The 44,880-nt window shown below is 41.6% G+C and carries 41 protein-coding genes (1 of these 41 only partly in view); 20 read left to right on the top strand and 21 right to left on the bottom strand.

What is annotated here, in order from left to right:
* Positions 1–449: 449 nt before the first annotated feature.
* On the bottom strand, positions 450–1,325 hold the full coding sequence (locus tag LQ226_RS17655; protein ID WP_231419367.1) for a nucleotidyltransferase-like protein: 876 nt from the start codon (positions 1,323–1,325) through the stop codon (positions 450–452).
* Positions 1,326–1,454: 129 nt separating this feature from the next.
* On the opposite strand from LQ226_RS17655, the gene LQ226_RS17650 reads away from it, so the two are divergent.
* A complete protein-coding gene (locus LQ226_RS17650) occupies positions 1,455–1,829 on the top strand; it encodes a YgzB family protein (RefSeq protein WP_231419366.1) in 375 nt (124 codons plus the stop codon).
* 99 nt (positions 1,830–1,928) lie between these two features.
* Here LQ226_RS17650 and perR read toward each other — a convergent pair whose 3' ends face one another.
* From perR to LQ226_RS17625, 5 genes are all read right to left on the bottom strand, one after another.
* Positions 1,929–2,366: a peroxide-responsive transcriptional repressor PerR gene (gene perR / locus LQ226_RS17645; protein ID WP_255688809.1), complete on the bottom strand. Its 438-nt coding sequence runs from the start codon at positions 2,364–2,366 to the stop codon at positions 1,929–1,931.
* Between the two features lie 125 nt (positions 2,367–2,491).
* A complete protein-coding gene (locus LQ226_RS17640) occupies positions 2,492–3,049 on the bottom strand; it encodes a cob(I)yrinic acid a,c-diamide adenosyltransferase (RefSeq protein ID WP_231419380.1) in 558 nt (185 codons plus the stop codon).
* A gap of 2 nt (positions 3,050–3,051) precedes the next feature.
* Complete coding sequence (locus tag LQ226_RS17635; RefSeq protein WP_231419364.1) at positions 3,052–4,002, bottom strand: D-2-hydroxyacid dehydrogenase; 951 nt, start codon at positions 4,000–4,002, stop codon at positions 3,052–3,054.
* 355 nt (positions 4,003–4,357) lie between these two features.
* Positions 4,358–4,828, bottom strand: coding sequence for a thioredoxin-dependent thiol peroxidase (gene bcp / locus LQ226_RS17630; protein WP_231419363.1), 471 nt, complete (start codon positions 4,826–4,828; stop codon positions 4,358–4,360).
* Between the two features lie 53 nt (positions 4,829–4,881).
* On the bottom strand, positions 4,882–5,301 hold the full coding sequence (locus tag LQ226_RS17625) for a potassium channel family protein (protein ID WP_231419362.1): 420 nt from the start codon (positions 5,299–5,301) through the stop codon (positions 4,882–4,884).
* A 203-nt stretch (positions 5,302–5,504) separates the two neighbouring features.
* Between LQ226_RS17625 and LQ226_RS17620 the strand changes: the two genes are divergently transcribed.
* From LQ226_RS17620 to LQ226_RS17610, 3 genes are all read left to right on the top strand, one after another.
* The gene (locus tag LQ226_RS17620) at positions 5,505–6,800 is read left to right on the top strand and encodes a glutamate-1-semialdehyde 2,1-aminomutase (RefSeq protein WP_231419361.1); all 1,296 of its coding nucleotides are present in this window, start codon (positions 5,505–5,507) and stop codon (positions 6,798–6,800) included.
* A 412-nt stretch (positions 6,801–7,212) separates the two neighbouring features.
* Positions 7,213–11,700, top strand: a complete 4,488-nt coding sequence (locus tag LQ226_RS17615) for a glutamate synthase-related protein (protein ID WP_370635525.1) — start codon at positions 7,213–7,215, stop codon at positions 11,698–11,700.
* Positions 11,701–11,891: 191 nt separating this feature from the next.
* Positions 11,892–12,965 (top strand): FUSC family protein, encoded by a 1,074-nt coding sequence (locus LQ226_RS17610; RefSeq protein WP_231419359.1) that lies wholly within the window; start codon positions 11,892–11,894, stop codon positions 12,963–12,965.
* 52 nt (positions 12,966–13,017) lie between these two features.
* Here the strand turns inward: LQ226_RS17610 and LQ226_RS17605 are convergent, their stop codons facing one another.
* The 3 genes from LQ226_RS17605 to LQ226_RS17595 form a co-directional block, all read right to left on the bottom strand.
* Positions 13,018–14,796 carry an ABC transporter ATP-binding protein gene (locus LQ226_RS17605; RefSeq protein ID WP_231419358.1) on the bottom strand — a complete coding sequence of 593 codons (1,779 nt, stop codon included), beginning with the start codon at positions 14,794–14,796 and terminating at the stop codon, positions 13,018–13,020.
* A 154-nt stretch (positions 14,797–14,950) separates the two neighbouring features.
* Positions 14,951–15,481: a nucleoside tri-diphosphate phosphatase gene (gene ntdP / locus LQ226_RS17600; protein WP_231419357.1), complete on the bottom strand. Its 531-nt coding sequence runs from the start codon at positions 15,479–15,481 to the stop codon at positions 14,951–14,953.
* Positions 15,482–15,779: 298 nt separating this feature from the next.
* Positions 15,780–15,974, bottom strand: a complete 195-nt coding sequence (locus tag LQ226_RS17595) for a gamma-type small acid-soluble spore protein (RefSeq protein WP_231419356.1) — start codon at positions 15,972–15,974, stop codon at positions 15,780–15,782.
* Between the two features lie 150 nt (positions 15,975–16,124).
* On the opposite strand from LQ226_RS17595, the gene LQ226_RS17590 reads away from it, so the two are divergent.
* Positions 16,125–16,349 carry a hypothetical protein gene (locus LQ226_RS17590; protein ID WP_231419355.1) on the top strand — a complete coding sequence of 75 codons (225 nt, stop codon included), beginning with the start codon at positions 16,125–16,127 and terminating at the stop codon, positions 16,347–16,349.
* A gap of 238 nt (positions 16,350–16,587) precedes the next feature.
* On the opposite strand, the gene mutY is transcribed toward LQ226_RS17590, so the two are convergent.
* Positions 16,588–17,640 (bottom strand): A/G-specific adenine glycosylase, encoded by a 1,053-nt coding sequence (mutY, locus tag LQ226_RS17585; protein WP_231419379.1) that lies wholly within the window; start codon positions 17,638–17,640, stop codon positions 16,588–16,590.
* Between the two features lie 91 nt (positions 17,641–17,731).
* On the opposite strand from mutY, the gene LQ226_RS17580 reads away from it, so the two are divergent.
* Positions 17,732–18,712 (top strand): metal-dependent hydrolase, encoded by a 981-nt coding sequence (locus tag LQ226_RS17580; protein ID WP_231419354.1) that lies wholly within the window; start codon positions 17,732–17,734, stop codon positions 18,710–18,712.
* A 63-nt stretch (positions 18,713–18,775) separates the two neighbouring features.
* On the opposite strand, the gene LQ226_RS17575 is transcribed toward LQ226_RS17580, so the two are convergent.
* Entirely contained in the window at positions 18,776–19,042 is a 267-nt protein-coding gene (locus tag LQ226_RS17575) for a YfhJ family protein (RefSeq protein WP_231419353.1), read from the bottom strand.
* Between the two features lie 140 nt (positions 19,043–19,182).
* Here LQ226_RS17575 and sspK point away from each other — a divergent pair, with 140 nt between their 5' ends.
* Together sspK and LQ226_RS17565 are read left to right on the top strand one after the other, a co-directional pair.
* Entirely contained in the window at positions 19,183–19,341 is a 159-nt protein-coding gene (sspK, locus tag LQ226_RS17570) for a small acid-soluble spore protein K (RefSeq protein ID WP_036787409.1), read from the top strand.
* A 12-nt stretch (positions 19,342–19,353) separates the two neighbouring features.
* On the top strand, positions 19,354–19,527 hold the full coding sequence (locus tag LQ226_RS17565) for a YpzG family protein (protein WP_231419352.1): 174 nt from the start codon (positions 19,354–19,356) through the stop codon (positions 19,525–19,527).
* Between the two features lie 121 nt (positions 19,528–19,648).
* Here the strand turns inward: LQ226_RS17565 and LQ226_RS17560 are convergent, their stop codons facing one another.
* The 4 genes from LQ226_RS17560 to glcT form a co-directional block, all read right to left on the bottom strand.
* Positions 19,649–20,251, bottom strand: a complete 603-nt coding sequence (locus LQ226_RS17560; RefSeq protein ID WP_231419351.1) for a TetR/AcrR family transcriptional regulator — start codon at positions 20,249–20,251, stop codon at positions 19,649–19,651.
* 251 nt (positions 20,252–20,502) lie between these two features.
* Positions 20,503–20,769: a phosphocarrier protein HPr gene (locus LQ226_RS17555; protein WP_231419350.1), complete on the bottom strand. Its 267-nt coding sequence runs from the start codon at positions 20,767–20,769 to the stop codon at positions 20,503–20,505.
* An 18-nt stretch (positions 20,770–20,787) separates the two neighbouring features.
* The gene (gene ptsG, locus LQ226_RS17550) at positions 20,788–22,806 is read right to left on the bottom strand and encodes a glucose-specific PTS transporter subunit IIBC (RefSeq protein WP_231419349.1); all 2,019 of its coding nucleotides are present in this window, start codon (positions 22,804–22,806) and stop codon (positions 20,788–20,790) included.
* Positions 22,807–23,006: 200 nt separating this feature from the next.
* The gene (gene glcT, locus LQ226_RS17545; protein ID WP_231419348.1) at positions 23,007–23,846 is read right to left on the bottom strand and encodes a glucose PTS transporter transcription antiterminator GlcT; all 840 of its coding nucleotides are present in this window, start codon (positions 23,844–23,846) and stop codon (positions 23,007–23,009) included.
* Positions 23,847–24,004: 158 nt separating this feature from the next.
* Here glcT and LQ226_RS17540 point away from each other — a divergent pair, with 158 nt between their 5' ends.
* Entirely contained in the window at positions 24,005–24,802 is a 798-nt protein-coding gene (locus LQ226_RS17540; RefSeq protein ID WP_231419347.1) for an HAD family hydrolase, read from the top strand.
* Between the two features lie 60 nt (positions 24,803–24,862).
* On the opposite strand, the gene LQ226_RS17535 is transcribed toward LQ226_RS17540, so the two are convergent.
* Complete coding sequence (locus LQ226_RS17535; RefSeq protein WP_231419346.1) at positions 24,863–25,213, bottom strand: YfhH family protein; 351 nt, start codon at positions 25,211–25,213, stop codon at positions 24,863–24,865.
* An 82-nt stretch (positions 25,214–25,295) separates the two neighbouring features.
* Here LQ226_RS17535 and LQ226_RS17530 point away from each other — a divergent pair, with 82 nt between their 5' ends.
* Complete coding sequence (locus LQ226_RS17530) at positions 25,296–25,949, top strand: SDR family NAD(P)-dependent oxidoreductase (protein ID WP_231419345.1); 654 nt, start codon at positions 25,296–25,298, stop codon at positions 25,947–25,949.
* A 253-nt stretch (positions 25,950–26,202) separates the two neighbouring features.
* Here the strand turns inward: LQ226_RS17530 and recX are convergent, their stop codons facing one another.
* The gene (gene recX, locus LQ226_RS17525) at positions 26,203–27,018 is read right to left on the bottom strand and encodes a recombination regulator RecX (RefSeq protein WP_231419344.1); all 816 of its coding nucleotides are present in this window, start codon (positions 27,016–27,018) and stop codon (positions 26,203–26,205) included.
* Between the two features lie 119 nt (positions 27,019–27,137).
* Here recX and LQ226_RS17520 point away from each other — a divergent pair, with 119 nt between their 5' ends.
* From LQ226_RS17520 to LQ226_RS17495, 6 genes are all read left to right on the top strand, one after another.
* On the top strand, positions 27,138–28,043 hold the full coding sequence (locus tag LQ226_RS17520; protein ID WP_231419343.1) for a TIGR01777 family oxidoreductase: 906 nt from the start codon (positions 27,138–27,140) through the stop codon (positions 28,041–28,043).
* Between the two features lie 21 nt (positions 28,044–28,064).
* Positions 28,065–29,177 (top strand): amidohydrolase, encoded by a 1,113-nt coding sequence (locus tag LQ226_RS17515; protein WP_231419342.1) that lies wholly within the window; start codon positions 28,065–28,067, stop codon positions 29,175–29,177.
* A 370-nt stretch (positions 29,178–29,547) separates the two neighbouring features.
* Complete coding sequence (locus tag LQ226_RS17510; protein WP_231419341.1) at positions 29,548–30,966, top strand: MBL fold metallo-hydrolase; 1,419 nt, start codon at positions 29,548–29,550, stop codon at positions 30,964–30,966.
* A gap of 573 nt (positions 30,967–31,539) precedes the next feature.
* Positions 31,540–32,091, top strand: a complete 552-nt coding sequence (locus LQ226_RS17505; RefSeq protein ID WP_231419340.1) for a GNAT family N-acetyltransferase — start codon at positions 31,540–31,542, stop codon at positions 32,089–32,091.
* A gap of 102 nt (positions 32,092–32,193) precedes the next feature.
* Positions 32,194–32,316, top strand: coding sequence for a YfhE family protein (locus LQ226_RS17500; RefSeq protein WP_231419339.1), 123 nt, complete (start codon positions 32,194–32,196; stop codon positions 32,314–32,316).
* Positions 32,317–33,157: 841 nt separating this feature from the next.
* Positions 33,158–35,488, top strand: a complete 2,331-nt coding sequence (locus LQ226_RS17495; RefSeq protein WP_231419338.1) for a sensor domain-containing phosphodiesterase — start codon at positions 33,158–33,160, stop codon at positions 35,486–35,488.
* Positions 35,489–35,542: 54 nt separating this feature from the next.
* Here LQ226_RS17495 and LQ226_RS17490 read toward each other — a convergent pair whose 3' ends face one another.
* The 3 genes from LQ226_RS17490 to LQ226_RS17480 form a co-directional block, all read right to left on the bottom strand.
* Positions 35,543–38,926 (bottom strand): ABC transporter transmembrane domain-containing protein, encoded by a 3,384-nt coding sequence (locus LQ226_RS17490; protein ID WP_231419337.1) that lies wholly within the window; start codon positions 38,924–38,926, stop codon positions 35,543–35,545.
* Positions 38,927–38,993: 67 nt separating this feature from the next.
* Positions 38,994–39,212: a hypothetical protein gene (locus tag LQ226_RS17485; RefSeq protein WP_231419336.1), complete on the bottom strand. Its 219-nt coding sequence runs from the start codon at positions 39,210–39,212 to the stop codon at positions 38,994–38,996.
* A gap of 188 nt (positions 39,213–39,400) precedes the next feature.
* Positions 39,401–41,191, bottom strand: a complete 1,791-nt coding sequence (locus LQ226_RS17480) for a hypothetical protein (RefSeq protein ID WP_231419335.1) — start codon at positions 41,189–41,191, stop codon at positions 39,401–39,403.
* 214 nt (positions 41,192–41,405) lie between these two features.
* Between LQ226_RS17480 and LQ226_RS17475 the strand changes: the two genes are divergently transcribed.
* From LQ226_RS17475 to LQ226_RS17460, 4 genes are all read left to right on the top strand, one after another.
* Entirely contained in the window at positions 41,406–42,104 is a 699-nt protein-coding gene (locus tag LQ226_RS17475) for a BMQ_0737 family morphogenetic spore coat protein (protein ID WP_483313514.1), read from the top strand.
* 44 nt (positions 42,105–42,148) lie between these two features.
* Positions 42,149–42,850, top strand: a complete 702-nt coding sequence (locus tag LQ226_RS17470; protein ID WP_231419333.1) for a BMQ_0737 family morphogenetic spore coat protein — start codon at positions 42,149–42,151, stop codon at positions 42,848–42,850.
* 116 nt (positions 42,851–42,966) lie between these two features.
* Positions 42,967–43,644: a BMQ_0737 family morphogenetic spore coat protein gene (locus LQ226_RS17465; protein WP_231419332.1), complete on the top strand. Its 678-nt coding sequence runs from the start codon at positions 42,967–42,969 to the stop codon at positions 43,642–43,644.
* 88 nt (positions 43,645–43,732) lie between these two features.
* On the top strand, positions 43,733–44,323 hold the full coding sequence (locus LQ226_RS17460) for a hypothetical protein (RefSeq protein ID WP_231419331.1): 591 nt from the start codon (positions 43,733–43,735) through the stop codon (positions 44,321–44,323).
* 45 nt (positions 44,324–44,368) lie between these two features.
* Here LQ226_RS17460 and hpaB read toward each other — a convergent pair whose 3' ends face one another.
* Positions 44,369–44,880, bottom strand: partial view of a 4-hydroxyphenylacetate 3-monooxygenase, oxygenase component gene (gene hpaB, locus LQ226_RS17455; protein WP_231419330.1) — the final stretch only. The gene runs 907 nt beyond the window's last position; only the last 512 of its 1,419 coding nucleotides appear in the window; its start codon lies beyond the right edge, outside the window; its stop codon occupies positions 44,369–44,371.

The raw sequence follows: 44,880 nt of genomic DNA, 5'->3' as shown, positions 1-44,880 counted from the left end.
AGCCAAGATCAAACTCTCCATAAAATGTGAGTCTGCCTAGCATCAAAATAAATGATTACTGGCTTTAAAAATCAATTTAAAGACATTGACGTTACATGTTGTTTCGTTCAGTTTTCAAAGATCAAATGTTTCTTTAAAGTGTTTCTTTCTTGTTGGCGCCGTTTTTGACAGCGACTTAATCATCTTAACATTTTGTTGTTTTGATGTCAACAATGTTTTTTAATTTTTTTCGATGCCGTTTTGTTAGCTGTTCGAAATTGTGTGCGCTTTTTCAGCGACAAGTAATACTATATCACCCTATGAAAACATCGTCAATAACTTTTGTTAATTTTCTTTGATGTTTTTTCAAAAGGTTGCTGGCCTCTTTTAAAGCCGCTTAATTATAGTAAAAGAAAAGAGCCTCCTTTGCAACCTTTTTTTCGAAAAGATTACAGAGACTCTTATAATGCTTAATCGTTTTCCCTTAACCTGTATGTTCTATGAAATAACCCTTTCCCTTTGGTTTCTACCTGAACAGCTTCGATAACTTCCTTATCTACAAGATAGTCAAGGAACGCGCCAAGATCTAGCGCATATGGTTGGATGTCCGGATGAACCATTAATTCTCCATAGGCCCAAGGCTCTTCTTTACTTCCCATTACATCTATTAAATGCTTTGCACAATTCACGGTTCTTGAATTAATGGCAAACTCCGTAGCCAAAAGCATAAGTTGAACTCGCTTATCAAGCGTCTCATTACTCTTACTTAACTCTTGATGGAGCTTGTACACCTCAGGTTCAATTCGTTTTACCTGATTCCAAACGGTAACTTCAGGATGGAATCCTTTTTCAATGACAGAAAGACGAGCTAAGTAATGAAGAGAATGAATCATTTTACTGAAAGCATCCATATACTGCTCTGTTTCATAAAGATCTTTACATTCGCCATACGTGCGGATTAGCTTGGCAAATTCAATAGCCTTCTTTAAATCTCGCTTTTCTTGCGGAAAGTTACGCAAGTTTTCTTTTAAAGACGTAATATATTCGTTACGATCGAATATCACACGACCCTCGATTACCCACTCTACAGCACGTCGAAACGAACTGGTGTCAATCCAATTGGTTAATTGTTTTTCATCAACAATATGCATAGCAGCGTTCTTGCTTCCGAATTCATAATGTTTTACAAACCAGGGCTGAGCTGCTCCCCTTACAATAATCAACAAAATGACATCAAAGTTATCCGTGACAGGGCTAATGGGTTTTTTCTTTTCTATTATTAGAATTCCTAATGTGTTTTTTTGACTGGCGCGTTCCTGGTAGATCGGACGTAACACATCTTCCATAACATGCTTTCCCCCAAATACTAAGATAGTGATAATTTCGACACATTCATAGAAAATCCTTTTTTCGACGACGATTTCTCTCCTGGAAATATGCTATACTACCAATTGAAAATGTTAGGAGGGAAAAGGTTGGGCGTTAAGTACTCGAACAAAATAAATAAGATTCGCACGTTTGCGCTTAGTTTAGTGTTTATTGGTTTTGGCATTATGTATGTTGGTCTTCTATTCAAAGAAACCATGTGGTTAATGAGCATCTTTATGATCCTTGGTCTTCTCTCTGTTTGTCTGAGCACAGTTGTCTACTTTTGGATCGGGATGCTATCCACCAAAACAATAAAAGTTGCTTGCCCGAATTGCGGCAAACCAACTAAACTTTTAGGGCGCGTTGATGCGTGCATGCACTGTAATGAGCCCTTAACTTTAGATAAAGATCTTGAAGGAAAAGAATTTGATGAACGGTACAACTCTAAAAGATATCAAAAAAATACAGAAAATCAAAAGTAAAATGATACGAATGTAAAAGAACCTTGCAAGAAACTAAATTCTTCAAGGTTCTTTTATATTTCACAAAAAAGAGAGCTCTTTTTAAAAAGAACTCTCTCTTTAGTGCTGCGATTTGCACTCCTCACAAATCCCATACACTTCCATGCGGTGGTTACTCACTTCAAAACCAGTAACCTGTTCTGCTAGTGATTCAACTTCATCAAGAGATGGGTAGTGGAAATCAACGATCTTTCCACACTTATCACAAATAGCATGGTAGTGTTCTGTAGTATTACAATCAAACCGGCTCGAGGAATCTCCATAAGTCAGTTCACGTACCAACCCAATTTCACGGAAAACACGAAGGTTGTTGTATACTGTCGCCACGCTCATGTTTGGAAATTTGTTTTCTAGTGCTTTATAAATTTCATCTGCGGTTGGATGAGACATGGAACCAATGAGAAACTCAAGCACCGCATGACGTTGGGGTGTAATACGGACGCCAGATTCTTTCAATGTGTCCAGAGCCTCACGAAGTCGATGATCAGACACCGTCATGCACCTCGCTTTCACATATTTTCAAATAAACAATATTATTACATTAAAATCTTTATAATTAGTGTATACCTTTGCTCCTCTTTTTGTCAATGTAACTCGCTTGATATCAGCTTTATTTACAAATCTTACACATCAGCTTTTAGAGGAATTTCTTTTCCGCCTGTCATCTTGTTTACAAAACGAGCCGCTACAAATAAGAAATCTGATAAACGGTTTAAATAAGTCAGAACGAGTGGATTATTTAATTCGTCTTTAACGACGACCGCACTTCTTTCAGCTCTCCTTACAATGGTACGAGCTGTATGCAATGTAGCTGAAGCTTCATGTCCTGATGGCAGTATAAAGTTTTGCAAAGGTTGTAACTCCTGGTCCCAGTCGTCGATCTGTTTTTCAAGTTCATCGATGTGGCCTTGAGTTAGTTGCCACTTCACTTCTTTCCCTTGCGGCGTTGCTAGCTCTGCGCCTACGTGAAACAAAATGGTTTGTACACGATGCATCGTCTCACAGAACACTTCTTTCTCAGGCCAGTCCTCTCTCCTTAAATAACTTAACGCTAAACCAATCATCGAATTCGCTTCATCACAAGTCCCATATGCATCCACCCTAGCATCATTTTTAGGAACGCGTTGTCCATAAATGAGGGATGTATCTCCTTTATCTCCAGAACGTGTATAGATCTTCATCATTAATACCCCTTTCTTGGATCAATTAAGTTGATTAAATCTTCCCCTCCAGAGCGGAAGGTATGTAGGTTCTCTTCAAATATAGACATAGCTCTCGGCTGATAGTGCGGCGACATCCCAGAAGAGTGAGGGGTGACCGTCACATTTCCCATCTCCCAAAACGGATGCGCACCAGGTAAAGGTTCTGTTTCAAACACATCTAATATCGCATGATAAATGATTCTCTCTTCCATTACATCTAGCAGTACATCATTGTTAACTGCATCTCCTCTGCCCATATTCAAGAAGACAGCCTCCGGTTTCATCATTTCAAAATGCTTTCTTTTAAAGAAGTCTTTCGTTTCCGGAGTACTAGGCAATACAGAAATAACAAAGTCCGCTTCTGGTAATTGCGCCTCAAAATCATCCTTCGTATACACATTATCAAAATATTGTTTGGCCGCTCCGCTGTTCGAAACGCCGATTGTGTACATTCGAAACGCCTGCGCAAGTCTGGCTACCTCTTGTCCAATCGCCCCAGTTCCAACGACCAACATCGTTTTCCCAGTAATCTCTACAGGCTTTACCCCTCGGTCCCATTCATGGGCTTTTTCATTTTCTAGCAATAACCGTGTTTTTCTAGCTGTTTGAAGAAGCATGGCTATAGCATACTCTGCCATTGGAACCTTATGAATTCCTTTTGAATTTGTAACTAAAATTCCCTTCTCCTCTATTTTCTTAAACGGCATTTTATCTAACCCTGCGGATAACACCATAATCCATTTAAGCTTACTCGCCTCTTCTATACGTTCATCTGTCAGATCTTCCCCGTATGTAAGAAGGACGTCCGCTTCCGGCAAATAAGAAGCAGCCTCTTCCATCGATTCAGTGAACTGAAACGTTAGAGCCGGATAAGCCTCCACTAAACGCTCTCTTAAATCTCTTCTGATCTTGCATGACGATAAAATAAACAAAAAATCCCCTCCCTATAGCTATAACTCCTACACCCTATACTATAACCTATTCAACAAAAATCATAGAAATCATGCTCCCGCTTCACTGCACCGTACTAAAGGGTGTCTGACACGCGCACTCACTTTAACGCAATAAAGGAAGTGACTTAGTACATAAAAAGAGCGCGAATCAGGTTCGCGCTTAACATGTTGCTCTATATAATAAGGGGAGGTTGGTGTATTACTGTACTATACGCTGTTCGCATTCATTTGGTATGGACCTTTACCTAGCGTTTTTAAAATAGGCACTTATGTTTAAGATGTTTCTCTATCCCCGCCTCTAAGTAAAAAAATACCCTCCAGATGGAGGGTATTTCTAGCTTAAGTTTTCTCTTATATATTGAAGCGCTTCCTCAACATGGCCTTTTACCCGTACTTTTCGCCATTCGTTCACAAGATTCCCATCTTTATCAATGACAAATGTTGAGCGCTCAATCCCCATATACTCCTTACCGAAATTCTTCTTTAACTTCCACACGTCATATTCTTCAGCTACAGCGTGCTCCTCATCAGCTAATAAAAGAAAAGGAAGTTCATGCTTATCGATAAACTTCTGATGACGATCAACCGGATCCGGACTCACACCAAGAATCACTGCATCCAAATCCTTGAAGCTTTCATGATGGTCACGGAAATCACACGCTTCTGTCGTACAACCTGGGGTCATATCTTTCGGATAAAAATACAAGATAACATTTTTCCCCTTATAATCTGAAAGCTTCACTTTCTCTCCATTATTAGCGGGAAGTTCAAAATCTGGTGCTGGCTTACCTATTTCTATAGTCATTCCTATCCCTCCTGAGCATAATCTCTCTTAAGGGTAACCAAATTCAGGATAACTTACAACTTATCAGGCGGCTCATCCTGGTGATGATGATGCATATATTGAACAAAAAAGGCCGCGGGTAGTACATACCCAATCATTGCCTCTATTAATGCGACAACTCTCCCTAATCCAACAGGTGTAATATCTCCATAGCCCACTGTCATAAGCGTTACCCCGCTGAAATAGACTGAGTGCGCCAATCGATCTAAAAGAGAATCTTCTAGCAGAAGCTCATCTTGCAAGATAACAAGCCCCTCAGAGGCTAATATGAAATAAATCAATCCAAAACCAAGCATGACAATTCCATAGACTGCAATAAGCGTATAGAAATGATGAAAGGAAAACAACTGTCGCACCTCACGATCACCATGGAAGAAACCAGCCACACTCCCACATACCGATACCACAACAAAAATTAACATCACCCAACCCATAGCCCCACTCCCCACACTGCACCTACCACTATCATATAAACAAGCTCCCCTTATTATGAATGCACTTCACCATACGAAAGGGTGTCAGACACCCTGCAATTCTTCACAGCACGACAGCGTGTCTGACACCCTTCTCTTCTGCACAGCATTAAAGGGGGGGTGTGTGTTAGAATGGTAGGGAGAATTTTTTTGGAGGTTTTCGTGTGAATATTACTAGATCAATTGAGTTATATAAAGAAGCTGAAGACCATATCGTCGGAGGGGTGAACTCGCCTTCTCGTGCCTACAAGGGAGTTGGTGGCGGAACACCAGTCTTTATGGATACAGCAAAAGGAGCGTACTTCTGGGACGTTGACGGAAATAAATACATTGACTACTTAGCAGCTTACGGGCCGATCATTACAGGACATGCCCACCCACATATTGCAGAAGCGATCTCAAAAGCAGCTTACAACGGTGTCTTATACGGAACACCTACGAAGCTTGAGAACAAGTTCGCTAAAATGATTAAAGATGCGATTCCTTCCATTGAAAAGGTCCGCTTTGTGAACTCTGGTACAGAAGCCGTTATGACTACGATCCGTGTCGCTCGTGCTTATACGAACCGAACGAAGATTATTAAATTCGCCGGATGTTATCATGGCCATTCCGACCTTGTACTCGTTGCTGCCGGGTCTGGCCCTGCAACTCTTGGTACACCTGACTCCGCTGGTATTCCTACTTCTATCGCCCAAGAAGTCATTACCGTTCCATTTAATGATATCGAGATGTACAAAGATGCCCTCGAGAAATACGGAGATGATGTTGCAGGAGTTCTTGTTGAGCCAATTGTCGGGAACTTCGGTATTGTTGAACCAAAACCAGGCTTCCTTCAAGAAGTTAACGACCTCGCTCATGAATCAGGCGCCCTGGTCATTTACGACGAAGTCATTACAGCCTTCCGCTTCCATTACGGTAGCGCGCAGGATATCGTGGGCGTTGAGCCTGATATGACAGCTATGGGTAAAATTATTGGCGGTGGCTTACCAATCGGGGCTTACGGAGGCCGTGTTGATATTATGGAACAAATTGCACCACTCGGACCCGCTTATCAAGCCGGGACGATGGCTGGTAACCCTGCTTCCATCTCTTCAGGAATCGCATGTCTTGAGGTATTACAACAAGACGGAGTCTATGAAAAGATGGACGAACTCGGTGCTATGTTAGAAGAAGGCATCTTACATCACGCAGAGACATATAAACTCCCTGTTAAGATCAATCGTCTAAAAGGAGCCTTAACCGTCTACTTTACAGATGAAAAAGTTGAAAACTACGATCAGGCGGAAGCTACAGACGGCGAGATGTTCGCTAAATTCTTCCACCTTATGTTAGAAGAAGGAATCAACCTGGCTCCATCTAAATTTGAAGCATGGTTCCTAACAACTGAACATACAAAAGAAGACATCAAGGAAACGCTACGTGCCGTCGAATCTTCTTTCAAAGCATTAGCGAGCGAATAAATATACACTCTTTTATGCATCTCCGCAAGGCAACTTCTTGCGGGGATTTTTTAACACATTTATGAAAACGCTTACCTATAGGCTTCTCAATGATTCTAGCATTCCAACACAATGCTTCCCAGCCCCTCTCCTCATACAAATAGCTGTATATTTAATTGCAAACCCCCACCCCATGTGATACTATAATAAATAATTCAGAAAATTTGTACATCGGATTGTGCACTTTTCATTTCTTACCCTTTTCAAAAAATCTTTCATTCGCTCCTGAAAGATTTCGTTCTGAACAGAGCGCTTTGTAGGCTTTTGCAATGATATTGCGAAAGCCCTTCTTTTTCTCATTTAGCGACTAGAAGAAAGTCCTTCACTTTCTGAACAGTCGATTCTATTTGTAAATCTTCAAGGAGGTGTGGTCATCTTGGCCAAATCGAGACGCGTAAACTGGAACCCTAATGAATTTCGGGATTATCACAAACATGAGCATGATGCATGCGGAATTGTGGCTTGTGTTCAGAAAGAAAACAAGCCCACAAAAGAAAACATCAATACCGTCATCAATGCACTCGTGACAATGAACCACCGTGCAGGTTTCACGAAACAAGAAGGCGACGGCGTAGGGATCCATATGGATATCCCCAAAGCCCTTTGGGAGGAAAAGCTAGCTTCAAAGCAACAAGACCAATCACTTGCCCACCACGCTCAGTTTACTGTAGGACACCTTTTCATCAATAAACAAGCCCAAACCACCACAATTAAAACCAATATCCAAAACATCTTAGACCAACATGGTTTTCAATTACTTTATCAGGACGAACAATCTACTCGCACAGAAGCCCTTGGCCCTCTTGCGCAGAAACAAGAGCCGATATTCTGGCAGATTGCCCTTTTACCGAACGAAAACACAATCGATTTAGAGCGTGCTTTATTTGAGGTTTCTCTTGCAATTGAAGAAGATGAGAACGTTCATGTAGCCTCTTTATCTTCCTACCACGTTGTCTATAAAGTTATGGGAGCCGGTGATCAGCTTCCTCAATATTACGCTGATCTGGATCACCCTAAGATTGCTTCAGCCATGACTTTAGGACACAACCGTTACTCTACGAATACCCTAACAAGCTTTTTTCGCGTGCAGCCATTTAGCATGCTAGGTCACAACGGCGAGATTAACACGATTGCCAAACTGCGTGATGAAGCTGAAATGATTAACGTGCCTTTAACCGGTAACGGAAGTGACTCTCAAGACCTTAACCGTACGATCGAAACGTTTGTCAAAAGAGAAGGATACGGCTTATTTGAAGCTCTAGATTTAATGTTCCCACCGATCATAAACGAATTAAAACGTTACCCGACTCACATTCAGGATATGTATGCCTACATGAGGGAAGCTTGGGGTCACTTCGCACAGGGACCAGCCGGTATTATTTCCCGTCACAAAAATGAAGCCGCATTCAGCCTGGACTCTCTTGGCTTACGTCCGTTATGGCAACTCGAAACACTTGATGCCTACTTGTTCTGTTCAGAACCAGGCATTCGCGCAAACAGTGAGTACGTCAGTGATCCAAAACCTCTATCTCCTGGGGAAAAAGTAGGCGTGAAATACGATGAGGAAGGTACGTTACACGTTTATGATCATTTTGATTATCAAGAAGAAGTGTACCGTCGCATGGGAGCCCGCTTTGACTTTGAAGGGTTCCACTCACGCCTCCAACTTGGAAACACAGAAAGCGTAAAGCCTCATCCAACTGTAACGAATGTACACAATGGATGGTATGCAGCGTATGGCTGGGATCGCGAACACATTCAGCTTCTTGAGCAAATGGCTGAAAAAGGCGCTGAACCGATCCGCTCCCTTGGACACGATGTCCCTCTGGCTTCTTTGCACCAGGGGCGCAAAAACATTGCGGATTACTTTAAAGAAAGTGTCGCCGTCGTCACAAACCCTGCTATTGACCGCGACCGAGAAGCCGAGCACTTCTCCACCCGAACCATTTTAGGACGACGTCCAAGTGTGACAACGAAAGAAACCGCGCCATTTAACCTGGAGCTTTTATCCCCTCTGCTTGTCGAAGGGGTACACGCTCAAACGATTTCAGAAAAAGAACAGCAACCATCTTTTGAACAAATTCTTCACCGTTTTGAAAGCGCCGGTCTATCTAAGACCCTTTCCATTACCGCTCGTGAGAATGAAAATATTCAAGATGCACTGACTCGTTTATCAGAAGAAGCCGAGTTGCTCGTAGACGAAGGCGCCGAGCTCATCGTTTTAAATGATGGAGACACCCATCAAGAAGATCACTTATGGTTAGATCCTCATCTTGTCGTGTCTGCAATCGATAAGCGACTTGTCGAAGAACATAAACGAAGAAATACATCCTTAATTCTTCGCTCAGCATCGATCCGGTCCTTACATGATTTGATTACAGCATTTGGCCTTGGAGCAGACGCGGTCAATCCTTACCTGCTGTTTGCAACGGTTGCAGAAGAAGAATTAACACCAACTCTTAACCTCTATTACGCAATGAATAAAGGGCTCGAGAAAGTCATCTCTACTATTGGAATTCACGAGTTAAGAGGATATGCGCGCCTCTTCTCAGCCATTGGGCTCCATAATGATTTCTCTGACCTATTACGAATTGTCAACTTCTTTGGCGGCGAAGGGTTATCTTATGACTGGAACGCCCTGAAAGAAGATGCTATCCAACGACGCGAAGATTTCCAAAACGAAAAAGCTCGTCCAGGTAAGAGCTTCCACGCCTGGCCTCGCCTTTGGAAATCAATCGGAGATGTCGCTAAAGGAAATCCAATTGATGACTTACGAGATAAAATTGACGGACTAGAAGAAAAGAATCCACTCAGCATCCGTCATCTTGTTAAACCAAAACCAAGCGATAATAATGAAGACGCAACGAAGGTAGACCTCGGAGTCGGAACCCATGACTTACCGTTTATGATCTCTTCCATGTCATTTGGTTCACAGAATGAAACAGCTTTCCGCGCCTATGCTGAAGCCGCTGACCAACTGAACATGATTTCGTTTAATGGTGAAGGCGGAGAAATTAAGGATATGCTCGGAAAGTATCCGAATACCAGAGGTCAACAAATCGCTTCCGGACGTTTTGGAGTGAATGCGGAATTACTCAATTCCTCGAACCTGCTAGAGATTAAAATTGGTCAAGGAGCAAAACCTGGTGAAGGCGGTCACCTTCCAGGTTCAAAAGTAACAGCAAAGATCGCAGAAGCTCGTAACGCAACGGTCGGATCTGATTTGATTTCACCATCAAACAATCACGATATCTACTCCATTGAAGACTTGGCCCAAATGATTTCAGAGCTAAAAACTGCCAATGACCAAGCTAAAGTGACCGTTAAAGTGCCGATCGTGCCGAATATTGGAACGATTGCTGTCGGCGTCGCTAAAGCTGGGGCTGATTTCATAACCCTTAGTGGTTTCGATGGCGGTACAGGTGCAGCCCGAATTCATGCTCTTCAACATGTTGGGCTTCCTGTTGAAATTGGCGTCAAGGCTGCTCATAACGCCCTGCTTGAAGCCGGTCTTCGTCACTCCGTTGAAATTTGGGCAGACGGGGGTCTTCGCAGCCCGCTGGATGTTATGAAAGTCATGCTTCTTGGAGCGAATCGGGTTGGATTTGGTACGTTATCTATGATTGCTGTGGGTTGTACTGCTTGCCGTGGCTGTCACCTTGATACGTGCCACGTTGGAATTGCCACTCAAATTGAAACAGAAGCTCAAGCCAAAGAGCACGGTCTCCGTCGATTTGTTCCTAGAGAATATCAGCCATCTGTTACAGGTCTTATGAATCTCTTTACCACATTTGGCGAAGAGTTAAAACGTTTAACCGCTGAGCTTGGATTCTCGAAAACGCAAGACCTTGTCGGACGCTCTGATTTATTAGAACAATATCGTGGTGAAGAGTGGATGGACTTAACCCCACTACTTGAAAAACTTGAAGTTGAAGAAATTCAAGCCTATCAGAAGAAACACGAACGTATGGAAGAACGTCTGTTAATGGCCGTGGGAGCAGAATATTTAGATGGCAATCAAGAGCAACTGCTTGACTCAAGAGAATTTGAAAATGTTACAAGTGAACAACGGAATCTGAGCAGTCGTGTATCTTGTCACCGCGTGCGCGATCGCCTCGATGGCTCCTATCGCGATCTTGACCCAATTCGCCTACATTACAAAGAAGGGTCAATCGTCGGAAATGGGTTCGGAGCTTATCTTACAGATGGTATGGACACTTCTGTTATCGGAGGCGGCCAGGATGGTGTCGGCAAGGCTGCTTTCGGTGGTACGTTGGCCATCTTGAAATCTCCTGGAGCCCATGGCGGTTACATTAACGGAGCTGTTGGAAAAGGGTTTGGATACGGTGCCCAAAAAGGACGACTGATCGTACAAGGTACAGCTGACTCCAGAGCAGGTATTCGTCTCTCTGGTGCTGACATTATTATTGGTCAACAGCTACAAGCCCCTCTTCCAACTGAACATGACGGCAACTTTGGTTGTTATTCAAGTATTAAAGGCTTCGCTTTTGAATACATGACGAATGGACGCGGATTAGTCCTTGGGGATCCAGGACCGTGGATGTGCGCCGGAATGACCGGAGGAGCAGTTTACCTTCGTCACCAGCCTGAAATGGGATTAACGAAAGAAGCACTTCATAAACGAATTGCCAAAGGAGCTAAAGTGGAGATTGAACCACTGAATCCAGCAGGTAAAGCGGATGTGGAAGAGATGCTAACAGGGTACATTGATGTTCTGAAACAGCACGGTCAGGAACAGGAAGCTGAGTCACTCGAACTCCTTCTTGGAAACCTCGAGGACCACTTCCTACAAGTCGTTCCTGAAAAGATTCAAGCCGATCCTTCTGTATCAACCGAATAACCAATAGAATACCCTGCCTAGCGCAGGGTATTTTTTTGCATGCTATGTCTCGACTAGACGTATGATGAATAATATGTGACACTGTCCACAAAGATTAGTAAAGATTTACAGAATACCTCTGTTCTTTCCTAAGCAGATCTTGTATAATCAATCTCGTTTATTGGATTTTTCTTCTGAAAGAAGGTTGTGACATGAAGTTAGGTGCACGTATGCTGAAGACAGGACTAGCCGTTGCCATTGCTATTTATATTGCGGCAGCCCTCCCCTTCCAGACAAGCACAGTTTTCGCAGGTATGGCTGCGTTATTCTCCATACAACCATCCATTTACCGGTCATATCAGTCAATTGTAGAACAAGTAGAAGCGAATATTATTGGAGCGATTGTCGCTTATATAATATTGGTTTCTCTTGGGAATGATCCGTTTATTATGGGATTTACGATCGTCCTTGTTATCGGTGTCTGTGTGAAGTTTGGTATGAAAGAGAACACCATTCTTCTAGCCCTTGTAGCCGTTATCGCCATTATGGAATCGACAGAGATGGACCTTCTTCCATTTACGATGTTACGCTTCTCATCTCTTATGATCGGGATCTTCGCATCCTTTGTCGTGAACCTGGTCTTTATCCCACCTAAATACGAAACGAAGTTATTCAATCAGGTCGACCAACATACAGGTGACATTTTACAATGGCTTCGCATTACGACCCGGCATCTTTCTGATCGACCTGCTCTACGCGAGGAAATTGATCGCCTTGAGAGTGCAATGGTCACCTTAGATCACACATACAGCTTATTTAGAGAAGAACGAACCTATTTTAAGAAGCGCCGGTTTGAAAAAGCTCGTAAACTTATTTTATTTAAGCATTTAATCTCGACTACCCGAAAGGCTTTCGAAGTGCTGAAAACGTTTAGTAGCCTTGAAAATGAAATGGACAAAGTCCCTTCAGAATTTAGAACAACACTTGTGAACGAGCTGGATAAAGTCATCCACGTTCATGAGAAACTCATCCTTTCTCTTAAAGGAAGGATCAGGTTCCATGAAACCGACCCAATTGAAGAAGCTGGTGAGCCAAATATCCCTAAGTTAGTCGAGTACTTAATTGATATATATGAAGAGAAAGAAACAGAGGAAGAGAAATTAATGTTCCTCCCTCTTGCCACGAAATTAATGGATTATCATCAGAAATTGGCTCATTTGAAAAAGCTCCTTTCTAGTTATCAGCTCTATCATACGAGTGAACAGATTAAGACGATTAAGAAATAGTGGCAAACAAATAAGGGAGAGGAACCGCATGATGCGGCCCCTCTCCCTTTATTTACGTTCCTAAATATTCTGTTTCTGGTTCAGCATCATCAAGTTGTTGAACCTGATAAAGGTCGTAGTAGGCACCTTTTTTGTTCATAAGTTCTTCGTGACTGCCAACTTCCTTGATTTCTCCATCAGCTAGCAAAACAATCCGATTGGCGTGCGTGATTGTGGATAAACGGTGAGCCACAATAAACGTCGTTCGGTCTGCCGCCAGTTTCTCTAAGGCCTCTTGAATTAAATGTTCACTTTCAAGATCAAGAGCAGACGTTGCTTCATCTAAGATAAGCAATGGCGGGTTTTTCAAGAATACGCGGGCAATCGCCACACGTTGCTTCTGACCTCCAGAGAGTTTCACGCCTCGTTCCCCAACGGTCGTGTCGTATCCATACGGCAAACTCATAATAAAGTCATGAGCATTCGCCGCTTTAGCTGCTTCAATCATCTCTTCATCCGTTGCATCAGGATCCCCCATCTTAATATTCATAGCAATTGATTCACTAAACAAAATGTTATCCTGAAGTACCATACCAATCTTATCGCGAAGAGTGCGAGCTTCGACATCTCGGATATCTTTCCCGTCAATCTTAATGCTACCTGATTCTACATCGTAGAAACGAGGGAGCAGGCTAATAAGGGTCGACTTTCCTCCCCCACTCATTCCAACAAGGGCAATGGTCTCCCCTTTCTTAACATTCAATGAAAGATCCTTTAATACGAGGCTTTCATCCTCATCATAGCGGAATGAGATCCGATCAAACTCTACGTCCCCATGAACGTGCTCAAGCTTCTCCGCATTCTCTTTGTCTTTAATGTCATAGGTTTCGTCCATAAATTCAAAAACCCTATCCATTGATGCCAGAGATTGAGTGAGCACAGTCGACGAACTCACAAGTCGGCGAAGGGGACTATAAACGCGCTCCATATACCCAATAAACGCAACCATCGTACCGATTTGAATATTACCCTGAATAACAAAGTACCCTGCAAATGCGATGACGAGTAATGGCGCGATGTCTGTAATCGTTGAGGTTACACTAAACGTTTTCGCATTCCAGCTCGTATGGCTCAGCGCTTTGTTTAAGAAATTCTTATTCTGTACATTAAACTGCTCTTGCTCATAATCCTCAAGAGCAAAGCTCCGCACAACAGGCATCCCTTGCACACGTTCATGCAGATGCCCTTGTACTTGAGCAAGAGCCTGGGAACGATCTCTCGTGAGTCTCCGTAGTTTAGAATAAAAGTATTTAATAGCAAATCCATATAGGGGAAACAGGGAGATCGATACAAGCGTTAACCAGACATCCATATAAAGCATGATCCCAATCGCAATAACAATCGTAATCATATCGAGCCAAATATTCATTAAGCCTGTCATAACAAAGTTTTTCGTTTGTTCAACATCATGAATAACACGTGAGATAACTTCACCTGTTTTGGTTTTGGAGTAAAACCGCAAGCTAAGACGTTGGATATGATCAAATAATTTTTCGCGAATATCATACAAAATGTTGTTCCCGACCCACTGAGCAAGATACTGGCGGAAGTATTCAACAGGCGGACGAATAATAGCGAATACGACGAAAGCTCCTCCCATGAGCCAGAACAGTTGATCAATTTGCTCTGCTTGTGTCATATCAGGATTGTTTAATATGGAGTCAATCACATATTTTGAGAGTAACGGAATCAATAAAGGAATACCAAATTTTAATATCCCAATCGACACCGTAAGTACAATTTTCCACTTATAGGGTTTTACGAAATTCATATAGCGCTTCACGCTACCCATGGTGTCACCTCTTCCTCTATGTTGTTGCAAAAGCGCCTTAGTAAACTATAGGACGCTGTCAAAACATCTTTGTTGAGCGATCGTTTAACGAATAGAAAAGGGGACAATCCCATATGGTTCTGGGATCCGTCCCCTTTTAGGACATTTCTTGTTCTTACGACAAGTAAGTTAAGTAACGTTCGTACCATTGATCAATAAACTCCGGTGAAAAAGGCCCTTTTCGTTGCCTTACCCAACGCAGCAAGTGATTCACATTGTTCTTTAGAATATGATCGAGTACACCCGGATAATTCATATCCTGGCGATGAATTTCATACTCGTCCTCATCTAGGAGGATGTGCGTATAATCCGGGAACACTTTGACGTCTAGATCATAATCAATGTACTTAATGGCCCCTTCGTCATAGACAAACGGAGAACTAATGTTGCAATAATAATATACCCCGTCATTACGGAGCATACCGATAATATTGAACCAGTACTTCGAATGAAAATAACATATGGCTGGTTCCCGTGTAATCCAGGTACGACCATCACTTTCCGTTACCCTTGTTTTATCATTGGCACCGATCACCACATTATTCGTTCCTTTCAATATAGTGGTGCTATCCCACACTCGGTGCAACTGACCATTATGCTTATAGCTATGAATTTGTATATGTTGACCTGGCTTTGGGACTGGCATGAAATCTCCCTTTCTCCTCTATTCACACGACCTTTTTAATTTAAAAATTCTATATCTTTCCTTCATATTATTATAACGATAAGTAGAGTCGATTGGAAATAATAAAACTAAATCGCAGAGAGGAAAGGGAGAATTATTTAAAGAACACGAAAAAAGAGTACCCCCTAAGCCCCTCTCCCGTAGGCTTCCTGCTGATTAGGCAGAAAGACCAAGGGAAGAGAAAACTTTTCAGGGATACTCTTCTTTTTAGGAAGTCGTTAAAATTTGGGGGTTACGACATCCGCGTATGATGATGCTGTTATTTTTTCTTTTGTGCAGACTTTTGGTTCTGTTGTTTCACGTGTTGTACGTCTGTTTTACCTTGGCCTTGAGCAAATTCTGTACCGTATTGCCCTTGTCCTTGTGCAGACTGTTGGTTTTGCTGTTTCACGTGATCAACATTTGTACCTGAAGCTGTTTGGTTTGCTTGCTGTTGGTTTTGTTTTTTAGCCAACTTAATCACCTCCGCAACAACTAGATTGTGCAGAAAACACGAAGTTTATCCAATAAATTTAAATTCCATATTAATCCAATAATCACAACAGCATTGCCGTATAGGTCACCTTTTTACTGCTCATCCTATATATATGGGAGGGATCAAATCATGTATATTGGTCGAGATATGACTGAACTTACGGTGACAAAGAAAGACGACTGGCGCGAAGATGAGCTTGTTTATTTCCAACATGCTTTAAGTCAAATGGTTCCTTACCTTAATTCTGAAGGCACGACGATCTTAAGAGAGATCAATCAAGAGATCCAAAGCCGCGGAGGCTTCACCAAACGAGAAGCCACATGGACATCAGGGACTAAACCTGTAGTTGACTAACACAAAAGCGGAGGCGTCCGTTTAGCACCGTACAGACTGGACTGAACCGCAGTGAGATAAAGGAAACACGGAGAGCGACAGCGATCCGATGTTGACTTATCGACCGGAGGTGAAGGAAGTCTGCTAGGTGCTGGGCGCTGCAGCTGGATGACACAATAGCGGAAGCGCCCGGTTAGCACCGTACAGACTGGACGGCATCGCTAAATAAAAAAACTGCCCCTTAACGGGGGCAGTCCTTTTATAGATGTTTGTGAACTTTTTGGTGGGAAACCGGAAATGGTAAAGCCTCAAGTTCTTCTTTGGAAGCAAAACGAGCATCGCTAGCGGTCAATTCGCCACTTGCTGAAGCAGTAACCACTTCTAGATCCCAAATCACATGGGAGAAAGTATGTTTGATGTGATCCACTGTATTTAACAGTTCAATATCTAACCCATAGTGGTCTTTCACCCACTCTGGAACTTTTTCACGGTCCACTTGCTGTATAGGAACCATCGGGAACTGCCATAGGTTTGCGAGCAATCCATTTTCAGGACGCTTTTCGACTACATATCGTCCTTGTTGATCTCGCAGAACGAGAGTCATGTAAGGAAGACGCTTTTGTTTCTTCTTAGAAGACTTAATAGGTAGTTCCGTTTCTTTCCCTTCATGGAAAGCTCGGCAGTGGGAGCGCACAGGACAAAGAAGACAAGACGGGCTCTTAGGAGTACAGACAAGCGCGCCTAATTCCATTAATCCCTGATTGAAAGAAGATGGGTCTTCTTTTGAGATAAGCTCTCTTATCAACGACTCGAAAATTTTTCTAGTTGCCGGCTTGGCAATATCTTCTTCAATCATCAGAATACGTGATAAGACACGCATGACGTTCCCATCCACAGCGGGAGACGGTACATCATAAGCAATGCTTAAGATGGCCCCTCTTGTATATGGTCCGACTCCTTTTAATGACCCAAGTTCTTTCTCATTGTCGGGTACTTTGCCGTCATAGGCTTCGACTACTTCACGCACCGCCGTTTGTAAATTACGTGCACGGGAATAGTATCCTAAGCCCTCCCACGCTTTTAAAACGTCTTGTTCTTCGGCATAAGCGAGTGCTTCTGGTGTCGGAAATTTCTCCAAGAAATTTTGGAAGTATGGAATAACGGTATCTACCCGTGTTTGCTGAAGCATGATTTCAGACACCCATACCCGATATGGATCCTGATTCTCACGCCACGGGAGGATCCGCTGCTCGGCTTGGAACCACTGGATTAAATCCTGGCGAAAGGCTTCTAGATCAAAGCCTTCAAGCATATTGTAAGTTGGTTCTTTTTTCACAATTGTTCACCCTTTTGTTACAATAAAATTATCTAAAAATTGAAGAGAGTCTACAAGGAGGCTTAAGATGGACACTGGTACCCATGTTGTTATGGGAGTTGCTTTAGGGGGACTAGCCACGCTCGATCCTGCTGTACAAAGCGATCCTGCCTTATTTAATGCCGTTTTCATTGGCGTAATGGCTGGTTCTCAAGCTCCTGACCTCGATACTGTTAACAAACTCCGTAATAATGCGGTCTATATTCGTCATCATCGTGGGATTACCCATTCAATGCCAGCTGTTGCTTTATGGGGGATTTTAATCGCAGGATTGATTTATGCCTTTTTCCCTCAGGTGGATTTCCTTCATTTATGGTTATGGACTTTCTTCGCTGTTATTCTACACGTATTTGTAGATGTATTTAATGCATACGGCACACAAGCATACAGACCCTTTTCGAATAGGTGGGTTGCTTACGGAATCATAAACACGTTTGATCCGTATATATTTGGCCTTCACCTTGTAGGAATCATAGCCTGGGGGCTTGGAGCAAATCCAGGTATAACCTTTATCATTGTTTGGTTTGTGCTTGTCCTTTATTATCTTAAACGATATTTCACCAAACGTGAAATGGTAAATAAAATCAAGAATCATTATGATCATGTAGAGCAAATTGTAACCTCTCCTACCATTCGTTACAACAAATGGCGACTAGCCATCACAACAGGGGATAAGTTTTATGTTGGCCGCGCAGAGAACGGAGAAATAGAAATCCTTGATGAATTTAAGAGAAAACCTCTTCCGGATCTACCCGTTATGCAAAAGGCTATTCAAGATGAGAATATGGATGCATTCCTTTCCTTCTCTCCTGTGTATCGATGGGAGATCGATGAATACGATGATTATACAGAGGTACGATTAATTGATTTGCGTTATCGATCCAATGAACGGTATCCATTTGTGGCAGTGGTGACATTGGATGATGATTTAAATATCCTATCTTCTTATACTGGCTGGATCTTTTCAGAAGAGAAGCTTCAAAAGAAGTTAGACGTCCTACCCACATGAAAGGATTAAAAAAGACACGGAACCTGATTCCGTGTCTTTTCTTCATGTAAGAAATTTTATCGTTTAGTGCAATTGTTGATCATCATTGAATAAGTGCTGATAACGGGGGTTTCGACTCATAAAGTCGTGCAGACGAGAACCATAGCTGTTAATCCACTGCATTACAATTTGTTCCGTCACTTGTTTCCCCTCATATTCACGTCCGGCCTTAGCTCTTGTCGTTTCGAAATCTTCCCACAAGTACTCCACCCAAATACGTGCTTGATACATACTAAGCTGATCGTTCTCTTCGCATAGACGATTCGCTAACCGATCAAAAATATCTTCCATGGTATTCACCTCTTTTACTTCCAGCAATCTGTACCCCATTGTATCACATAGCAACGGATTAGATGCACATACTATGCTTACACCCTTAAAAAGAACTTATTCTTAGCGAGGGTGTAAGAGATGACTCAGGAGGGATTAGAATGGTAAGAAATAAAACCGTGGGATTTCCTGAGAAAAAGCCAAATGGTGAAGCACGCGCTAAGTCCGAATACGGAGCTAAACGTGCAAACGGCACCATTAACACGCGCCCACAAGAACGAGCGCGCAAATCTTCCCAACGCGATCACACAAATTTCTAGGAGGGACCTGTCGTGGCCAATAAATCAGAGAAACGTGTAGACAAACGTTTTTTCAAGAATTTATACAGTGACCCTTTCCAATCTCCACGCGCTAGTACGAAACACGCTTTCGACCAAGTAAATGGAGAGACCCAACAATCTCAATCCGAAATCATCACCCAAGTCCAGATGCGAAAACGTAGCTAACCTGGCTGGATTCTCCCTTTTACTCTTTACAGTTGCAAAGGGTGTCTGACACCCTTCTTCTCTGTACAGCGTTAAAGTGGATGTTCCAAAGAAAAAGGCGAGCCTTTTGGGCTCGTCTTTTTTATGTAAAGATAAAATGTAACTTCTTCTGGATTCCTTCATGTAGCTGATCTTTCGTATGATCAGACTGATAAATATAAACTAAGAATTCAAAGGCTAACACACTGTAAACAATTTCCCCAGCTTGCACAGAATCAAATTCTGTTTCAAGAACTCCGTTTTCTTTCAATCCATCTAAAAAAGTAATTAAATCATCAACGAACATAAAATCCATTTGAACAAACTTGTTCATCATCTCCGGATTTTTCTTCGCAAGACTTAAACTCCAGGTCATCATTTCTTTAAACAACTTCTTGCCAAATATCAAATAACGGTTCAACCGTTTCATTATGTAGTCATACACAATATCAGCTACTGCTTTGTTCGTATTAAGGCTCCTGACATCTGGATCGTTCTCTTCTTCCTCAAGTGAAAAACCTTCCATCATCAATTCAATAACAAAGTCACCTTTAGATCCAAACCTTCTTACTAATTGTTTTTCACTCCATCCAACTTCCTTGGCTAACTCTTTCATCGTTACTTCCTCATAGCCACGCTCTACAAACAGTTTCTTCGCCCGATTATATAGCTCCTCATTCGTCTCCGCATGATTAGATCCTTGCACACCACTCACTCCTCATCGATTCTTACCTACCTCCATTGTAGAAAATCCTCACCCCCAATACAAGCACGCTCTATCACACTAAAGTGCGTCTGACACCCTGCGTACTTCTAACGCACTAAAGCGTGTCTGACACCCTGCGTACTTCTACCGCACTAAAGCGTGTCTGGCACCCTGCATTCTTTCACCGCACTAAAGAGAGCTGATATAAGAAAAACCAGCATCCTTAGGGATGCTGGTTTTCTGGGTGGTGATTATTCACCTAGTTCTTGGTTTTTAACAACGTCGATGATTGCTTTAAGCGCTTCTTCTTCGTCGCTACCTTCAGCTTTGAATGTTACTTCTGCACCTGAAGGGATTCCTAGAGACATGATTCCCATGATGGATTTAAGGTTAACGCTTTTACCGTTGTAGTCAAGGTTAACGTCTGCTTCGTATTTACCTGCTTCTTGTACAAGTACTGTTGCTGGGCGTGCGTGCACACCGTCTTTTGCTGTAATTTTCACTGTTTGTTCTGCCATGAAAAATCTCTCCTTTAATTAAATTGAAATAATATTCTTCTGTCCTTGTGAGACAGCGCCTTCTGCGTTAATCTTCACAACTTGTCCTTCTCCAAGGTTTGTGAACACAATTGGAGTGACAATGGATGGTACTTTCTCTTGAACGGAATCAATATCAACTTTTAATAAAGTTTGACCTTGAGTGATTTCGTCGCCTTCTGATACAAATGCTTCGAATCCTTCCCCTTTTAGGGTTACGGTATCGATTCCAAAGTGGATCAGCACTTCTGTACCATCTTCAGCTTGTAAACCAAGAGCATGTTTCGTTGGGAAGACATTTAGTACTTTCCCGTTAATTGGTGAAACAATCTCACCATCTGATGGAAGAATTGCAAAGCCGTCCCCCATCATTTTACCTGAAAATACGTCATCTGGCACCTCTGAAATCGGCATAATTTCACCTTTTAGAGGACTGACAAAGCTGAACTCTCCTGTAGGAGCCTCGCAAGATTCTTCTGTAGCAGGCTCTTTATCCACTGGACGAGGCGTTTTGCCATCAATAATATCTTGAATTTGTCCTCTTATTGAATCAGAAGCAGGACCATAGATAGCTTGAATATTATTACCAACTTCCATTACACCTGATGCGCCAAGTTTTTTCAAGCGATCTTTATCAACTTTCCCTTTATCGTCCACAGATACTCGTAATCGAGTGATACAAGCGTCTAAATATGTGATATTTTCTTGTCCACCAAGAGCCGAAAGAATTTCAAATGGTTTCTCATTCACATCAACTTCAGCTCCGCCATCTTCTGATTCATCCTCACGACCTGGCGTTGCTAGGTTGAATTTCAGAATTACAAATCGGAATCCGAAGTAATAAATGACTGCAAAGGCTGCACCTACTGGTAGAACAAGCCACCAATCGGTTTTGTTTTGCAGAACCCCGAATAACAAGTAGTCAATCAAACCACCGGAGAATGTCATTCCGATCTTAACTTGCAAGATCTCCATTACCATAAATGACAAACCAGCGAAGATCGCGTGAACGGCGAATAATAATGGTGCCACAAATAAGAATGAGAATTCAAGTGGTTCTGTAATTCCTGTTAAGAAAGAAGTTAAGGCTGCAGAACCCATGATACCACCAACAACCGCTTTACGCTCTGGCTTAGCTGTATGGTAGATCGCTAATGCAGCTGCCGGAAGACCGAACATCATGAACGGGAATTTACCTGTCATGAATGTACCAGCTGTAAGCTCAACATTATCTTTTAACTGAGCAAAGAAGATCGAGTAGTCACCACGAACAATTTCTCCTGCTTGGTTCGTATACGTACCAAACTCAAACCAGAATGGAGAATAGAAGATGTGGTGTAATCCGAACGGAATTAATGAACGTTCAATAACACCAAACACAAACGCTGCAATCACTTTGTTTTGCTCTAACATGACGTGTGAAAACGCGTTTAAACCGTTTTGAGCAAATGGCCATAAATAAACCATCGCAATACCTACAAATAAAGAAGTAAATGCCGTTACAATCGGCACGAAACGTTTACCTTGGAAGAACCCTAAATACTGAGGCAATTCAATATTAAAGAATCTCTTATAGAGTAGTGCGGATATAATACCTATGATAATACCACCAAAGACACCAGTCTGAAGCGTCGGAATACCTAATACTTCCGCATAGGCGGCACTATCAGATGCCATTTGTGGCGTAACTTCTTCAATTGCGCCCATCGTTACGTTCATAATCAAGTAACCAATGATCGCAGCAAGTCCAGCGGCACCTTCACCACCAGCTAATCCAACCGCTACACCAACGGCAAATAGTAAGGCTAAGTTTGAAAATACAATATCCCCAGAATCCGCCATGACTTCAGCAATCATCTGAATCCATTCTGCGCGGAACGCCGGAACTTTATTTAAGAATGTCTCATTTTGAAAAGTCGTACCAAACCCGAGTAGCAAACCAGCAGCAGGTAAAAGCGCTACAGGAAGCATTAAAGCTTTACCGACCTTTTGTAATGTACCAAAAGCTTGTTTAAACATTCTCGTTTCCTCCCTCTCATGTTCTTTGTTTTTAAGCTGTCAGCCTAATCACAAACGCTTTCATTTAAAGCATTAAAAAAGGCATGAGTAAAAAAAGACTCACAAATCCACACATAAGGGTATACGTAGCCCTTAGTATGACTTGTATTGTCTTTCCTTACTCATGCCTGATCGTGTCAGTAACACGTAAAGAATAACATTTATGATGATTGCAAACGCTGTAAATGAATCGTTAAATAAACAATTTCAGCGTCGTCAATTGGCTGCTTGAGCTTTTGTTGCATAATTTTAATCAACTTCCAAGCTAAATTATAGCACACAGGATATTCACTTTTCAACAGATCATCGAGTTTTGTTCTTTCTCCTACTTCTTCGCCTTTATAAACGCGGTCGATCGCCCGTCTTAAGTGCTGAACAAGACGGTGAAAGTCGATACTCTGACGATCCAGATCAATTGAGAGCTCATCTTCAATCAATTGAGTTAACTGCTTAATTAACTCTGAATCCCTGCTAATTTGGGAGATCTCTTTATCGGTTATAGCACTATGGATATGCATCGCGATAAAGCCAACTTCTCCTACCGGAAACTTAAAGCCCAGGCGGCTCTCAATCATATCCACGACCTCTAAAGCCACCTCATGTTCTTTAGGATACAACGTCTGAACCTCAATTAGAAAAGGATTGTTAAACTCTAACCCTTCCTTCATCCGCTTAATCGCAAATGATAAGTGATCGGTTAACGCAATGTGAATATGCTCGTTTAACGTACTGTTCATCCGATACTCAATATGAGACAGCAGATCATCCATAAACCCTATAAATTCTTCCCCTACATAGGGTAAGAGCTGCTTATAGTTTTCTTGCATCACCTTATCTTCTAATAAAAATGTTTTCTCCACTTCATTCACATCAAGAGCTTCACCGTTTTTCTTGCCGAATCCAATCCCTTTACCAATTAAAATAACCTCTTCATGGACAGGATGAATGGCGATAACAACATTATTGTTAAGCACTCGTTTAACCCTAGCTGAAGCAGGCATTCCCTCACCCCATTTCTTCTCTTTTAACCAGTTATGTCTTTTTTCTCTATATCATAACATTCTTTAATAGTTGTATAAAAACGCTTGCAAATTATAAAATACTTTTATGGTAAAATCAATCTTTGAACCTAATCCATATAATAGAAGGTGTGTTACATATGATTAAAATGCTTGTTCTTGATTTAGATGGAACAATTTTAAACTTTGAGAAAGAGGTGAGCCCCCGTGATATCGAAGCGATCAAAACGATTATGGATCACGGTGTTCAATTAACAATCGCAACAGGCCGCCTCGACCATGAAATAGAAGCTGTCCTAAAGATGATGGACTTAGAAGGAAAAGCCAATCGCATTAGTCAAAACGGTGCATTCGGTTACGACAAGGATGGCTCTCATATCCATAGCCATACATTTGAACCAACCCATGTTAAAGAAGTCTTTCAAGCAGCCGTTCATGAAGAGCTCATTACAACGGTCTCTACAGAGAAAGACGTTTATGTAAAGGAAGAGAGTAAAGGTCTAGAAGCCATGAAAAAGCGTATGTTCCGCCCGGTGATTATTGAGCCTAACCTAGCCGATCAGCTTGGAACAATCATTCATCCGTCTAAGATTTCGCTCCATGGTGCCAACATAGCCCTTAAGCAAATGCAGCAAAGAATTGAAGAGCAGTTTGGCGACGTGCTCGATACGTTTATTTCAGATCCAGCTTGTTTAGATCTGATGCCTAAAAATATTAGTAAAGGCGCAGGTATCGAACACCTCCTCGAATCATTCGACATCGAGCCAAATGAAATTGCTTGTGTCGGAGACTCGTTTAATGATTTATCTATGTTTTCCTTAACCACTCACAGTTACGCAATGTCTCAAGCTGAACCCGCTGTAAAAGAACAAGCAAGCCAAGTTGTTCCTTCTGTAGCTAAAGCAATTGAACACCTTTTAGATCAAAAAGAGGCTTAAACTTTTTCATCCATCCAAAAAAGTCCCGTGCAAGAATCAAACTCTTGCACGGGACTTTTATTATGATTCAACCTTCTCGCCAAACATCGAGATCGGCATGGCTTCCTGATCTTCAGAACCTTGAACTTCAAGTCGTTCCCCTTGTTCGTTCCTGCGATACCCCCAAGCAAAGACGCCGTTCATATATACGATCTCAAAAAAGATCCCTGGGTCCCCTTCAATCTCATAGACTTCGCCTACTTGATACTTTGCAGGGTTCATCATATATGATTTTGCCATGATAATTTTACGTTGATGGACCGCATACTCGTTTACCATTCCCATTTGTTCAGCTTTTCGAGCTTGTTCTGTTAGCTCAGCTACACGGTCTCTTAACTCTTCTATCGTCATATCACTAAAACGTTTCTCCATGTTGACACCCCTTTCATTTACATTTTAGCAACGATTGGACACAATAGAAACTAGATTCTATATGAAGAAAGGAAGTCATCACATGAGTACCATAGCGATCACAGGAGCCGGGACAGGCCTCGGCGCAGCACTAGCTAAACAATACGCATCCAAAAATAATACCATCTATCTTCTTGGAAGAACCGAGGAACGATTACTTGTCGTTAAACGGGAAATTGAAGAGCAAGGCGGCACGGCAGAAGTTGTTCTTTGTGACGTTACTGACCCTACCTCCGCTGAAAACGCCCTATCTACTATGCCAGCGTTAGACGTGTTAATTAATAATGCAGGACTCGGTATCTTTGGCCCTGTTCAGGAATTAACACCAACTGATATCACTCAAATGCTTAATACAAACGTCAAGGGAACGATCTATATGACCCAATCTGCCCTTCCTCATTTGAAGAAATCAGGCGGTCGTATTCTAAATATCATCTCTACAGCAGGTCTAAGAGGAAAAGTAAATGAATCGGTGTATTGCGCGAGCAAATTTGCACAACGAGGCTTCACAGAAAGCTTACAAAAAGAACTCGCCGACACCCCCGTCTCCGTCACCGCTGTATACATGGGTGGCATGAACACCCCATTTTGGGACGGAAGCGAACACGTCAGTAACCCATCAAAACTAAAAGACCCCGCAACCGTAGCAGAAATCATCTTTAATCAGGATGATGGAAGAGAAGAAATTGAGATTTAACAACCAAAAGCGCAAGCCCCCGGTTAGCCCCGTATAGACTGGACTGAGCCGGCGCGAGATAAAGGAAACACGATAAGCCGCAGGCGAATCGATGTTGACTTATCGACCAGAGGTGAGGGAAGTCTACTAGGGGCTGGGGGCCGGAGCTGGATGTAACCAAAAGCGCAAGCCCCCGGTAGCCCCGTATAGACTGGACTGAGCCAAGCATCAAAAAGAGCTATCATCTTGTAATAAACAGATGATAGCTCTTCCTTCATTCCTCCGTGACGTATTCTTCTAAAAATTGTTCGATTAACTCAAACGGGAACCCTTTGCGGTATAAAGCCCCTTTCACTTTATACTTCAGCTCAAAGCCCTCAGCTTTTGAAGAATATTTACGTAAAGCCTTCTCTCCCTGATGAACAACAGCTTGCCATTCGGCATCGTTGTCTTTTTCATCCGAGATGTCTTCCATAGCAATTTTAATAACGTCTTGGGGAAATCCTTTTTGCATTAACGTCTGCTGAACTTTTTGAATCTGTTGTTTAAATGATTTCCTACCATCCAAACGAAGCTTCTTCTCTACCCACTTACTCGCTTTCTCCACTTGATCCTCAAAAGGATAGTGCTCTAAAGCCTGTTCTGCCTCATTTGCCGTCAGACCTTTTTCGATTAACTCTTTCTTTACAAGCAGAGGACCTTTACTTGATGTGTGGAGACGAGTCCGAACCAAAGCAACAGCAAACTCCTGGTCATTTAGAAGTCCTTCTTTCACTAAGCGATCCACGACAAAATCAATCTTATCCTCTTCGTACTCTTTCTCTCTCATATACGTTCGCATCTCTTTAATCGAACGCATCCGGTAGCTTAAGTAATTAAGAGCAAGGGAATACGCTTTGTGATAGCCGTCTTTTTCAACAAGGACTTCAATAGTCGGTTCATCGATTTCTTGTCCTTTTCGTAACATATACTCGATCAGGATTTCTTCATCGACGCTAAAGGCGTAGGCCTCTCCCTCGCCTCGATCAAGAAATATATTATAACGTTGCGTATTCTTTTTCTGTGTAGTGATTTTAGTGATTTTTGGCAACAATATTCACCTCTGTTTCATCTTATCACGAATTAAGGAAGATCTCGTCCATTCCCTTGTCGCTTTTTCTATAAAACTGATATAAACTAAAATTACCTATATTTGTAGGAGGGTTTCCAATGCGAATAGCCATAACCGGAGGAACAGGATTTGTAGGGACACACATCACGAGACATTTCGTTCATCAAGGTCATGAAGTGTATATTTTAACGAGAAATCCAGACAAGCACCCTAATACGGACAAAGTCAAATACGTTGGTTGGTTAAAAGATGAATTCTCCCCTGAACAAGAACTCCCTCCCCTTGATGGGATTGTGAATCTGGCAGGGGAAAATTTAAATAGCAGCCGTTGGACAGAAGAAACAAAGAAACGCATTATGAACAGCCGTATTGAGGCTACAGAAGCTGTATTAGATCTTATTAAAAAGATGGAACATCCACCAGGGGTACTGGTAAATGCTTCTGCTGTAGGGTTTTACGGCACATCTAAGAGCGAAACATTCACAGAAGAAACGACAACACCAGGTGATGACTTCCTTGCAAATGTTGTAACGGAATGGGAGAAGCGCGCGGAACAAGCTACGAATCATAATGTACGTACGGTTTATTTGCGCTTTGGTGTCATTCTCGGCGAAGAAGGAGCCCTTCCAAAGATGGCGCTTCCTTATAAAATGATGGCTGGCGGACCTGTCGGAGACGGGGAACAATGGATGTCATGGATCCACATTCAAGACATTGTCGGGATGGTAGATTTCGCGCTGAACAACGACCAAGTTAAAGGTCCAATGAATGCAACAGCTCCTGAGCCAAAGCGAAACAAAGAACTCGGCCACACCATTGGGAAGGTCTTAAACCGCCCTCACTGGTTACCTGTACCTTCTATCGCTTTAAAGGGAGCGCTCGGAGAGATGAGCATTCTCCTTCTACAAGGACAATACGTATATCCACAAAAAGCGCTTGAACAAGGCTATGAATTTCAATATCCAACACTGGAACCAGCCTTACGCGACATTTTGTGCGATTAAGAAAGGGAAATGGGGCAACAAATGAAAACACGTATTACTAATGTTTCGATTCATCCAATTACATCTCCTGCTATAGAATACGGGGAAGTTCTTATTGAAGACGGTAAGATTAAGGCGATCGGCCAGACAGTACCAACAGATCCAGAGGAAGAGGTCATTGATGGACAAGGACTACACCTCTTCCCTGGTTTTATTGATGTTCATACCCACTTAGGTTTATATGATGAAGGAACAGGATGGGCTGGCAACGATGCAAATGAAACCATTGAACCTATGACGCCTCATATTCGAGCACTAGACAGCGCACATCCTCTCGATAGCGCATTTCAAGACGCTCGCCAATTCGGAATTACAGCTGCGCACATCATGCCAGGAAGCGCCAACGTCATCGGCGGGACCACTTCTGTCATTAAAACGGTCGGCAGGAACATTACGAATATGTTGCTGAAAGAAACCGCTGGGTTAAAACTTGCTCTTGGAGAAAATCCAAAGCGCATTCACTCCCAATCCCGCAATGATTCAATTACCCGCATGGGCATCATGGGCATGCTCAGGGAAACATTTACTCGCGCTCAATGGTGTGAGTATCCGGATGACCCGCGTAATAAACCTATTATCCAGGCGCTTAAGCGAGAAATCCCTGTCCGCATCCACGCCCACCGCGCTGATGATATTATGAGTGCAGTTCGGTTTGCGGATGAATTCCAATTAGATCTTCGCATTGAACATTGTACAGAAGGCCATCTCATCGCAGAAGAATTAGCCGGACGTAATCTTCAAGTCGCAGTAGGACCAACATTTACGCGTCGATCAAAAGTGGAATTAAAGAACAAATCATGGGAAACCTCCCGGGCACTTACCGAGCAAGGTATACACGTAAGTATCACAACAGATCACCCTTACACTCCGATTCAGTACTTAAATGTTTGTGCTGCCCTCGCAGCCAGAGAAGGTCTTTCACAGCAGAAGGCTTTAGAGGCCATCACCATTTTACCTGCTCGGAATCTAGGAGTAGATGACCGTGTCGGTAGCATTGAAATCGGAAAAGATGCAGACCTTGTGTTATGGAACGGGCATCCGTTTGATTTTATGGCAAAACCTCTATGGACAATGATTGACGGAAAAATCGTTTAATACATCTCCCCTCTTTGGACATCCAAAGGGGGTTTTTTGATGGCAAAGGGTTTCGAACAAACAGACCTTTTTACCTCCTTGGGTATATAAGTTACACTGTTTACACAGCCTCTACTTCTATAGATGTTAACGTTTTGTGAAGAAAACGTTTTTTAAAAGGGATTCGACAACTTTTTCAGAAATAGATAGGGTAGATGAAAGAGAGAATAGAAAAAACACAAATTACCAAAAAACAAAGCCCTTTACCCCTGAGGGTATATGTGATACTATAAAAAATGTAGCAAGCAAGACAAAAATTTTTTAGTTACTCATATACCTCCACTGGTATTATGAATTTGTTATAAAAACTTATTAAAAGCGAGGGATTTTCATGTTATTAAAGTATTTTTATGATGAAAAATTAGCACAGGCTTCTTACATGGTTGGTTGCCAGGCAACTGGTGAAGCACTCGTTGTAGACCCTTCTCGTGACATTCAAGCTTATTTAGATACAGCAAAGAAAGAAAACCTAACTATTACACGTGTTACTGAAACACACATTCACGCTGACTTCGTTTCAGGTGCTAAAGAATTAGCAACAGAAACAGGCGCAACAGCTATGCTATCCGGAGAAGGTGGAAATGACTGGACGTACCAATTCTTAGATGAGATCAATCACGAAATTGTACGTGATGGTGATCAGTTTATGGTCGGTAACGTAAAAATCGAAGTGATGCATACACCAGGTCACACACCTGAGTCTATCTCATTCGTTCTTTACGACCGTGACCAAGATACGCCAATGGGTGTCTTCACGGGTGACTTCGTATTCGTTGGTGATGTTGGCCGTCCTGACCTTCTTGAAAAAGCAGCAGGCCAAAAAGACACATCTCGTGTAGGCGCTAAGCAAATGTTCGAATCTCTAAAACGATTCAAACAATTACCTGATCACATGCAAGTATGGCCTGGACACGGTGCTGGTAGTGCTTGTGGTAAAGCTCTTGGCGCTATCCCTTCTAGTACAGTTGGGTACGAAAAAGCGACAAACTGGGCGGTTCGCCATGATGAAGAAGAAGCATTCATTAATGAATTAATCAGCGAACAGCCAGAGCCACCAAAATATTTCGCTGTGATGAAGAAGGTTAATAAAGTAGGTCCTGCTCTGATTCGTGAGTTAGGTGAACCTAAAAATACTGTTCTTACAGCAGACGAATTATCAAATGAACTTGAAAACGGCATGCAACTGATCGACACTCGCCCTGCAAGTGAATTCGCAAAAGAACACATTGCTGGAACAATCAACATTCCACACAATAAGTCCTTTGCGAACTGGGCAGGTTGGTTAGTGGATTACAACAAACCCGTCTATCTAATCGCAGATGAGCGTAATATCGAAGACTTAACGAAATCTCTTCGTTCAATCGGCGCTGACGATGTAGCAGGTTACATGGAAACAGCTGCAATTGCTGGCCTTAAAGCAGAAGGAATCAAAACAGAGTCTTATGAAATTGCAACACCAGATCAACTAAAAGATAAAATCGCAAACGGAGAAGTAAACCTTATTGATGTGCGTAACGAAGGCGAATGGAACGCTGGACACATTCCACAAGCGAAGCACATTATGCTTGGCTACCTTCAAGAGCGTATTGATGAAGTTCCTACAGATAAGCCAGTTGTTCTTCAGTGTCAATCTGGCGGCCGTTCTGCAATGGCTACAAGCATCCTTCAAGCTAACGGCATCAAGAATGTAACGAACATGGCCGGAGGCTTCGGCGCTTGGTCCAAAGAAGACCTTCCACAAACAAAATAAGTACCAAAAAGGCCGCGTGAATCGCGGCTTTTTTTTTGGCTATGTTCGAGAAAAGAACAGATGGGGCATTACGTTTGGAGGTGCTTGGGCTAGCCCGGGGACGACTCGCTTTCCTGCGGGGAGCTGGGAAGCCTCCTCAGACGGCAAGCCGTCTTCCGGGGTCTCCCCTAGGCTCCTTTCCCCGCGGGAGTCTCGCCGTCCCCGGGCAAGCCCTAACAAAATTAGAATAACGCCCTCGAAGCTTAAAAGAAGGAGGAGATCTCCCTCCGAAATAAGTTAAATATTTTTTAGAAATTTTTTCGAAAAATGAGCAAAATAATGATTCCCTTTTTCGAATGGATCGAGTACTATAAGGATAGAGATATGATGCGAAATCATAAATTATTAATAGACAATTTCGCAGGGAAGGCAAATGGTGAGCCACCAGTTGTAACTGGTCCTAGTGGGTTCGATTCCCACCCCGGATTTTTGTGAGCATTTGATAAAAATTCGAGGGTGGTTCGAGACCAGGAAACCAATGTGTGGATTCCCGAACGGTACAATTCTGCCCTCACGACCAGGAGGGTATTTTTTATGTTGAAAAAACGCGATCTGCACGAGTCCCCGCACCTTTTCGATTTGATGTCTGACCCTGAAGTGTTTCCTTACGTCCGCCACAAAGCCTATTCTTCCGATGAATACTACTTTCTAACTAAACAAACCCTCGAGGCTGAAGAGCGAGGGGAACTAATCTCAAGAACCATTGTAGATGAATGGAATCAACCGATTGGTACAATCAATCTATTTGATATGAGCAACAACAGCGGCTTTCTAGCTACATGGTTGGGCAAACCATTCCACGGCAAAGGCTACAATCGTCTCGCGAAAGAAGCCTTTTTTGAAGAATTATTCTTCGAACTTGATGTAAACACGATCTTTATGAAGATCCGAAAAAGCAACCCACGTTCTAAAAAGGCTGCTCTAAAACTTCCTTACTGCACGCAAGCAAACATCAATTACCCTGAAGTATACGACTGGATTAATCAAGAAGAAGAAGTTTTTGACCTATTCGCTATCACGAAAGATCAATTTGTTTTCCATTACTACCGCACGGACGAAGGCGAAGAACAAGCGCAAGAAGCATGAAAGTCAGCCTAAAGAGCTGCTCGTACCCAACAAGTCGAGTGGCTCTTTTTGTATATTTTTCCTTATTTACGCCTATCCTACTAGTAAAAAGGAGGCTTTTCCATGAAATCAAAAGCACAACAAGCAAAAGAACGTCGCAGCAAGTTAAGTAAAACGCAAGAGGTTATGTATCGTAAAGAGTTCAAACGTGCCAACACTGCACTCGATCATGCAAAAAAGAGTTGATTTTTTTGAAAATTAACCCTGTTGAGAAAAGTTATCCACACAGTTGTGCACACTGTTAACAAGTTTGGAAAAACCTTTCATATCCAATCCCCCATCTGTGTATAATAAAATGTGTATAACTTTTCAGAATTTTGTGGATAGTGTTAATAACTTCTGGAAAACACATGTATATAACCATTCACTTGTGGATATAACTGTGAATAACAGATTGTTCCATTCAAACGATTACAATCGTTTAAACATGCACCGATTCCTCCCCTTTTCGTGCACATATAAAATGGAACAATCATTCTGCACGGCTACCTAAAAAGTAGCCGTTTTTTTATTTCAAAAGCGCAAGTGCCCGCTTAGCAACGTATAGACTGGACTGAACCGCCGCGAGATAAAGGAAACACGATGAGCCACAGGCGAATTGATGTTGACTTATCGACCAGAGGTGAGGGAAGTCTACTAGTTGCTGGGCACTGGAGCTGGATGTAACCAAAAGCGAAAGTGCCGCTTAGCAACGTATAGACTGGACTGAACCGCCGCGAGATAAAGGAAACACGATGAGCCAATGGCGAATCGATGTTGACTTATCGACCAGAGGTGAGGGAAGTCTACTAGTTGCTGGGCACTGGAGCTGGATGTCATCAAAAGCGCAAGTGCCCGCTTAGCAACGTATTAGCACACTAAAGCGTGTCAGACACCCTGCGTTTCTGCGCAGCATTAAAGGGTGTCTGGCACGCTTTATCTTGCTAAAGACATCCAATATGCTATCGGGGTGGTTATTGCTCCCTTTTGGTTTTCTATTTTGTTATAATACCGTTAACTTGAAGTCTGAAGGAGGAGCCATCCGATTATGCTACGATCTGAACCAGAACTATTTGAAATACTCCAACATATTTATCGTGAAATGGATCAACGAAGCGTTCCTAATGCGATTTATTATGCCCTTGAACAGATGAACAACTTTTTCCAAAGTGACGGTGCTGTTGTTTACACCCAACAAAATGGCCGGTTATCCCCTGAATACGAAGCTATTTTAGATACCACTTTATATCCTCTGCCTTTGCTATCCCCTCAGTGGTTGGATGAAGTGAATGCCACAAAGAAATACATCCATAAGAGTCCCCTTTCTTCACCTATCCTTGCACCATTTGAAAGCCTTCCTGCGACCCATCATATTGTCGTACCCTTACATTATAAAGACCTGCAGCTGACAGGTGCTCTTGTCGTGTTCTCAAACCGAGCGTTTAAATATGAGCACTTTATCACCCCTCTTATCACTTTGATTGGCGTCATGTTAGCTCAGAAACAACCCGCTTCACAAGTACAAGAGGAAAGCGTCTTATACAGGACAGATCAAATCCGCCGTCAACAAGCGGAATTTATGCGACTGGCTAAGGATGAGCGGCTAAACACAGTAGACTTAGTCCCTGCAATGCAAATGCTATGTGAATCTACCGCACACACGCTTGGCGCCAGTCGGACGAGCATTTGGTTAAAAAAGAAAGAAGGGCCCTCTCCACATTTTGAAAACATCACGATGTATTCAAAAGACACAAGGTCTCACTCTAAAGAAGAGCCTCTTCGAAAACAACAGTATCCAACCTATTTTGAAGCCATCGAGGAGGAGCGAACGGTCACCATTGAGGATACAAGGCAGGATGACCGAGTAAACGAATTACAAGATATTTATTTCTATAAAAACAACATCAAAGCACTACTTGATGCCCCTATCCTCTGTAACGGGAAATCGATTGGCGTACTGTGTGTGGAGCACACGGAACCAAGACAATGGAATTTTGAAGAAGAAGCCTTCGTAAGCTCAATTGCAGACTTAACCGCCTTCGTGCTCGAGCACATCGAACGGAAAAAGGCAGAAGATGAAGTGAGAAAACTCGCTTACACAGAGCCTCTCACCCAACTGCCAAACCGCAATCAAATGGAAGCCTTGATCGAAGAAAAGATTGCTACCGTTCAGGAACAAACCGAACAGTTTGCAGCTATTTATATTGATTTAGATCAGTTCTGGAAAGTGAATGAAGCTCTTGGATATAAAGTGGGGGATCAGCTTATTCTTGCCATTACAAAACGCTTACGGCAATTGCTTGAATCAGGAGAACAGTTGGGCCGCCTTGATGGAGACAGTTTTCTCGTTCTAACGAGTGTCACAGAGGATCACCATTCACTTTACAGACGTATTCATACATTTAAACAAGCGTTTAATGAAGCTTTCAAAGTGAACGATCAAGGCCTCTTCTTAACATGCAGCATAGGGATCTCCTTCTACCCTGCTCATGGTGATTATTCAGGTGTATTGATTCAAAACGCTCACCGAGCAACCAATGAAGCGAAACAAATGGGACGGAATGTTCTACAAGTCTACCAGGACTCTATGGAACATCAATCTAAAGAACGCTTAATCTTTGAAATGAATCTGATGCAAGGTCTTGAGAAGGGACAATTCCAACTCTACTACCAGCCTCAGATTGACCTTTTCACGAAGAAAGTTGTCGGCCTTGAGGCCCTAATACGTTGGCATCACCACGAGCACGGACTTGTCTCACCAGGAGATTTCATTCCACTTGCAGAGATCACTGGGCACATCGTTCCTATTGGAAAATGGGTTATTGAGGAAGCCGCTCGTCAACTGAAAGAATGGACCGACATGGGCTATGAGAACCTTACTGTATCCGTTAACATCTCCCCTCGCCAATTTCAGCAAGGGGACCTTCCAGACGTTATACAAAGGGCTATTGATACAACAGGAATTTCACCCGAAGGCCTTATTATCGAAATTACAGAAAGTCTCGCTATGGAGAATCAAGACCTCATTATGAAACAAATGGAGTCGATCCGTGACATCGGCTGTTGCATCGCGATCGATGACTTCGGTTCTGGCTATTCCTCCCTTCGTTATCTGCAACACTTCCCGATTCAATCACTAAAGATTGATCGGAGATTTGTGGAGAACATAAGCTCCAATGAAAAGGATGCAGCTATAGCTCAAACCATGATTAACCTGGCCAAAAATCTTGAACTGTCCGTTGTGGCTGAGGGGATAGAAGAAATCGATCAATTAAAAGCACTCAGGAAAATGGACTGTCATCAGGTTCAGGGATTTTTAATTTCGAGACCATTACCGGTAAAAGAGATTACGAAGTGGATGAGGGATTATACTTTATAAAAGTACTAGGAGAAATAAAAAACTACCTGATTGATGTATCAGGTAGTTTTTTAACTATTTTACTCGTTGATTTTCTTTAAAACGCGTTGCCAAGTCTGATAAGTTCAAGCTCTCAGCAATATGTGTATACAGTTCATCAATGTGTTGAAAATTAGGCTGAATCACACTATAAGCATTAGGATTTTCAGTAAGATCATCCCGAGATGAAGCCAAGAAGCTCCCCACCTTACCCTGAAGTTCATTCAGCATAATGAGCGCCCTCATGTAATGGGTATCTGCCAAATCGGGGAACTTATCTTCTAATTCACTTACCGCTTCTCTTGCTTCCTCCAATCTTCGATGCTGTATACATATCTCAGTTTTTAACATTAAGTTATCCAGTAAATAAGATGAAGTGTTCGTGGAATCCGCTTGAGTACGCCCTACTTCTAAATAACGAAGAGCTTCATCCGCTTTATGAACAGGGTCTGCATGGTAGAGATCCCTCGCATAGAAATAATACCATTTCGGTTTCACCTTTCCCGATTCCATCATTTGTTTCATTAAGTTAATATTTCGACTAACCTTCTGTTTCTCTTCCACCTTTGTCGGTTCGTACCCATCATGAGCAACTTCAAAATCCATATGAATCCCTATCGTTTCTCCTCCACCAGGAAGGACAGGCTCTTCGTGAACTGTTCCTTCAAATCGAATCCCACTTCTGTTTGAGAAGAATCTTCTGTTATCAAATGTAACACGTCCATTATGTTCTTGAATAAGAGGACTAAGGGCTACAGATTCTTCTAGTCCCAGATAAGTAATGACTTTAGCAATACGACCGAGTTTTGCTACGTTTTCATGATTAGGAATATAGTTGTCTGCATCAATAAAGTAAACCCAATCTGTATGAGCATATTCAATTAGGCGGTTACGATGATAAGAGAAATCATTTTCCCACTCTAACGAAATGAGCTCTGTGTCAGGAAACTCTTCTTCAATAATGGTTGTTGTGCGATCAGTGGAATAGGAATCTAAAACGATAACAGAATCAAAGTAAGACGAAATTGACTGTAGCACGCGCCTAATCGTTTTCTCCTCATTATAGGTCATGATACAACAGGCTGTACTCGGGGTGATGACCTTCTCATAATCTTTAATAAATGTATCTTCATTAAAGGCTGTATCCTGAGGTAACTCTTTCTCTAATTTATCTATATCCAATATAAGCCTTAGATCTTCACCGAAATCAGTCTGACTATACTTTTCTAATAACGGGGTTAGGGGTTGATGAGATTCCATTCCTTCCCTCCTAAATGAAGTAGAACTAGTACGATTTTGTTCACCTAATTCATCTAAAGTAAGCACATGGGTTAAACTTCCCTCTTCTTTAGTATCAAAACGATAAGTCTTGTGGAAATATTCTTTACTTAAATTCCGGTGCGAGATGTAGATCATCATAGACTGGGAGTTGCTAATCTCAGCTAAAATAGTATGAACTGTATCCTCATCTACATGACTTAATGCTTCATCCATAATGAGCAATTGATGGCCCTGAACGAGAGCCCTAGCTAAGTTTAAGCGCTGCTTCTGACCAGAAGACAGATTGCCTCCCTCTTCGTATATGGTTGTTTCAATGCCTTGCGGGAGTTTTTGAATATGGGCGTTTAACTGCACAATCTCTAATGCCCGAATGACTTCATCAGGGTCAACCGTATCCCCCATGCTTACATTTTCATAGATTGTACCATCTAAAATAAGTGGCTCATTGCTCACATACGTAACGGCTCTTCTAAGAGAGGAGTTGGTATACGTACGTATATCTTCCCCATTAACAAAGATGACGCCCTCAGTTGGTGTTAATAAATTAGCCAGTAGTTTAGTAAATGTGGATTTACCTGAACCGCTCTTTCCATGAAGATAAATGCGCTCACCACGTTCAATTTCAAATGAATCACACTCTATAAGCGTTTCTTTTAAATTGTAGCCATATTTAAGTTCATGTGCCTCTACTGATAGGATATCCTCCACATCTTTATCCCCTTCAGGTTGCACAGGGTATCCCAGGTAATCTTTAAATCGGTTAATCGTTACAAGTGCTTCTTGGAGTTCCACTTGTGTATTAATCAAATTATTAACGGAAGCTATAATGAAATTTAATAAAGTTACGTATAGGACAAGATCCCCCAGACTAAGAGAACCATTTATAATTTGAAGAGTACCATACCAAACGATCACTAAGAAGAAGACATTCATTAACAACGTCTTTAAAGCCCCACTTTGATTCTCTGTGGTTCTTAGTTTGTAAAGAGCACGCTGTTCACTCTTGATCTTAGATACAATTCCTTCATGAACATAGCTTGTCTTATTAAAGGAAAGAATAGAGTTCATTTTCCCTAGGAACTGGACTAGAAAGCTATTCACTTCTGCCTTTGCTTCTAAATATTTCTTAGCCCTTCTTGCAATTACGTTGAAATATAAGGCGGTGATTAGTAGAAATGCAATACAAGCTCCCATCGTAAGACCAAAAATCTGCACATTAGTAAACAACAAGATAGAACTTGCTGCTACCGCAATCGTGACGTCTAATACATTTCCTATAACCGACTTGTTCAAAATCTCCCTGATTTGCAAGGAATCTTCATAACGGGATATTAACTCACCACTGTTTCGTTTATCATGAAAATCCAAACCTACATGCATCATATGTTTGAAGTAATCATCCGCAATGTGTAAATCCATATGGTTTGATAGCCTTACAATGATTTGTGATCTGGCAAAACCAAATAACGTAAAAAGAACATTCACAGCAACAAAACCTATTAACAATAGATGAAGTGTTCTGATATTACGGTTAGGTATAATATAATCAATGGTCAACTTAAAAAACATTGAATTTAAAACGGTTAACAATAAAAAGGCAATTGAAAAAACAATTACTGTGACCAAAGCTCTTCTGTTATTCTTTAAAAGTTCTAAGAAAAAGGATTTCATGCTGTACCCTGAACGCAACCTTTCTTCTTGAACCTCAGCCTCATTGGCAGCTATAGGGTGGACCTCGATAAAAACTCCGGTTATGATTTCATCAAACTCATTAAAATTGAGCTTGTTAGGCCTCTTCTCTGAAGGATCACTAATGACCACACCGTTTTCTTCCACTTCATAAACAACAACATAATGCCTTCTTTCTTTGTTCTGAACGTGAGCAATGAATGGAGTTGAAAGTTCTTCAAGTGAAGATTTTATGTCCTCCCCTACGTGCTTAACTGCTTTCCCATCATAACCAAAACGCTCTAAAAGTAGCTTTATATCTCGTAGTGTATATTCACCATCTGTAAAGTGTAAGTCCCGAATATAACTGTAATTATGGTGGGTGCCGTAGTAAGTGAGCACACTTGAAACTACTGCAATTCCACAATCATTCTCTGTTTGTTGCTTAATATGATACGAATTGTATTTCATAGTGAATAAATACCTCTCTACAAATAAAAGAGGAATTCCTGACAGAATTCCTCTTCATAATTAATAATTATCTACAATATTTGTACATCTGCTCTGCATATACTTGCTTGCTTCCACAACCCCTACTAGCGAGCTGGCCTGCCATCCCCCAAGAATACGCACCACAAAGAGCAAGATCTCCACTTCCTGAAGAAGTTCCACCAGCTTGGCGAGCGTTGTAACCACCAGAAGTTTCTTCTAACTCAGCTACATCAATTTCTACAAAATTGTTCTTTTTGTTTGCCATTATGAATCCTCCTTCTTGGTTGTTTTTGCTACAAATTTTATTCTTACATAAAACGACTAAATTTTCAAAAATATCCGCATATTTTAAGACTTTTTTACTAATTCATACAAGAATTCCCCTTTGTAAGTACAAAAAATGCTCGTTTTAATAAGAGCCAGCCTCCCTGGAAGGCTGGCTCTTCTATCATATTATTCTGTAAAAAACTTTTTCACATTATTAAGAAAGGAAGAACCGCTTCCCCCTTGGTTTTCACTATGACCGCCTTTACTCTCTTCTTGTTTAGCTACTTGATCTGATGGTTTAATCTTTGACTCAGCCTGAGCTTCTTTAACGGGCGGTTTCACCTCATTCTGTTCTGACGGCTTTACGGGTTGTTGAACAGCATCGCGTTGCAAAGACTGCTTCTGATTGGGACTAGGTGGCTCAGGTTTAGTCGGTTTCTGATAGGATGGGTAACTAGTTGGTTTATTCGGATAAGCATTTCTCACCTGGCGGCTGGTCGGACTTTTAGGAGACCTATTTGAAGAGGGGCGCGTTGTTTTGGGTTGTGAATAAGGATTTTTTAACTGTTGAGTTTCCTTTGCATTCTTAGCAGAGTGATAAAACCAACTATCTGCTGATACGACCGAATTAGAACGATTCGCTTCTTTAGGCTTTTCTTGCTGTTTATCTTCCACTACATCTTTCTGCCTTGTTTCTTCTTCCGCTTCAACTTCTACTATAGGAGATTCTACTTCCTTCGCCTCATCCTTAATACCTGAAACAACTTTTACGATCTTTTCTTCAAACTCATTTACATCATGAATGAGCTTTTTGAGAATCTCTACATTACTACGATCAATGTCTAGTGTATTCACCTTCGAATGTAAGTCCTCTACTTGCATTACAATATCATTCACCTTGGCCACAACTTCTTGATTTCCACCGACACTTTTGGCTTGTGTATCTTTTAGATCATTGATTTCATTCCTTAGGTCTTGTAAGGATTGAGGATTATGAGAATACAAGTCTTCCTTCGTAACAAATTCTAATGAGGTAATTTGGGATTCAAGATTTTTTATATAACCCTTAAACTCTATACTCATTTCGTTCTTTATTTCCTTTACCCATTCTTTCAAAGAAGATTTATGTTTTAATTCAGACTCGACACGCTGCTGTTGTAATTTATCAATCTCTTGTAGATATTGGTTTTGTAATTCTTGCAGATCGCTTTTAAAAATAAGTGAAGGCAAGTCGATTTTAGAAATAAACTCTTGTATGATCCCCCTTATCTCTTGAGTACGTTTTTCTTGTTTATCATCTGCTTCCATTATATTGTTCTTTAATTCTTGGATTTGATGATTCATTTCCTCAGGATCAACAAACTCCAACTCTTCTATTTTTTGATTTAAGTCTGTTGAAGATTTCTGTAGTTCTTCAGCTTTCTTACTATTCTTTTCTTCATATACAATTATATCTTTGAGACTACTAATCATATTTTCTGCATTGGTATTCATCCAATCCTCAATCGTATTCACCCGTAAATTCACCTGCAACAAACTATCCGATATTGCTTTTATTTCTTCTTTATTGACTTGGCTACTTTTCAGTGATTCTAATAGACCTTCTATTTTATTCTGAGAAGTGTGGACTGCATAGATCTTATTTTCTGTGTTCCTCAATTCTTTCTTCATATTAAGAAGATCATTCCAGATATCATTCGAATAAGCAGAAGCTTGCTCTGACTTTTTTAACTGTTGATGAAGCGATTCAAGTGTAGTTTCTAGTTCACTAATTTGTTGCAACGATAATTTTTGCTCTTTTGACGCGGACCTCAACATATCCAAAATAGATTTCTTCTTATTCGAAAGACTCCACAGTACATCTAACGAATCAGTTTCCCTCTCTAACTCAAAAAACAAAGTTTCCAGATCATTTTGTAATTGCTCCACTTTTATTAACGATTCTCTACTCTCTGTCTTCCCATCATTAGTCTCCATAGGTAACCACCCTTTCTTATACTCATTCTTGTTTCTATTTATATTCGCATTAGATATTTGTGTGATGAAGATCGTGGTGAAGGTGGTAACTCCTAGGTTTAGTAACTATTTTCCAATATTTCTATTAAAATAGACAATTTCCTTATACCGTATATACGTACTTCACATAGGATGTAGCGTAAAACAAATATTTATCAGAAAGGAAGATTTGTTCATGGAACATTTAGGAGACCTTAGTGGGTTCCGCCGTGAGTGTATTGATGCTCAAAAAGTTTTTGATTATGTCATCGTAAACCTCGAAGGCACAGATAATGCTGTTCGCTTCTTTCCAAGCAACGGTTTAACTGCGGCTGACATTTGTCCGATTCTTGATGCTGGTGGAAGATTAGCCAACATTCAAACTGATGTTGTTATTCCTGAAGAGGGGGGATGTAGCGTAGAAGTAGATGGAGACGAAGTAGTTGAAATAGATGGTGAAGAAGTAACATTACAATGGGTTACAGTTACTAAAGATGAGCCGCTAACATTCCGTATCAGCTTTGATGTAGTAGATGAAAATGGATGTGTTGTTGGTTCAGCATGTGGAACATCCTTAATCCGTGATATCGCTCAAGAAAACCTATTACTATGCGCACCAGAGGGGACTACTGTAGCCTGCACACTTTTACCTTCTACTTCAATACGCCCATACAACTTTAGATGCGTAGGAGATCCGATTGATCTTCGTTTTAGCGTTCGATACAACCTTTGCCAAGCCATCCAGTCGTATGATCAAGTAAAACTTGAAGTATTTGCTCGTCTATGTCAACCTCGCCCAATTATTAGCCCAGTGGATACTTGCCAGCCTATTGTACCCCAACAATGTCCTGCTATCTTTCCAGGTACAATGAACATGAATGGTTCCGACTCTTAATTCTTGGTAATTAGAATAAATAATTTGAAAGGAAGAATGATTAAATGGAACAGTTTGGAGATTTAAGCTTTTACCGTCGTGAATGTATTGATGCTACAAAAGTTTTTGATTACGTTATTGTAAGTCTTCCAGGTACAGATACAGTGACTTCTGCAGTTGGAGACCTAACATTAAACCCAACAACTGCAGACCTTTGTACCCTTTTAGATCCAACAACAGATAACAGAGTAAGAAATGTCCGTACAGAAATTCTACCGGATGCAAGTACATGTGGAGAAGTAGATCCACAATCCCGAGTAGATGAAACAGTTGAAATTGATGGAGAGACAGTCACTCTTCAATGGGTAACGATTGAGAAAGATACTGTAACATTCCGTTTTAGTTTTGATGTAGTTGATCCAAATGGATGCGTTCTTGTCAATGTCTGCGGAACTTCAGTGATTGACAACATTGAACCTGAAGATGTACTACTTTGCGCACCAGAGGGAACGAATGTGGATTGTATGCTACTTCCTTCCTCTACAGTACGTCCATATAATTTCACTTGTGGCGGAACTGCTGACACATTAACTTTCTCTGTTAACTACAACCTTTGCCAGGCTATCCAATCGAATGACGAAGTGAAGCTTGAGGTAATCGCACGCCTTTGCGAACCTCGACCACTGATTAACCCTATAGAAACATGCGAGCCAGTAACTCCGCAACAATGTCCAGTTATCTTCCCTGGTCCACGAAACAATGGCTAATTAAAACTATAACGTGCAGATTGAAAAGTCTGCACGCTTACATAACTTGCTTAATAAAAGACTTTTCTTTTTTCTGCAAGGCATGTATTCCAATAATTGGTGAAAGGATGAGAACATTGGTAAATAATCTATGTGATTATAATCGTGAATGTATTGATACATTAAAGGTCTTTGACTACGTGATAGTAAATAGGTCAGGCACCATCTCAAATATCCCGTTCACTCCATCAAATGGGGTAACAACAACTGAGATCTGCGACTTAATAACAGCAGGCAATCAATTTTCAAATGTACGAGTAGGCAATATTATAGCTTCGTGCAGTGAAATCGAGCCTAGAGAAGATCAAGAAGTTGAATTAGAAAATGGGGAAAGCATTACTTTACAGTGGGTAACTCTAACAAACGGGCCAATTACTTTAACCATTACATTTGATATTGTAAATGATCTCGGCCAAAAGATTGACACATTTTGTGGAACAATTAGCGGACCGGCAAACTCTCTACCTCCTGAGCAAATCTTACTTTGCGCTCCAGAAGGAACAGAAATTAGTTGCGAATGGCTCCCTTCTACCATTAAAGCTTTTAATGTTCAATGTATTCCTCAAGGGCAAAACCCACCACTTATTACATTAAGCTTAACAGGTACTCTTTGCTTAGCCATCCAATCCTACGACGAAGTAAAATTAGAAATCTTCGCCAAACAATGTCAGCCTCGTGAACTCATTAATCCAACAACTACTTGTGCACCTCAAGCACCACAACAATGCCCTCAAATCTTCCCTGGTCATCTATAAAGTGCAGAGCCTTTCTGCACTTCACTTACATATGTGGGATTATTCCATCTGCCTACTTCATAGTATGTAACGAGAAGGAGGTCTGTGAATGGATAAGAAACTGAAAAAGGTTGAGAAGAAAATCAAAGATATCGAAAAGGATTTAGAAAAAACGAAGGAATTACTTGAAGAAGCGCGTGCGGGGACAAATTCAGACCCAAGTCCACCTCAAGAAACGTTCATGGTGATCCCTTATTTCAGTCATACCGTACGGATTCCCCAAAAAGATGACGAGTCTCATATTCACATAATCGGCAGCTTTAGCATCCAAAATAAAGGGAGTCTCCCTTTACGGAGTCCTCATATTTGCTTGAAATTAAATACAACAGACTCTTCGTCTTTCACGGGAAGAATCAGCCCTGTAGAAATGGTCGACCAAGGCTACAGTCCAGTTCCCATGCAAACATGGAACTATCTGAATGAAGATGCGCAACGTTTAGTGGATGAGAAAGGTGAATACTGGCTTGCTCCTCTAAACGTAAACGAACTTTCCGGAGGGACGTCATTGAGTTTCGCTAACTTTCAAGTGAAAGTAGATCGAACCGAGCACAAAGGCCCTTTTAAAATTGAAGGATTCGTTTATGGGAAGGAAATCAAAGAAGGTTTACCGGCTTTGAATAAAATCAATCTCTCCTTATAAATAAAGGGTTTATCCACCATGGATAAACCCTTTTTAACCGTTCATTTATGACCTCTCTTGCAGGAATTGCTCAACCCTATTTTTAGCCCGCTCTGTCGGACACATTTGATAAAGGTTTTGAGCAAGCTTTACAGGATCTCCGAAAAAGAATCGTTCATAGTGCATTTGCCGGGTACCAAATCCACTCATAGCCATATCCCAAGCTAAGCGGAATAACGCCACTTTCTCTTTCCCATTTTTCTCATACCCTTTTAAATAGAAGGTGAGATTCTCCCCTACATCGGAGGAGAAGTCACGTTCAGAAGGGAGTGTAATCATTCCGCTTGCTCCTAACTGCTGGACAATCTCCATACATCGAGGGTAAAAAGCCTGAAATTCAGATACAGCTACGTAAAGGGGGATCGGATCAGGGATGTACACGCCCCCTTCATCCAACGTCCCTCCTCCTTCTCCCTTATACAGGAGGGCTTTCAACGATTCAACGCCACGCATAATTTCTGCAATTTTGCCCTGAACGTGATCATACTCTCCAATGTTGATCATATCCACCATGGACT

The organism is Pontibacillus sp. HN14, assembly GCF_021129245.1.
GTDB lineage: Bacteria > Bacillota > Bacilli > Bacillales > BH030062 > Pontibacillus.
The sequence above is the reverse complement of the archived record's forward strand: the minus strand, read 5'-3'. Positions and strand labels throughout refer to the sequence as shown.

Coding starts and splice junctions, on each gene's coding strand:
- LQ226_RS17655 (WP_231419367.1), bottom strand. CDS start 1,325: ATGGAAGATGTGTTACGTCCGATCTACCAGGAACGCGCCAGTCAAAAA.
- perR (WP_255688809.1), bottom strand. CDS start 2,366: ATGACGGTGTCTGATCATCGACTTCGTGAGGCTCTGGACACATTGAAA.
- LQ226_RS17640 (WP_231419380.1), bottom strand. CDS start 3,049: ATGAAGATCTATACACGTTCTGGAGATAAAGGAGATACATCCCTCATT.
- bcp (WP_231419363.1), bottom strand. CDS start 4,828: ATGACTATAGAAATAGGTAAGCCAGCACCAGATTTTGAACTTCCCGCT.
- LQ226_RS17625 (WP_231419362.1), bottom strand. CDS start 5,301: ATGGGTTGGGTGATGTTAATTTTTGTTGTGGTATCGGTATGTGGGAGT.
- LQ226_RS17610 (WP_231419359.1), top strand. CDS start 11,892: ATGAAGTTAGGTGCACGTATGCTGAAGACAGGACTAGCCGTTGCCATT.
- LQ226_RS17605 (WP_231419358.1), bottom strand. CDS start 14,796: ATGGGTAGCGTGAAGCGCTATATGAATTTCGTAAAACCCTATAAGTGG.
- ntdP (WP_231419357.1), bottom strand. CDS start 15,481: ATGCCAGTCCCAAAGCCAGGTCAACATATACAAATTCATAGCTATAAG.
- LQ226_RS17590 (WP_231419355.1), top strand. CDS start 16,125: ATGTATATTGGTCGAGATATGACTGAACTTACGGTGACAAAGAAAGAC.
- mutY (WP_231419379.1), bottom strand. CDS start 17,640: ATGCTTGAAGGCTTTGATCTAGAAGCCTTTCGCCAGGATTTAATCCAG.
- LQ226_RS17580 (WP_231419354.1), top strand. CDS start 17,732: ATGGACACTGGTACCCATGTTGTTATGGGAGTTGCTTTAGGGGGACTA.
- LQ226_RS17575 (WP_231419353.1), bottom strand. CDS start 19,042: ATGGAAGATATTTTTGATCGGTTAGCGAATCGTCTATGCGAAGAGAAC.
- sspK (WP_036787409.1), top strand. CDS start 19,183: ATGGTAAGAAATAAAACCGTGGGATTTCCTGAGAAAAAGCCAAATGGT.
- LQ226_RS17555 (WP_231419350.1), bottom strand. CDS start 20,769: ATGGCAGAACAAACAGTGAAAATTACAGCAAAAGACGGTGTGCACGCA.
- ptsG (WP_231419349.1), bottom strand. CDS start 22,806: ATGTTTAAACAAGCTTTTGGTACATTACAAAAGGTCGGTAAAGCTTTA.
- glcT (WP_231419348.1), bottom strand. CDS start 23,846: ATGCCTGCTTCAGCTAGGGTTAAACGAGTGCTTAACAATAATGTTGTT.
- LQ226_RS17540 (WP_231419347.1), top strand. CDS start 24,005: ATGATTAAAATGCTTGTTCTTGATTTAGATGGAACAATTTTAAACTTT.
- LQ226_RS17535 (WP_231419346.1), bottom strand. CDS start 25,213: ATGGAGAAACGTTTTAGTGATATGACGATAGAAGAGTTAAGAGACCGT.
- LQ226_RS17530 (WP_231419345.1), top strand. CDS start 25,296: ATGAGTACCATAGCGATCACAGGAGCCGGGACAGGCCTCGGCGCAGCA.
- LQ226_RS17520 (WP_231419343.1), top strand. CDS start 27,138: ATGCGAATAGCCATAACCGGAGGAACAGGATTTGTAGGGACACACATC.
- LQ226_RS17515 (WP_231419342.1), top strand. CDS start 28,065: ATGAAAACACGTATTACTAATGTTTCGATTCATCCAATTACATCTCCT.
- LQ226_RS17510 (WP_231419341.1), top strand. CDS start 29,548: ATGTTATTAAAGTATTTTTATGATGAAAAATTAGCACAGGCTTCTTAC.
- LQ226_RS17505 (WP_231419340.1), top strand. CDS start 31,540: ATGTTGAAAAAACGCGATCTGCACGAGTCCCCGCACCTTTTCGATTTG.
- LQ226_RS17500 (WP_231419339.1), top strand. CDS start 32,194: ATGAAATCAAAAGCACAACAAGCAAAAGAACGTCGCAGCAAGTTAAGT.
- LQ226_RS17495 (WP_231419338.1), top strand. CDS start 33,158: ATGCTACGATCTGAACCAGAACTATTTGAAATACTCCAACATATTTAT.
- LQ226_RS17490 (WP_231419337.1), bottom strand. CDS start 38,926: ATGAAATACAATTCGTATCATATTAAGCAACAAACAGAGAATGATTGT.
- LQ226_RS17485 (WP_231419336.1), bottom strand. CDS start 39,212: ATGGCAAACAAAAAGAACAATTTTGTAGAAATTGATGTAGCTGAGTTA.
- LQ226_RS17480 (WP_231419335.1), bottom strand. CDS start 41,191: ATGGAGACTAATGATGGGAAGACAGAGAGTAGAGAATCGTTAATAAAA.
- LQ226_RS17475 (WP_483313514.1), top strand. CDS start 41,406: ATGGAACATTTAGGAGACCTTAGTGGGTTCCGCCGTGAGTGTATTGAT.
- LQ226_RS17470 (WP_231419333.1), top strand. CDS start 42,149: ATGGAACAGTTTGGAGATTTAAGCTTTTACCGTCGTGAATGTATTGAT.
- LQ226_RS17460 (WP_231419331.1), top strand. CDS start 43,733: ATGGATAAGAAACTGAAAAAGGTTGAGAAGAAAATCAAAGATATCGAA.